General features: G+C 38.1%; 55 protein-coding genes and 10 tRNA genes (1 of these 65 running past the window's edge). 59 read left to right on the top strand and 6 right to left on the bottom strand.

Going from position 1 to position 57671, the window contains the following annotated elements; genetic code table 11:
- From IQ10_RS15510 to IQ10_RS15455, 12 genes are all read left to right on the top strand, one after another.
- Nucleotides 1–1084 carry the 3' portion of an ABC1 kinase family protein gene (locus tag IQ10_RS15510; RefSeq protein ID WP_144451402.1) on the top strand. 602 nt of this gene lie to the left of the window's left edge, so 1084 of the gene's 1686 nt are visible here — the last part of the coding sequence; the start codon falls outside the window, past its left edge; the stop codon is at nucleotides 1082–1084.
- Between the two features lie 133 nt (nucleotides 1085–1217).
- Nucleotides 1218–2186 (top strand): MBL fold metallo-hydrolase, encoded by a 969-nt coding sequence (locus IQ10_RS15505; RefSeq protein ID WP_144451401.1) that lies wholly within the window; start codon nucleotides 1218–1220, stop codon nucleotides 2184–2186.
- Nucleotides 2187–2371: 185 nt separating this feature from the next.
- The gene (locus IQ10_RS15500) at nucleotides 2372–3742 is read left to right on the top strand and encodes a hypothetical protein (RefSeq protein WP_144451400.1); all 1371 of its coding nucleotides are present in this window, start codon (nucleotides 2372–2374) and stop codon (nucleotides 3740–3742) included.
- Between the two features lie 611 nt (nucleotides 3743–4353).
- Nucleotides 4354–4626 carry a sporulation protein gene (locus IQ10_RS15495; RefSeq protein ID WP_144451399.1) on the top strand — a complete coding sequence of 91 codons (273 nt, stop codon included), beginning with the start codon at nucleotides 4354–4356 and terminating at the stop codon, nucleotides 4624–4626.
- Between the two features lie 176 nt (nucleotides 4627–4802).
- Entirely contained in the window at nucleotides 4803–5624 is an 822-nt protein-coding gene (locus tag IQ10_RS15490; RefSeq protein ID WP_144451398.1) for a TerC family protein, read from the top strand.
- Between the two features lie 441 nt (nucleotides 5625–6065).
- Nucleotides 6066–6848: a TerC family protein gene (locus IQ10_RS15485; protein WP_144451397.1), complete on the top strand. Its 783-nt coding sequence runs from the start codon at nucleotides 6066–6068 to the stop codon at nucleotides 6846–6848.
- Nucleotides 6849–7031: 183 nt separating this feature from the next.
- Complete coding sequence (locus IQ10_RS15480) at nucleotides 7032–8366, top strand: hemolysin family protein (protein ID WP_144451396.1); 1335 nt, start codon at nucleotides 7032–7034, stop codon at nucleotides 8364–8366.
- A 405-nt stretch (nucleotides 8367–8771) separates the two neighbouring features.
- Nucleotides 8772–9959: a substrate-binding domain-containing protein gene (locus tag IQ10_RS15475; protein ID WP_144451395.1), complete on the top strand. Its 1188-nt coding sequence runs from the start codon at nucleotides 8772–8774 to the stop codon at nucleotides 9957–9959.
- Nucleotides 9960–10050: 91 nt separating this feature from the next.
- A complete protein-coding gene (locus IQ10_RS15470) occupies nucleotides 10051–11085 on the top strand; it encodes a zinc-dependent alcohol dehydrogenase family protein (RefSeq protein ID WP_242009859.1) in 1035 nt (344 codons plus the stop codon).
- Nucleotides 11086–11112: 27 nt separating this feature from the next.
- Entirely contained in the window at nucleotides 11113–11955 is an 843-nt protein-coding gene (locus IQ10_RS15465; RefSeq protein WP_144451394.1) for a sugar phosphate isomerase/epimerase family protein, read from the top strand.
- Nucleotides 11956–12086: 131 nt separating this feature from the next.
- A complete protein-coding gene (locus IQ10_RS15460) occupies nucleotides 12087–12986 on the top strand; it encodes an aldo/keto reductase (protein WP_144451393.1) in 900 nt (299 codons plus the stop codon).
- Nucleotides 12987–13149: 163 nt separating this feature from the next.
- Nucleotides 13150–13287, top strand: coding sequence for a helix-turn-helix domain-containing protein (locus IQ10_RS15455; RefSeq protein ID WP_144451392.1), 138 nt, complete (start codon nucleotides 13150–13152; stop codon nucleotides 13285–13287).
- 154 nt (nucleotides 13288–13441) lie between these two features.
- Here the strand turns inward: IQ10_RS15455 and IQ10_RS15450 are convergent, their stop codons facing one another.
- Nucleotides 13442–13768 (bottom strand): winged helix-turn-helix transcriptional regulator, encoded by a 327-nt coding sequence (locus IQ10_RS15450; protein WP_144451391.1) that lies wholly within the window; start codon nucleotides 13766–13768, stop codon nucleotides 13442–13444.
- Between the two features lie 148 nt (nucleotides 13769–13916).
- On the opposite strand from IQ10_RS15450, the gene IQ10_RS15445 reads away from it, so the two are divergent.
- The 7 genes from IQ10_RS15445 to IQ10_RS15415 all read left to right on the top strand — a co-directional run bounded on the left by IQ10_RS15445 (nucleotide 13917) and on the right by IQ10_RS15415 (nucleotide 21421).
- Nucleotides 13917–14318: a DoxX family protein gene (locus IQ10_RS15445; protein WP_144451390.1), complete on the top strand. Its 402-nt coding sequence runs from the start codon at nucleotides 13917–13919 to the stop codon at nucleotides 14316–14318.
- A 37-nt stretch (nucleotides 14319–14355) separates the two neighbouring features.
- Entirely contained in the window at nucleotides 14356–15210 is an 855-nt protein-coding gene (locus IQ10_RS15440; protein WP_144451389.1) for a VOC family protein, read from the top strand.
- Between the two features lie 82 nt (nucleotides 15211–15292).
- Nucleotides 15293–15901 (top strand): nitroreductase family protein, encoded by a 609-nt coding sequence (locus IQ10_RS15435; RefSeq protein WP_242009863.1) that lies wholly within the window; start codon nucleotides 15293–15295, stop codon nucleotides 15899–15901.
- A 164-nt stretch (nucleotides 15902–16065) separates the two neighbouring features.
- Nucleotides 16066–17559, top strand: a complete 1494-nt coding sequence (locus IQ10_RS15430) for a spore germination protein (protein WP_144451387.1) — start codon at nucleotides 16066–16068, stop codon at nucleotides 17557–17559.
- A 4-nt stretch (nucleotides 17560–17563) separates the two neighbouring features.
- Nucleotides 17564–18679 carry a GerAB/ArcD/ProY family transporter gene (locus tag IQ10_RS15425; protein ID WP_144451386.1) on the top strand — a complete coding sequence of 372 codons (1116 nt, stop codon included), beginning with the start codon at nucleotides 17564–17566 and terminating at the stop codon, nucleotides 18677–18679.
- Nucleotide 18680: 1 nt separating this feature from the next.
- Nucleotides 18681–19766: a Ger(x)C family spore germination protein gene (locus IQ10_RS15420; RefSeq protein ID WP_144451385.1), complete on the top strand. Its 1086-nt coding sequence runs from the start codon at nucleotides 18681–18683 to the stop codon at nucleotides 19764–19766.
- 356 nt (nucleotides 19767–20122) lie between these two features.
- Complete coding sequence (locus IQ10_RS15415; RefSeq protein WP_144451384.1) at nucleotides 20123–21421, top strand: globin-coupled sensor protein; 1299 nt, start codon at nucleotides 20123–20125, stop codon at nucleotides 21419–21421.
- A 52-nt stretch (nucleotides 21422–21473) separates the two neighbouring features.
- On the opposite strand, the gene IQ10_RS15410 is transcribed toward IQ10_RS15415, so the two are convergent.
- Nucleotides 21474–22403, bottom strand: coding sequence for a manganese-dependent inorganic pyrophosphatase (locus IQ10_RS15410; protein ID WP_144451383.1), 930 nt, complete (start codon nucleotides 22401–22403; stop codon nucleotides 21474–21476).
- A gap of 257 nt (nucleotides 22404–22660) precedes the next feature.
- Between IQ10_RS15410 and IQ10_RS15405 the strand changes: the two genes are divergently transcribed.
- The 7 genes from IQ10_RS15405 to nirD all read left to right on the top strand — a co-directional run bounded on the left by IQ10_RS15405 (nucleotide 22661) and on the right by nirD (nucleotide 33381).
- Complete coding sequence (locus IQ10_RS15405) at nucleotides 22661–22849, top strand: LysM peptidoglycan-binding domain-containing protein (RefSeq protein WP_158640061.1); 189 nt, start codon at nucleotides 22661–22663, stop codon at nucleotides 22847–22849.
- Nucleotides 22850–22869: 20 nt separating this feature from the next.
- Nucleotides 22870–23166, top strand: a complete 297-nt coding sequence (locus IQ10_RS15400; protein ID WP_144451381.1) for a LysM peptidoglycan-binding domain-containing protein — start codon at nucleotides 22870–22872, stop codon at nucleotides 23164–23166.
- A 296-nt stretch (nucleotides 23167–23462) separates the two neighbouring features.
- Complete coding sequence (locus tag IQ10_RS15395) at nucleotides 23463–25568, top strand: sensor domain-containing protein (RefSeq protein WP_144451380.1); 2106 nt, start codon at nucleotides 23463–23465, stop codon at nucleotides 25566–25568.
- Between the two features lie 202 nt (nucleotides 25569–25770).
- Nucleotides 25771–28119, top strand: a complete 2349-nt coding sequence (gene nirB, locus IQ10_RS15390; RefSeq protein ID WP_144451379.1) for a nitrite reductase large subunit NirB — start codon at nucleotides 25771–25773, stop codon at nucleotides 28117–28119.
- Nucleotides 28120–28194: 75 nt separating this feature from the next.
- On the top strand, nucleotides 28195–30345 hold the full coding sequence (nasC, locus tag IQ10_RS15385) for an assimilatory nitrate reductase catalytic subunit NasC (RefSeq protein WP_144451378.1): 2151 nt from the start codon (nucleotides 28195–28197) through the stop codon (nucleotides 30343–30345).
- Between the two features lie 256 nt (nucleotides 30346–30601).
- Entirely contained in the window at nucleotides 30602–33031 is a 2430-nt protein-coding gene (nirB, locus tag IQ10_RS15380; protein ID WP_144451377.1) for a nitrite reductase large subunit NirB, read from the top strand.
- A gap of 23 nt (nucleotides 33032–33054) precedes the next feature.
- Complete coding sequence (gene nirD / locus IQ10_RS15375; protein ID WP_144451376.1) at nucleotides 33055–33381, top strand: nitrite reductase small subunit NirD; 327 nt, start codon at nucleotides 33055–33057, stop codon at nucleotides 33379–33381.
- A gap of 188 nt (nucleotides 33382–33569) precedes the next feature.
- On the opposite strand, the gene IQ10_RS15370 is transcribed toward nirD, so the two are convergent.
- Nucleotides 33570–33878: a winged helix-turn-helix transcriptional regulator gene (locus IQ10_RS15370; RefSeq protein WP_144451375.1), complete on the bottom strand. Its 309-nt coding sequence runs from the start codon at nucleotides 33876–33878 to the stop codon at nucleotides 33570–33572.
- A 153-nt stretch (nucleotides 33879–34031) separates the two neighbouring features.
- Between IQ10_RS15370 and wrbA the strand changes: the two genes are divergently transcribed.
- The 3 genes from wrbA to IQ10_RS15355 all read left to right on the top strand — a co-directional run bounded on the left by wrbA (nucleotide 34032) and on the right by IQ10_RS15355 (nucleotide 35681).
- Complete coding sequence (wrbA, locus tag IQ10_RS15365; protein WP_144451374.1) at nucleotides 34032–34652, top strand: NAD(P)H:quinone oxidoreductase; 621 nt, start codon at nucleotides 34032–34034, stop codon at nucleotides 34650–34652.
- A 235-nt stretch (nucleotides 34653–34887) separates the two neighbouring features.
- Complete coding sequence (locus tag IQ10_RS15360) at nucleotides 34888–35304, top strand: universal stress protein (RefSeq protein ID WP_144451373.1); 417 nt, start codon at nucleotides 34888–34890, stop codon at nucleotides 35302–35304.
- 230 nt (nucleotides 35305–35534) lie between these two features.
- Entirely contained in the window at nucleotides 35535–35681 is a 147-nt protein-coding gene (locus IQ10_RS15355; protein ID WP_144451372.1) for a BH0509 family protein, read from the top strand.
- A 335-nt stretch (nucleotides 35682–36016) separates the two neighbouring features.
- Here IQ10_RS15355 and mgtE read toward each other — a convergent pair whose 3' ends face one another.
- The gene (gene mgtE, locus IQ10_RS15350; protein ID WP_144451371.1) at nucleotides 36017–37381 is read right to left on the bottom strand and encodes a magnesium transporter; all 1365 of its coding nucleotides are present in this window, start codon (nucleotides 37379–37381) and stop codon (nucleotides 36017–36019) included.
- Between the two features lie 379 nt (nucleotides 37382–37760).
- On the opposite strand from mgtE, the gene IQ10_RS15345 reads away from it, so the two are divergent.
- The 5 genes from IQ10_RS15345 to IQ10_RS15325 all read left to right on the top strand — a co-directional run bounded on the left by IQ10_RS15345 (nucleotide 37761) and on the right by IQ10_RS15325 (nucleotide 43531).
- Entirely contained in the window at nucleotides 37761–38819 is a 1059-nt protein-coding gene (locus tag IQ10_RS15345; RefSeq protein ID WP_144451370.1) for an ABC transporter ATP-binding protein, read from the top strand.
- Nucleotides 38820–39007: 188 nt separating this feature from the next.
- Nucleotides 39008–40129 (top strand): extracellular solute-binding protein, encoded by a 1122-nt coding sequence (locus IQ10_RS15340; RefSeq protein WP_144451369.1) that lies wholly within the window; start codon nucleotides 39008–39010, stop codon nucleotides 40127–40129.
- Nucleotides 40130–40170: 41 nt separating this feature from the next.
- Nucleotides 40171–41850 carry an ABC transporter permease gene (locus IQ10_RS15335; RefSeq protein ID WP_144451368.1) on the top strand — a complete coding sequence of 560 codons (1680 nt, stop codon included), beginning with the start codon at nucleotides 40171–40173 and terminating at the stop codon, nucleotides 41848–41850.
- Between the two features lie 168 nt (nucleotides 41851–42018).
- The gene (locus tag IQ10_RS15330) at nucleotides 42019–42336 is read left to right on the top strand and encodes a DUF2325 domain-containing protein (protein WP_144451367.1); all 318 of its coding nucleotides are present in this window, start codon (nucleotides 42019–42021) and stop codon (nucleotides 42334–42336) included.
- A gap of 289 nt (nucleotides 42337–42625) precedes the next feature.
- Nucleotides 42626–43531 carry a metal ABC transporter substrate-binding protein gene (locus IQ10_RS15325; RefSeq protein ID WP_144451366.1) on the top strand — a complete coding sequence of 302 codons (906 nt, stop codon included), beginning with the start codon at nucleotides 42626–42628 and terminating at the stop codon, nucleotides 43529–43531.
- A gap of 71 nt (nucleotides 43532–43602) precedes the next feature.
- On the opposite strand, the gene IQ10_RS15320 is transcribed toward IQ10_RS15325, so the two are convergent.
- A complete protein-coding gene (locus IQ10_RS15320) occupies nucleotides 43603–44355 on the bottom strand; it encodes a rhomboid family intramembrane serine protease (protein ID WP_144451365.1) in 753 nt (250 codons plus the stop codon).
- Nucleotides 44356–44465: 110 nt separating this feature from the next.
- Here IQ10_RS15320 and acpS point away from each other — a divergent pair, with 110 nt between their 5' ends.
- From acpS to IQ10_RS15250, 14 genes are all read left to right on the top strand, one after another.
- Nucleotides 44466–44828 (top strand): holo-ACP synthase, encoded by a 363-nt coding sequence (gene acpS / locus IQ10_RS15315; protein WP_144451364.1) that lies wholly within the window; start codon nucleotides 44466–44468, stop codon nucleotides 44826–44828.
- Nucleotides 44829–45062: 234 nt separating this feature from the next.
- Entirely contained in the window at nucleotides 45063–46073 is a 1011-nt protein-coding gene (locus IQ10_RS15310) for a LolA family protein (protein WP_144451363.1), read from the top strand.
- Nucleotides 46074–46316: 243 nt separating this feature from the next.
- Nucleotides 46317–47462, top strand: coding sequence for an alanine racemase (gene alr / locus IQ10_RS15305; protein ID WP_144451362.1), 1146 nt, complete (start codon nucleotides 46317–46319; stop codon nucleotides 47460–47462).
- Between the two features lie 158 nt (nucleotides 47463–47620).
- Entirely contained in the window at nucleotides 47621–47905 is a 285-nt protein-coding gene (locus tag IQ10_RS15300; RefSeq protein ID WP_144451361.1) for a CopG family ribbon-helix-helix protein, read from the top strand.
- A 3-nt stretch (nucleotides 47906–47908) separates the two neighbouring features.
- Nucleotides 47909–48259, top strand: a complete 351-nt coding sequence (locus tag IQ10_RS15295) for a type II toxin-antitoxin system PemK/MazF family toxin (RefSeq protein ID WP_034631315.1) — start codon at nucleotides 47909–47911, stop codon at nucleotides 48257–48259.
- A gap of 178 nt (nucleotides 48260–48437) precedes the next feature.
- A complete protein-coding gene (gene rsbRA, locus IQ10_RS15290; protein WP_144451360.1) occupies nucleotides 48438–49256 on the top strand; it encodes an RsbT co-antagonist protein RsbRA in 819 nt (272 codons plus the stop codon).
- Nucleotides 49257–49275: 19 nt separating this feature from the next.
- Nucleotides 49276–49632 (top strand): STAS domain-containing protein, encoded by a 357-nt coding sequence (locus tag IQ10_RS15285; protein ID WP_144451359.1) that lies wholly within the window; start codon nucleotides 49276–49278, stop codon nucleotides 49630–49632.
- 2 nt (nucleotides 49633–49634) lie between these two features.
- On the top strand, nucleotides 49635–50048 hold the full coding sequence (locus tag IQ10_RS15280) for an anti-sigma regulatory factor (protein WP_144451358.1): 414 nt from the start codon (nucleotides 49635–49637) through the stop codon (nucleotides 50046–50048).
- A 12-nt stretch (nucleotides 50049–50060) separates the two neighbouring features.
- Complete coding sequence (locus IQ10_RS15275) at nucleotides 50061–51074, top strand: PP2C family protein-serine/threonine phosphatase (RefSeq protein ID WP_144451357.1); 1014 nt, start codon at nucleotides 50061–50063, stop codon at nucleotides 51072–51074.
- A 58-nt stretch (nucleotides 51075–51132) separates the two neighbouring features.
- On the top strand, nucleotides 51133–51462 hold the full coding sequence (locus IQ10_RS15270) for an STAS domain-containing protein (protein ID WP_144451356.1): 330 nt from the start codon (nucleotides 51133–51135) through the stop codon (nucleotides 51460–51462).
- Nucleotides 51459–51944, top strand: coding sequence for an anti-sigma B factor RsbW (gene rsbW, locus IQ10_RS15265; protein WP_144451355.1), 486 nt, complete (start codon nucleotides 51459–51461; stop codon nucleotides 51942–51944). Before IQ10_RS15270 ends, rsbW begins: the two co-directional genes overlap by 4 nt.
- Nucleotides 51907–52692, top strand: coding sequence for an RNA polymerase sigma factor SigB (sigB, locus tag IQ10_RS15260; RefSeq protein WP_144451354.1), 786 nt, complete (start codon nucleotides 51907–51909; stop codon nucleotides 52690–52692). Before rsbW ends, sigB begins: the two co-directional genes overlap by 38 nt.
- Nucleotides 52692–53291 carry a SpoIIE family protein phosphatase gene (locus IQ10_RS15255; RefSeq protein WP_144451353.1) on the top strand — a complete coding sequence of 200 codons (600 nt, stop codon included), beginning with the start codon at nucleotides 52692–52694 and terminating at the stop codon, nucleotides 53289–53291. The genes sigB and IQ10_RS15255 overlap by 1 nt, the downstream gene beginning before the upstream one ends.
- A 107-nt stretch (nucleotides 53292–53398) precedes the next feature.
- Complete coding sequence (locus IQ10_RS15250) at nucleotides 53399–55579, top strand: Tex family protein (RefSeq protein ID WP_144451352.1); 2181 nt, start codon at nucleotides 53399–53401, stop codon at nucleotides 55577–55579.
- A 136-nt stretch (nucleotides 55580–55715) separates the two neighbouring features.
- On the opposite strand, the gene cmpA is transcribed toward IQ10_RS15250, so the two are convergent.
- Nucleotides 55716–55850 carry a cortex morphogenetic protein CmpA gene (cmpA, locus tag IQ10_RS15245; protein WP_144451351.1) on the bottom strand — a complete coding sequence of 45 codons (135 nt, stop codon included), beginning with the start codon at nucleotides 55848–55850 and terminating at the stop codon, nucleotides 55716–55718.
- A 108-nt stretch (nucleotides 55851–55958) separates the two neighbouring features.
- Between cmpA and IQ10_RS15240 the strand changes: the two genes are divergently transcribed.
- From IQ10_RS15240 to IQ10_RS15190, 11 genes are all read left to right on the top strand, one after another.
- Entirely contained in the window at nucleotides 55959–56414 is a 456-nt protein-coding gene (locus IQ10_RS15240) for a SprT family protein (RefSeq protein ID WP_144451443.1), read from the top strand.
- Between the two features lie 117 nt (nucleotides 56415–56531).
- Nucleotides 56532–56606: transfer RNA gene (locus tag IQ10_RS15235), tRNA-Asn, on the top strand.
- A gap of 1 nt (nucleotide 56607) precedes the next feature.
- A tRNA-Ser gene (locus IQ10_RS15230) sits at nucleotides 56608–56698 on the top strand.
- Between the two features lie 14 nt (nucleotides 56699–56712).
- Nucleotides 56713–56784, top strand: a tRNA-Glu gene (locus IQ10_RS15225).
- Between the two features lie 11 nt (nucleotides 56785–56795).
- Nucleotides 56796–56871 (top strand) — tRNA-Val (locus tag IQ10_RS15220).
- Nucleotides 56872–56874: 3 nt separating this feature from the next.
- Nucleotides 56875–56951: transfer RNA gene (locus IQ10_RS15215), tRNA-Asp, on the top strand.
- A gap of 9 nt (nucleotides 56952–56960) precedes the next feature.
- Nucleotides 56961–57042, top strand: a tRNA-Leu gene (locus IQ10_RS15210).
- A 42-nt stretch (nucleotides 57043–57084) separates the two neighbouring features.
- Nucleotides 57085–57171 (top strand) — tRNA-Leu (locus IQ10_RS15205).
- 58 nt (nucleotides 57172–57229) lie between these two features.
- Nucleotides 57230–57306 (top strand) — tRNA-Pro (locus IQ10_RS15200).
- 12 nt (nucleotides 57307–57318) lie between these two features.
- A tRNA-Gly gene (locus IQ10_RS15195) sits at nucleotides 57319–57392 on the top strand.
- A gap of 41 nt (nucleotides 57393–57433) precedes the next feature.
- Nucleotides 57434–57510, top strand: a tRNA-Ile gene (locus IQ10_RS15190).
- Nucleotides 57511–57671: the final 161 nt, after the last annotated feature.

Here is a 57671-nt window from a genome sequence, read left to right as displayed (position 1 = left end):
TCGCGAAGAATTGGATTATGCGAATGAAGGACGAAACGCAGAGAAAATCGCGAAACAGTTTAAGAATGATCCCAACATTCGTGTCCCAAAAGTATATTGGGATTATTCAACAGCGAAAGTTCTCACAATGGAATACATTGAAGGTACAAAGTTAAATGAAATAAACAAGCTTGAGCAAAATGGACATAACCGTCATATTCTTGCTGAGAGGATTGCAAACGCGACTTTTCAGCAAGTCTTAATTGACGGCTTCTTCCACGGCGATCCTCATCCTGGGAATATCTACGTCATGCCAAAAGACGTGATTGTTTTGATGGATTTTGGGATGGTGGGTCGTCTAACATCTGAAATGAAGGATCATTTTGCGACATTTGTCATTGCGATGATGCGTCAAAATACAGATGGAGTGATCAAGGCCATTACGAGTATGGGGATGGTACCCGATGATATCGATATGTCGCTATTTAGAGCGGATGTCGACTACTTAAGGGAAAAGTATTATGATGTTCCCTTTAGTCAGATCAGTCTTGGACAAGCGGTTAATGATCTATTTGCTGTTGCGTTTCGTCATAGCATTCGAATACCAGCAGACCTTACCTTGCTTGGGAAAGCGATGCTCACGATGGAAGGAGTTGTCGCAAGGTTAGATCCAGACCTAAGTATTGTCAAAGTCGCTGAACCATTTGGAGTTCAATTATTAAAAGAGCGGTATCATCCGAAGAATGTTACAGAAAAGGTATGGAATCACTTTACTGAATACGGGGACATTCTAACTGATTTGCCTAAAAATATAAAAGAATTTACATCAACCTTGAAAAAAGGAAAGATGAGAATGGAAATCTCTATCCCAGAAATTGATCTATTAGTGAAAAGATTAAATCGTATGAGTAATCAGCTGTCATTTAGCATTGTTTTACTTTCTTTTAGTATTATAATGGTTGGACTAATTGTCGGTTCTGCACTAGTTATGCAGCCATCTGCGTCATTACTGTGGCGAATACCAGCTATTGAAATTGGTTTTGGAATTGCGACTATTATGTTTCTTTGGCTTTTATTTTCAATCTTTAGGTCTGGAAGGTTTTAAAGAGACGCAGCCTTATGACTCTATTTTTTGAGCAATCCACAATGAGAGAAAGAGTAAAATATTTGAAATCTATTTCTTTTCCCTTCATAATTGCTTGTTATAGAGTGTTAAAATGATAATGAGGGATGCATACATGAAGAAACATAGATATCAAAACTATGATAATGTCGACAATCATAAATCATTTTCAGATATGATGCGTTGGTACAAGGAAAGAAGGTCAAAAGAAAAGGATTTATCGATTCAAATCCCTTATGCTCAACATAAGCAAGTACGTCTGCTTCAAGAGAATCGGACTCAGTTCTCTCTAACATGGATCGGTCATTCGACTTTTTTGATTCAAATGAATGGTCTAAACATCTTAACAGACCCAGTGTGGGCTAATCGAATGGGGTTTCAAAAACGCTTAACCAATCCAGGGCTGGCTATTGAACAGCTGCCAGACATAGATGTTGTGGTTATTTCTCATGGTCACTATGATCACTTGGATTTTGGCTCAATCAAGAAATTAAAAGGGAGTCCAACCTATTTTGTTCCGAAGGGCTTAAAATCAGCTTTTTCTAGAAGAGGATATAAACAAGTAGAAGAGGCAAATTGGTGGGAGCATTTTATGCTGCAAGATCAAACAGTGAAATTATCCTTTGTACCAGCGCAGCATTGGACAAAGCGATCATTAACAGATACCAATACGTCTAATTGGGGTGGCTGGATTGTCGAAGACTTAAACACAGATCAGTCTGTATATTTCGTTGGAGATACTGGTTATTTTAGAGGTTTTCAAGATATTGCGGAGCGTTTTCATCTTGATATTGTGTTAATGCCAATTGGGGCATATGAGCCAGAGTGGTTTATGGCTACGTCCCATATTAATCCTGAGGACGCGGTAAAAGCATATTTAGAGCTTGAAGGAAAAACGTTTATCCCAATGCATTACGGAGCTTATCGTTTAGCAGATGATACAGGACCAGAGGCGTTAGATCGGCTTTATAAAGAGTGGAAGCGACTCAATCTAAGTAAAGATTCACTAAACGTTTTAGCAATAGGTGAATCATATTGGGGAAATAGGGCTGATGGATTAGTAATTGATAAAATTTACAATTAGATAAGTTGAATCTCGGTATTCATAACTAGTGTTTTTTATCATGTAACCTCTTGAGACGTCTTAAGAGGTTTTTCGTGTTAGTGAAAAACAGGTAGCGATATGCTGTGTGTACATTTGAGCTTATCAGTTGTCAGATTTGCAGCATAGGAGTAAAGTGGATAAATGCCAGAGTAGAGGAGGGACTTATGACTCGGTTTATTCACCAGAACTTATATATTTTTTATACTGCTGTTCTTGGTCTTTTTACGGCCAATGTCTTTATCGAAAATGCAGCACTAGAATACGTTGTTGGGATATTAGCGATTCCAATGTTGTTGTTTTCTGTTCTAGGCGCAACTAATTTATTTCGAATTCTAGGCGCTGTTTTTATTTTAATAGGGACGGTTATGTATATTTATGCAGACTTGCCATATTATCAAATTCCCTTATATTTAACGTCGACGATGCCATTATTAACGTTTTTGACTGTCTTACCTTGGATGAATAGTATTGTCCGTGCTGCTCGCTTCGACCGACGGATCAATGAATTAATGAAAGCAAATGTGACGGATTTAAGCAAGTTATATGTGAGGAGTTCGTTCACAACGTATACTCTTGCTTCTTTTATTAATCTGTCTGCACTTTCTTTGTCGCAGGAAGTTCTTTTAGAAAATATGTCTAAAATGAAAAAGAAGGTTAAGGATTCATTTATTAGTCGAACCACGTTAAGAGCATTTGCAGTTGCGCTTGCTTGGAGTCCAATGGAAATCATTGTAGCGATAACAGTTGATGCTACAGGCGTTAGTTATCTCTCGTATTTACCTTGGTTATTGTTATGCTCTGTTCTTGTAATCTCAATTGATTGGATCTGGGGTAAAAGAACATTTAACTCGATTTCTTATACGCCTAGTATTGAACGGACAAATCATAAATTAGACATTCGAAAAATCGCATTTAAAATTGTTCATTTACTTATCGCGCTGACGATTTTCATGATCATTGTTGTAACGATTGGCAATCATTTTCAATTAAACTTTATCTTAGCTGTCACATTAGTTATTTTACCATTTTCATTTGTATGGGCATTATTGATAAGAAGGTGGCGCAGTTTTCTTTCGATTGGTTGGAAAACATGGAAAATGCGAACAAATGGTTTACAGAACTTTGTTTTGTTATTTTTATCGCTTGCTTTCTTTTCAAACAGCTTGAATGAAACACCGTTTCTTCAAGTCATTCAAGAGCCATTTTTAGCAACTTCTGAGTACCCTTTAGTAACTTTAATCCTGATTCAAATGATGTACTTAGTGATGAGCATGATTGGAGTCCATCCAATTGCAACGATTGCCGTGTTGATGGAAGTATTGCAGCCAATGTATGCCTTTATTAATCCACTTAGCATCGGTATGGTATTAATTACAGGTGCATTAGCTACGGCAACCGTAGGAACATATGGTGTCACTGTAACAATGACCTCGATGAACACGAAACAAAATCCGTATCACATTACATTAAGAAATATGCCATTTGCTCTTTTATATGGTGGAATAGGGACATTGATCGGATATTTGCTACTGTAGGCTTTCTTTTAGGAGAAAGCTTTTTCTAAAAAACTTATTTATTTAGTGAAAAAATTTTATTGACTTTTAATAACCACAATCATATTATTATCTTAATAGTTGAAGAGTTAAGACTGCCGTTCAATTTGAACTTATAATACTCCAAAGGGGAGTAGCTAACAGTTACGTCGTCATTTCCGTGATTTAACCATCACCGGCTTAACTGGCAACATTTATGTTGTTTGCGAGACCTTTGCCATTATGGTAAAGGTGATATAGATTTTTCGAGAAAACCTTTACCGATATCGGTAAAGGTTTTTTATTTTTTAACAGGAGGAGAACAACGATCTAGACACTATTAGGGATTATACACTTGTCACTATTTTGATACAGAGATTTTTTATAAGAGGAGAAAAAGAACTAGTTGGACATAGACATACAAAGAAAAATTCTCATGTGTGTTACATTGATCGTTACACTGAAGCTGTATATTGTCACAATTATTACGCTTGAGATTAACTATCCACCAAGAAGCATTTCAATACAAAGCGAATCACAGCAAGTAACAATGGCGTCATATACTTTTAACAACATTTACGTTTAATCATTTTTTATAGGAGGAAGACTTTTTAGTGTTTAATAAATATTTGAATTTATTTAAATTAGGATCTGCCAATATTGATCTCGTTTTGGATGCGGCTGAGTATCTACCTGGAGAAAGGGTTTCTGGATATTTTAAACTTCAAGGTGGTTTCCGAAAACAGAAAGTAAAAAGACTTGAATGTGATCTCATTGCTCAAAATAAACACGAGAAGTCAAATCAAATGATTGAAACGGTAAAAACAATCCTTATGTCAAGAACCCTTAATGCTAAGGAAAGTACGGAAATTCCTTTCAATTATTAATTACCAAAGGAATTACAGCCTACTGGTGATACTGTTTCTTACCGGTTTCATACAAGGCTGATTTTTAGTGATGATGTCAAGGGTATCGATCATGATGAAGTTAAGATCCTTAGTAAATAATAGGAATTAAAACGTGTTAGTGAAAAAATAAATTATTTCAAAGGGAGATATTAAAAATGGAACTATCAATTTTACTTGAATATGGGTGGGTGCTCTTAATCCTCATTGCTCTAGAAGGTATATTAGCTGCTGATAATGCCCTAGTTATTGCCACAATGGTTAAACACTTACCAGAACATCAAAGAAAGAAAGCCTTGTTCTACGGACTTGCTGGAGCGTTTGTCTTTAGATTCGCTTCCTTGTTCTTGATTTCTTTCTTAGTTGATATCTGGCAGGTTCAAGCAATAGGTGCTCTTTACCTTTTTGGAATTGCAGTTTATCACTTACTCAAAAAGCATGTGCTCAAAAATTATTTAAAGAAAAAAGAGAAAGAAAAAGAAGCAAAAGGTTCTGGCTTCTGGATGACTGTTGTCAAGGTTGAGTTAGCTGATATTGCCTTTGCTGTTGACGCTATTCTAGCGGCTGTTGCTTTAGCTGTTATGCTTCCTACAACTAACTTACCAACAATAGGTGGATTAGATGGTGGTCACTTTGCAGTCATCCTTGCTGGTGGTCTTATCGGACTCGTCATCATGAGATTTGCGGCAAGTTACTTCGTTACACTGCTAGACCGTAGACCTGGTCTTGAAACTGCAGCTTATCTAGTCGTTGCCTGGGTTGGTGTAAAGCTTGCGGTATATGCGATGGCTCATCCAGATCTGGCTATTATTTCGCAAGACTTTGCAAAAGGAACAACATGGAAAATTATCTTCTGGTCTGTCCTTCTTATCATCGGTGTTAGCGGATGGTTCTTATCTAAAGACAAGACGAAAGATATTAGTCCTGACGTAAAAGAAGGTAAGAAAGTATTAGAAGAAACGAAACTAGTGAAGGATTAACTTAAATATCGGGAGGATCTAAAAGCAGGCAGCATGACGATTATCGTCATGCTGCCTTTTTATTGAAATGAATCAATAATCTAAGCGATGGATCATTACGTGTATGGAAAGATATTGGTCATGATAATAAATAATAATTGACAAATTGACAGGGTTTAACTTATATTATACTCATATAATCGAATAGTTCTCCTAAAGGGGAGTAGCTTTTACAATAAAGTCGTCATTACGGAGTTATACAGCTCCCGGCTTTGTTGGCAACATGACGTTGTTAGCAAGACCTTTACTAGTTCGGTAAAGGTCTTTTTTTATGTGTATGAAAACCTTTACCATTTGGTGAAGGTTTTTTTTGTGTTTAGAATGCGAATTTTCCTTAAGCTTTTTGAAATAGAAGCTCCATCTGGAGAACAAAAAACATTTAAAAAGGAGAGTGAGGATAACATGGAATTATCCATCTTGTTAGAATACGGTTGGGTTTTACTGCTCTTAATTGCGCTGGAAGGGCTTTTAGCAGCTGATAATGCCTTAGTATTAGCTATTATGGTTAAACATTTACCAGAAGAACAAAGAAAGAAAGCATTATTTTATGGGCTGGCAGGTGCGTTTGTTTTCCGTTTCGCATCACTTTTTGCAATCTCATTCCTTGTCGATGTTTGGCAGGTTCAAGCAATTGGTGCTCTCTACCTTCTATTCATCGCAACAAATCATATTTTCAGAAAAGTTCTCGTGAATAAAGAGAAGGAAAAAGCAGCAGGAAAACCTGAAAAGAAGAAATCAGGCTTTTGGGGAACTGTTATAAAAGTTGAATTGGCGGATATTGCATTCGCGGTTGACTCCATTCTAGCAGCGGTAGCTTTAGCAATGGTTCTTCCAGATACGAACTTACCTCAAATTGGTGGACTAGACGGTGGTAAATTTCTTGTCATATTTGCTGGAGGATTTATCGGATTACTGATTATGCGTTTTGCAGCAAATTACTTTGTAAAATTACTTCATGCAAAGCCAGGATTGGAAATTGCTGCATTTATGATTGTTGGGTGGGTTGGAGTGAAGCTAGCTGTTTATACGATGTCACACCCAGAACTTGCTATTTTACCTGAAGGATTTGCCAAGTCATCTGAATGGAAAATTACCTTCTACGTTGTACTCATACTGATTGCTTTAGGCGGTTGGTTTTTATCGAAAGAAAAGCCATCTGAGGAACGAACAAATCAGAGTGCATAATACAAATCGTATAAATCGTTAAACCTTAAGCCGTCCTAAAGTAGGGCGGCTATAGAATAAGTACATTAAAAAAGAGAATAAAAATACATTTTTTTATAGAAAATAGAAAAGAGTCTCCATAAATAACACATTTAGATAGGATTATTATGTTTTAGCTTTTAATACATCTGGAGGTTGGTCTTATTGACAACGGAAATATTGGTACTAATCGTACTAATTACCTTAAATGCTTTTTTTGCTGCATCTGAAATTGCATTAATTTCATTAAATGATAACAAAATTAGGTTAAAGGCTAACAGCGGGGATAAAAAGGCAAAAATGCTACAAAATCTTCTCTCAGAACCAAGTCGTTTTCTAGCGACGATTCAAATTGGTATTACTCTTGCTGGATTTTTGGCAAGTGCATTTGCCGCTGGAAGTTTTGCGGGGCAGTTAGCAGAAACTCTATACAATTTGGGTGTACCGATTTCAGAGAGGTTGCTTGAAACGATTTCAGTCGTTGTTATTACATTGATTCTTTCTTATTTCACCCTCGTATTAGGGGAGCTTGTTCCAAAACGACTAGCTTTACAAAAAGCAGAGGCCATTGCGATGTTTGCGGTCGTTCCTCTTACGTTGTTATCGAAAATATCTTCTCCTTTTGTCAAATTACTGACGTTATCAACAAATGTCATTGTTCGTTTGTTTGGCGTAGATCCAAATGCAGAAGATGAGAATGTAACAGAAGAAGAAATTAGAATGATGGTCGATGTTGGTAAGGAAAAAGGCACGATTCAAGAAGCTGAAAAAGTGATGATTAATAATATTTTTGAATTCGATAATAAAACCGTTTCTGGTATTATGACGCATCGAACAAATATTGTTGCGATTCCAATTGAATCGACATTACAGGAAATTGTGCGTGTTGCAAATGTTGAAAGGTATACGCGCTTCCCTGTTTATGAAGAAAGCATTGATAATATTGTCGGTGTCTTGCACGTAAAGGATTTAATTCAATTTATTGAGAATTGTAATGATAATGACTTTAATTTAAAAGGGATGATTCGTGAACCTTACTTTGTTCTTGAATCGAAAAGAATTGATGACCTTTTCAAAGACATGCAAAAAAATAATATTCACATGGCAATTGCAATAGATGAATATGGAGGAACCGACGGGATTGTCACAATTGAAGATTTGATTGAAGAAATTGTCGGAAATATCTTTGATGAATATGATGAACCTGAAAATGATGGAGCAGAAATCATCGAACTTGCTCAAAACAATTATCTAATGTCTGGAACCGTCAATTTATATGAAGTTGAAGAAACTTTGAATGTTGAATTGCCAAATGAAGAATATGATACGTTGAGTGGTTTTGTGATTGGGCAGCTTGGTTACATTCCTAGTCGAGACCAGCATCCAACTGTTGAATACAAGAACTTCATCTTTAGTGTCGACGAAATGGATGATAAGCGTATTATTCAAATAAAGGTGTCCGTAAAAGAAGATGTAGATAAGACAGAGATTGTTAAATAGAGCAATTTGAAAATAGAAGTATCTTCCATTAGCGCTGTATGTGTAACAAACGCTTTGTTAGGGAGATGCTTTTTTATATATGATAATTGTTTTGACAAAGTCTATTAAACTTACTATTGAATGTTTAAATGTAATCGTTTACAATGATAATAAGAATTTTCCAAATAATATTCTTAAACGAAATAGTTCATTTTTAAGTAAGCAACTATTTTTTTAAATAATTTATTACGCTAAAATGTAATCCATTACATTTTAGCGTAATAAATAAACTGAAAACCTACGTTTTCTATGAGTATTTATGTAACCGATTACAAATGGGGGTGGTATAGTTCTTACACGTGCTAATGATTTATTACTGTGGAATTGTATCAGGAGCAATGAAAAAACTAGAAAAAGAGGGATATTATGAAAAAGAAAACATCACTATTTTTAACGCTTGCCTTAAGCAGTAGTCTTTTACTTGTTGCGTGTGGTAATCAAGAGGCTTCCAATGCCGATGCAACAGAAGGGGCAGGTACAGAAAGCACGACTGAAGAGACAAGAGAGGTTGCGACGGCGGGACCTATTACGATCAATCCTAATATTCCTGATAAGGAGATTTTAGATAAAGGTCCACATGGTGAGGACGCAGCTTCAGCGAAAGAATTAGAGTTGACTGAAGCAGAGGTTGAAGAGATTAAGGCGGGAGAGTATACTGCTGCGATCGTTATGCACTATGCTGGTACTGACTATATGACTGCACAAGTTCAAGCCTTAGAAGCTACATTTGAAAGAATGGGTATTGAAGTTATTGCTGTTACAGATGCACAATTCTCGGCAGAAAAGCAAGTGACTGACCTTGAGTCAGTATTAGCTAGAAATCCTGATGTTATTGTTACAGTTCCTGTTGACCCTGTTTCTACTGCAAGCGCATATAAAAGGGCTGCAGATGCTGGCGTAAAGCTAGTATTCATGGATGGTGTGGCAAACGACTTAGTACCTGGTGAAGATTATGTGAGTATTGTCTCAGGAGATAACGCAGGTAATGGTGTTGTCGCAGCAGAATTAATGGGTGAACAACTTGGCGGCGAAGGGAAAATTGGTGTGATCTATCATGATGCTGATTTCTTTGTAACTGCACAACGTACAGCAGCATTTGAAGAAACAATTGCTGAAAAATACCCGAATATGGAAATTGTCGCACGTGGTGGTATTACTGGACCAAATGATGGTGAAGAAGTAGCGGCTGCAATGTTGACTAGAAATCCTGATTTAGATGGTATCTTTGTTGTTTGGGATGTACCAGCAGAAGGGGCAATTTCAGCTGCTAAGAATGCAGGAAAAAGTGATCTTGTTATTACAACGACAGACTTAGGTACAAGAGTTGGTCTCGAGATGGCAACGGGTGGACCAATTAAAGGTATTGGAGCACAATTACCCTATGATCAAGGAATTGCCGAAGCTATTTTAGCTGGATATGCATTACTTGATAAGGAAGCACCTCCATATGTTACAACTCCTGCACTGGAAGTAACACAAGATAATCTATTAGATTCTTGGAAACTTGTTTATGGCGTTGATGCTCCAGATGTTCTTCAAGATGCGTTTGAATAATCGCCTCACATTTTAGAAGCTTAGAAATTGAACTCGAGGCTACTTCAACTTTAGTAGCCTCTTTGAATCATAAACAGTTACGGAGGTTTTAATGATGAAAATGCAAGGCGTAGTATTCCCTGGAGATAAAAAAGTTGAAATACGCGAATTTGATATTCCAACACCTAGCCAAGGTGAAGTCCTTATTAAAATGAAAGCATCGGCGATTTGCCGTAGTGATATGAGCCTGTATTATGGAACATCTGTGTTTGGAGGAGAATCAAAGGTTGGTTTTGTTCCTGGGCATGAACCAGCAGGCGAAATTACACAAGTTGGGGAAGGTGTAACAGCTTTAAAGCCAGGTGACCGAGTTGCGGTTTACTTAGCATTAGGTTGTGGTGAATGTCCACATTGTAAGAGTGGATATAAAATGTTTTGTAAAGAATTTAAATGTATCGGGTTTGACGCTCATGGTGGTGACGCAGATTATATGGTTGCACCAGCTGAAAACTGCATGAAGCTACCAGATGATATGAGCTATGTTACTGCAGCTGTTTCAACTGATGCGGTAGGAACTCTTTTCCATGCGCAAAAAAGATTGAATATTTCTGGAAGAGACACACTTGTGATCTTTGGTATGGGACCAATGGGCGGAGCTGGTGTGATGATTGCAAAAGGTTTAGGGGCAACCGTTATTGCTGTTGATATGCTTGATGAGCGTTTAGAATTAGCAAAAGAATTCGGCGCAGATTACACAATTAATGGCCAAAATGTTGATGTGTTAGAAGAGATTGCAAGAATTACAAAGGGTAAAGGTGCTGATGCTGCGATTGATTGTTCTGGTAGTCCATTCGCTGAAAATAATGCCCTTGATTGCGTGAGACCTCATGGACAGGTAGCGTTTATTGGCGAGAGCAAAGAAACAACAATTAAACCTAGTGAACAACTCATTCGTAAACAAATCTCTGTTATTGGGTCATGGTATTTCCCAATTCAAGAGTTTGAGGAAATTGCTGACTTTATCGTGAAGAAAAACCTACCTGTTGAAAAGCTTGTCACACATACATTCAAATTAGAAGAAGCAGACACAGCCTTCCGTTTATTTGACGAAAGAAAGACTGAAAAAGCAGTATTCGTTTGGGAATAATAGTAGACGAAAAGGAGATGTATAGATATGAAAGGGATTGCTTTTAATACGTGGCCTTATAGTAGTTTTCCGGTTTGGGTTCCGTCTTATCCACTAGAGGATGTGATTAATCGACTTTCTTCTTTTGGATATGATGCGATTGAAATTGGTTGTGCGAGTCCGCATGCTTGGCCTGATTATTTATCACCAGAACGTAGAAAAGAGATTCTAACATTATTAAAGCAAAAGAACTTAAAAGTAGCGGCAATGCTGCCAGCACCTGGTGGTGGACCAGGTAATAACCCTACTTCCCCACTTGCTGAAGAAAGAGAGTTTACGATCAACCATTATAAAGAAGTGGTACGCTTAGCTCATGAATGGGAATGTCCTACAGTGATGTGGATCGCAGGATGGGTTGTTCATGGAACTTCTCAACAAGATGCCTGGAATTATAGTCTAGAAGGCTTAGGTAATGTAGCGAAATACGCGAAAGAGCTTGGTGTGACAATGGTTGTTGAGCCTACTCCAGCTGACAGTAATCTAATTGAAACAGCTGATGATGCGTTGCTATTAAGTGAGCAAACAGGCGCATCAAATGTGAAAGTGATGTTTGATACATTCCATGCTCTGTACCGTAATGAAGTGCCAAGTGACTATGTGTATCGCATGGCTGATAAATTACATCACGTTCATATTTCGGATAATGACCGCCTACCTCCAGGTCAAGGTAGAGGCGATTTTGATGCGGTATTAAAAGCATTGAAAGAAGTGAATTATGAGGGTTATTTATCAATGGAAGTTGGGTTCCATACGAGACAGGCTGAGCCTGATTGGTACGCAAAAACATCTATTGATTATTTAAGGGCTAAAGTAAACGAAATTTGGAGATAGCTTGTAGAGATTCTATTTGAGGTAAGTCACTTGAATAGAATCTTTTTTTATGTTTAGAGGTATGATAAACAGGTAGAGGATACTACTGAATTAATCAATCAGACTACATACATAGAAGGGATAGATGACAGGTGAGTTCACTTAATCCAACAAAAATAACAGAGATAAAGAATAACCTTGAAAAACGAGTTGTGACATTGTCAGATGGCACGAAGATTCCGTGCTTAGGACAAGGAACATGGTATATGGGTGAAACACCTAAAGCAAAAGATGAAGAGATCAAAGCCTTACAGCTTGGAATAGACCTTGGTATGACTTTAATTGATACAGCTGAAATGTACGGAAATGGTGATTCTGAGCGTTTAGTAGGAGAAGCGATTAAAGGGCGTAGAGATGAGGTCTTTTTAGTCTCGAAGGTGTACCCACATCATGCAGGACTCGATAAACTTTCTATGGCTTGTGAAAATAGTCTAAAGCGACTTGGTACGGACCATTTAGACTTATACCTCTTACACTGGCGAGGGAGAGTTCCTCTGGAGGAAACGATTGAAGGAATGGAGAAGCTGAAAAAGGAGGGGAAGATTTTAAGATGGGGAGTCTCCAATTTTGATACCGCTGATATGAAAGAATTGTGGAGTGCTCCTAACGGACAAAATTGTGCAACGAATCAAGTCCTATATCACCTCGGTTCAAGAGGGATTGATTATGACTTGTTACCGTGGCAGCGTGAACACAATATGCCAATTATGGCGTATAGTCCTCTTGCTCAAGGTGGTTCACTTCGAAAACAATTAATTAATGATCCCGTCATTATTGAGATGGCTGAAAAGTACGATGTAAAATCTCTCCAAATCGCTCTCGCTTGGACGATCCGTACGAAACATGTTATTGCGATTCCAAAAGCCGTTCAAGAACAGCATGTCGTCCAAAATGCGGAAGCAGCTTCAATTGAATTAACAGAAGAAGATTTAAGCATACTTGATCAAGTCTTTCCAGCACCCAAAAAGAAAGTTCCGTTGGATATTATTTAACTTAATTTCAAACATAACAAGCGAAACGTACTAATGTTTTGCTTGTTATGTTTGTCTACATTGAAGCTTCAGCTACTTACTTCGTGCAACGACGACTTTGTTGTCCGGCCTGTAATGAGATAAAGGATAGCAAATAGAGCAAAGAGCATCGCGCTAATCACGATTGCTACGAGGGAATGAAAAGCAATTAATCGAGCGCGCGTTACAAACGACAGATAATTTAAGTGAAGTTGCTCGAAAGCTAGGGATTTCGAGGAGTACTTTGTATCGTAAAATAAAAGCATATGCGATTTCGCAATAAGAAAAGAGAAAGCGCCTTGACCAGCTGGGACAAGTGCTGGAGACCTGTCAATGTTTGGCAACCATTTACAGGCTGAAGCAACCTCGAGCGGCTAGGCGCTGTAGCTAGACATCTAGAAAAAGCCGATTATCTTTTAAGATAGTCGGCTTTCGTCTTACTCTGATGTATGTTCTATTTCTAGCCAAGTTTGAGACCAATATTCAATTTCTTTCATAAGAGGCTCTAAAGCTACTCCTTTTTCAGTTAAAGAATATTCAATGCGGACAGGAGTTTCTGGGTAAACCGTACGATTTACAATTCCTTCACTCTCCAAATCCTTTAGTCTTTCTGAAAGAAGTCTTCCACTTACTCCAATTGCAGATTCAATCGTACAGAAACGTTGGGGACCAGAAAGAAGTTGGTAAATGATCAGACCAGTCCATCGTTGACTTAACATGGTTATTGCTTTTTCGAATCTAGGACAAATAAGAGATTTGTTCATTTTACATCACTCCTATATTAATATTATAACACACTCAAAAAACAATTACATTATTTAAAGATATTTAATTACTTGACAAAATATAATTACAAAAATATAATTGCTTACATAAAGTAATTAACTATTTGTTTGCAGGGGTGAATAAGGCATGTTTAATAAGTATGAAGTCGGAGCACTTATTTTAAGAATCTTTTTAGGCTTAACGTTTTTCATTCATGGTTTAGTGAAATTTCAAGGAGGAATTGGAAATACAGCAGGCTTTTTCGAAAACATAGGTCTACCAGGATTTTCAGCATATGTAGTCGCCATTATTGAATTAGTCGGTGGACTTGCGTTAATAGTAGGGCTTGGAACAAGAGTGGTTTCCATTTTATTTGCGATCATTATGGTTGTAGCCATCTTTACAGTGAAGCTTCCTGCTGGGTTTTTAGGAACTCCTGAAATGGCTGGATATGAATTAGATCTAGCACTGCTCGTTATCTCTATTTATCTTGCGATTGCAAAAAGTTCACTTTTCTCTGTAGATAATGTTCTCTATCGTTCAAAATAAGAGTAAGCACGACAATTAACTTGGGAGGTCATGAAAAATGAAGCAGTTTCACGAGGCACCAAATACGTTTGTCAGTCAAGTTGATTTGAAGGTTGAAAATCTAGAACGTTCGCTCACGTTTTACAAAAACATTATAGGGTTTCAAGTACTTGAACAATCAGAAAACAAAGCTGTACTTACAGCTGATGGTAAAACTCCGCTGTTGTCTATTGAACAGCCTGAAGGTGTGATTCCAAAACAGCCACGTACAACTGGTTTATATCATTTTGCGCTTCTTTTACCAACTCGTGCGGATTTAGCTAGAGTATTGCAGCATTTTGTCAACATTAGCTATCCTCTGCAAGGAGCTTCGGATCATTTGGTTAGTGAGGCTCTTTATTTAGCTGATCCTGATGGCAATGGTATTGAAATTTATAGTGATCGACCAGCTGATGAGTGGAATTGGCATAACAATGAAGTGGAAATGACCACGCAAGGATTAGAGGTCCAGAATCTTTTAGCAGAAGGCGAAGGCGTGTCTTGGAATGGTCTTCCTGCGGGGACTTTAATGGGACATATCCATTTGCACGTATCTGAATTTGCTAAAACCGAAGAATTTTATCTTAAAGGCCTTGGGTTTGAGATTGTTTGCAGGTATGGTGGGCAAGCGTTATTTATTTCTACTGGTGGCTATCATCATCATATTGGCTTAAATACGTGGAATGGAGTAGGCGCTCCTGCACCTTCGGAAAATAGTGTCGGACTAAAATGGTTCTCTCTTGTGTATCCTAATGAACAATCAAGAAGAGAAGCTATCGAGCGTTTGCAGACAATGGGGGCTTCTGTAAAAGAAGAAGACGGAGTTGTGCTAACAAAAGATCCGTCGGGAACGCATATTCGATTATTAGTTTAAAAAATAAAAAATGATATGGGGTTTAATCATGGGAATTTTACAAAAGATATTTGGTGAATCAACGAAACAGGAGATGAACCAAATGGAAAATAACGCAAAAGATTTTTATTCAGCCGTAGAAGCAAGACGCACTATTTATGGAATAAGCAGTGAAGCAGTTGTTTCAAATGAACGAATCAATGAAGTGATCAATCACGCTGTAAAGCACACTCCTTCTGCCTTTAATTCTCAAAGTGCAAGAGTCGTCGTTTTACTTGGAGAGCAGCATACAAAATTTTGGAACATCACGACTGAGACGTTAAGGAAAATGGTTCCTGTAGATCAGTTTGGAGCGACGGAAGAGAAAATGAATGCTTTTGGTAGTGGATATGGAACAGTGTTATTCTTTGAAGACAATAGTGTTATTGAAACGCTTCAAGAGCAATTTGCCACTTATAAGGATAATTTTCCGATTTGGTCACAGCATTCTTCTGGCATGCTTCAATATGTCATTTGGACATCGTTAGAGATAGAAGGGTTTGGAGCTTCTTTGCAACACTATAACCCACTTATTGATGATGAAGTGAAAAAGGAATGGGATCTTCCAAGCAGTTGGAAGCTAGTTGCTCAAATGCCATTTGGTAAACCAACGGCACCAGCTGGAGATAAAGAGTTCAAACCACTTGAAGAACGTGTGAAAGTATTCAAATAATGAAATACAAAGCATGCAGCTTAGGCTGCGTGCTTTTTTATTGTGATAAAGAAAACAATTGGGTATGGAAACTGAACCTGTTGATCATTTGCATAAAGTGGAACAGTCCTGCTCATAATAACGGCAAGTAATCGTTACATAAGAAGGTAGTAGGGGGTGCGGGAATGTTTATGTTTAGAAGGAAGAGCCATATCGAAAACAAGCACAAAAAGAACCCACCTCAAAACACCACGGAAAAAGCCTTAACGTTAGAATCGCTACAAGAAATGTTAGCGAACATGGATGATGCCGAAATCATCGAGCGAGAAACGAACAAAGAACAAAAGGTCCCACTTGTCTATATAAGAACCTTAATCGATCAGGAACGACTGAATGAATCAATTATTGAGCCACTCGTTCACAGATCCTATGAAAAAACGGTGCGTGAATGCATTACGATTTCAAAAGTAGTGGAAGTCAACACGCTAGAAGAAGCGCAGAAGCAGCTGTTTGCTGGAGCTATTCTCTTTAATGATTGTCTTCAACAAAAATGGTGGGCGGTTCTTCTTGAAAATCCACTGAGTCGTGCAATTGAGTCATCTGAAACAGAAACGATTTTGTACGGGGCAAAGGATAGCTTTAGTGAACAATTGGATAGCAATATTACGCTGATTCGTAGACGCCTTCCCTTGCCTGAGCTGAAAACAGAGAAGTTCGCAGTTGGTTCGCTAAGTAAAACAACCGTTGTGTTAATGTATATCGAAGGCATAACGAATCCAGAATTTGTGCAAGAGGCAAGGGAGCGTATTAGTCGCATTAATTATGATCTGTTTCTTGATTCATCTCAACTTGAAATATTCATGGAAGATCATAAGTATAGTATTTTCCCACAATTTCAGCAAACAGACCGTCCTGATGTTTGTGCCTATGCATTAGGGATTGGTAAGCTTACGATTTTGGTAGAAAATACACCGTTTGCATTAAATGCACCGATTACATTTTTTCATTTGTTTCAATCCCCTGAAGATTATATTAATCGTTGGCTTGTCGCAAGTTTTTTACGTTCTCTTAGATACTTAAGTTTTATTATTTCTATGACGCTCATTCCTATTTATGTGGCATTGACAACTCATCATTATCAAATGATTCCGATGCAGATTCTTTTTGTTTTACTAGAATCGAGAAGTAAATTGCCCTTTACTCCTTTTTGGGAAGCGTTGGTCATTTTAATCGTTATGGAAATCATTAAAGAAGCAAGTCTACGGATGCCGACAAAATCAAGTCAAACATTAGGGGTGATTGGCGGGATAGTCATTGGTCAAGCAGCGGTGGATGCTGCGTTTGCTAGTAAAGTATTAATTGTCTTAATGGGGATATCTGCAATTGCTTCATTTTTAGTCCCCAATTATTTAATGACAAAAGCCACCACACTAATTCAATTCACTATCGTGTTGTTAGCCTCGGTTATGGGTTTTATTGGCATTTTTATCGGATTGGTTGGAATGTTAGCTCACCTGAATGGAATGACCTCTCTAAAGCAGCCTTATTTTGCACCAATTTCACCACTTTATTTTAAAGATTGGATTGACTTATTTATTCGTGGTCCTCTCACTTGGATGAAGGTTCGTCCTGAACATTTACATCCATTAAAGAAATGGAGATATAACCAAAGGAGATGAGAATGTGAAAGACTTTGCATTATTTAGCAAGACATCAACCTTTGGTGGAATATATGCCCTGTTTCTAGTGAATCGCTTACAACTCCTTTACTTTATTATCCTCATGCCTAATTATTTAATTGATCCCTATATGATCTGGGGGATCATTGGTGTAGGAATTCTATCGCAGCTTAATCTGATGGTATTGGCAAAATGGCTATCATCAAAATTTTTTGCGAAAGGGTATCAAGGTTATGTTCAGCTACTGGGTGAAAAGACGGTTCGTATTTGTGCAGTAATCGGTTTGTTGTTCATATTCTTAAAGTTAACTGTTATTATACTTGGCTATGTGGAAATCGTGAACGAATTTATCTTCCCTTCAACGAGTTCATATTGGTTCATTTTTGTTCTCTTATTAAGCGGTGGTTATATTGCTACTAGAGGAATGGAAAATACGATACGCTTTGGTGTCATTACTTTCTTCAGTTCCATCTGGATGCTTTTTTTGTTTGCTCCGTTCTTTAAACCGCCGATTGCAATGCTTTATGACCTATATCCTTTAATTCCAACCGAAAGCCCATTTAATCCTTGGAAAAGGCTTCTATTTATATGGTCCGCTTTGGGAGGAGCAGAATATTTAATTTGTTTGGCTCCTTGGCTAAATGTGAAAAATAAAATGTTAAAACACATAACGATAGCGAATGGAATTTCTGTTGTAGAGTATGTCATTTTGTTTATTGCTTCATTGTTTTTCTTTGGATCGCATTATTTAAATAAATCAGACTTTCCGCTCGTCCATATGCTTAGGTATTTACAGTCCCCTATTTTTGAGCGCGTAGATATTATTTTTATCTCTGTTTATTTGCTTCTGTTCTCATTTGTTTCTGCTCTTTTTTTATTATTTTTCTATGGCGCTGCTCGAATCATGATGGGAAATCAAAAGAAACAGACGACTCGAATGGGATTTTCTATTTGTTTGCTGATTATTTTAATTAGTTTATTTATTGTAAATGCGTGGATTTGGAAGGATCAAACAAAGCAAATCTTTTGGTTAGACTTGCAAATTTGGTTTGGAGCTTTATCTTACTTCTTTGTTCCGTTGCTTCTTTATATAGCGATGAAACGCAAAGGGCGTGTATAGATTGCGATATAGTCAACAAATCGTGAAGACAGTCTTTATTAGTATAGTCATTTTAACAGCAGGTTGCTCTCCTTTTGTTGAAAATAATATGATCGAAGAAATTGCTCCGGTTATCTTTTGGTCAATTGATAAAGGGAAAAAGAGTGATCTAGAAATCAGTACATTAGTGCCGCCCTTGATTAATGAAAAAAAGCGCTTGCTTACTTTACCAGTAGACCTTTTAAAAGAAGGTGAAAAAAATTTTAACTTAGTTTATTACAGAGAATTAAAAGTTGGACAGCTTCGCATGCTGTTAATTAGTGAAGAGGTTGCAAAAGAAGGGATAATGCCAATCATCAATACGGTATTAACAGATCCTGATATTTCACAACGGCTTTATCTTGCGGTCGTCAGAGGGGGATTTGACGAATACATGAACAGCCAAATTGAAAAGCAAGAAAACCTCGATTATTTTCTCTACCGAATGTTTAAACATTACGAAAAAGATAAGCAAGGTGAAATGACCGTTGTCAATCTTCATGAATTCAAGAACAATTTATACACACCATTAGAGGATCCCATTTTGCCATTATTCAAAGTTGATAAAGAAAATTTCACTTATGAAGGGACAGCTCTTTTTAATGATGATAAATTAATTGCAACTGTTCAAAATGTAGAAGAAAGTATTATGCAAATTATAGGTAATGATCATTTTCTAAAACTATTACCAATAACAGAATTATCTCTTAGTTTAGGTCATATACGTGCAAATGTTGATATGAACCTAGAGCAAAATAATTCGTTACTCTCAATTGATATAGATTTAACAGCGAGAATCGAGGAGTATAAGGGCGATAAAAACATACATGAGGTAAATGAATTAACGGTAGTGGGTAACGAGATTGAATCTTACTTGGAAACACATACAACCGAGTTATTGAATCACCTGCAGGAATTGAAAATTGATCCTTTGAAAATTGGAAGTCATACAAAAAAACCTTTTGAAAAAACAATGAGCGAAGAAGAGTGGATAAATATGTTTGAGCAGATGGAGATTGAGGTTGACTATCAGCTTGATCTACAGCCTTTAACAAATGTCAGTCATTAAATAAACGTTTAATTAATTTATTTTATCTTTTAACTGAGTGGAACTATTACGATTCTATGCTTAGAAATGCTTTGAACATAGCTGTCCAATAAATGATAAATGATGAAAATGGAGGCGGAGCAATAATGCTCCGTCTTTTTGTTGTTTTATAATGATCAAGTTGATGTTACGTAGCAAGATACAACATGAAATGTTCAGAAATAATCTGTAATATGGTTAGAATAGGTCATATTTTTGTTTCTTAAATATGATATTCTTTAGTTATAAAGACACCAGCATTTGGTTGGGCTGATTATATTTTCATGGTTGAGTGAAGGGCTATCTTAGGGATTAAGGATGATTTGAGGAGGAAATTCATGAAGCTTCAATTTCTATCAAATAAAAAAGCTAAACAATCTTCAAATGAAAACCGTATAAGTGAAGAAGAAGTGACGATTAGGGTATCAAAAGAAGTCCAAGTACAGCTTGATCTGATTCATTTTAATAAAAAGGATTTGGTTCTTGTTAAAGGGCTGCAACCACTTATCGAGGAGAATATAGAATCGATTGTCGATCAATTTTATAAAAACTTAGAGTTCAATAGTGGGTTAAAAGCAATTATTAATGACCATAGCTCGGTTGAACGACTGAAGGTAACATTGAAAAGGCATATTCAAGAAATGTTTAATGGCGTTATTGATGAACTGTTTATTAAGCAACGAGTGACGATTGCCATCACCCATGTAAGAATTGGGTTGCAGCCGAAATGGTATATGTGCGCGTTTCAAGACTTATTAGAATCGATTATTGATATTATAGATGAATATTATGAAGATCGCGACGAAAGTCTTGCTGCTATAAAAGCTGTATCAAAAATATTAAACTTTGAACAGCAGTTAGTATTGGAAGCGTATGAAAACGAAACAGATCGAATCATTCGCGAAGACCGAGCTAAACAAGATCGACTTGTTGCCAAAGTGAGTGAAACTGCTGAAGAATTAGCGGCTATATCAGAAGAGACAAGCGCTGCTACAGATGAGCTAAAGTCTAGATCCGAAGAAGTTCTTACATATAGTCAAGAGACCTCAAATCATTCCCAAGAAGTAGAAATGATTTCAAAAGAAGGTGCAGTGAAATTACAAGAACAGTCTGAGCAAGTAAACAAAATCGATGATAACATGGGTAAAATTTCAGAAGAAATGAATATCCTTAAAACAACAGCTGAACAAATTAATGAAATTGTTAGCTTAGTTCAATCAATTGCTGCGCAGACAAACTTACTTGCCTTAAATGCAGCAATTGAATCTGCTAGGGCAGGGGAGGCAGGAAAAGGCTTTGCTGTGGTCGCTGAAGAAGTACGTAAGCTATCTGATCAAACGAAGAACTCCGTTAGTAAGGTATCTGAGCTCATTGTCCGTACGAATGATCAAATCGATGTGATGTCAAACTATATTACCGATGTAGATCATTTAGTCAAAGAAAGCACAAATGGATTACAAGAGACAAGTGACTTTTTTAAGAAAATTGTTCAATCGACTGAACAAAGCAACGTTCAAAATTCAAATGTAGAAAAAGAGCTTAAAAATATGGCGCTTGTTATAGAAGAGATCAATAACGCAACATCACAGCTTGCGATGTCAGCTGATCAGTTAAATAATATTACAAATGAATCATAAACAAAGTAAAAAGGATAGCAGCAGCTATCCTTTTTCATGCGGATTGACAAACTTACTTTTTCAAAGCGTCCGTAATTTGTGGAACGATTTGTTTCTTTCTTGAGACAACGCCTTCTAATAGAGCTACGTTGTTATCTAATTGTACATTGAACGCTTCATTAACAGCTTGTGTAGCAGAACCGAGTGCTAATGCTTTAGAATCGTTATTTAAGATGTCTGTCACGACAAGAAGGAAAAGATCTAAATTCTTTTCTTTAATAACACCGTCAATCGTTGCTTCTATTTCACTTTTCTTTGCGAATACTTCTTCTACATCAACAGCGTTGACTTGTGCGATTTCTACTTTGTAATCACCCATTTGGAACTCTTTTGCATCAAGAGAAATTAATTCATCTACTGTTTTGTCGCTAAGGTCAGCACCAGCTTTTAACATGTCTAATCCGTATGCTTCACTATCTACTCCAGCAATGTCAGCTAGCTTTTGTGCTGTTTTGATATCTTCCTCTGTGCATGTTGGAGATTTAAATAATAGAGAATCAGAGATAATAGCAGAAAGCATAAGTCCAGCTATTTCTTTTGGAATCTCAATTTCATTTTCTTTATATAGCTTGTACAAAATGGTTGCTGTACAACCAACAGGCTCAGCGCGGTAATACAATGGATCGCTTGTTTCAAAATTTGCAATTCGGTGGTGATCAATGACTTCTAGGACACGAACTTCATTAATATCATCAGCGCTTTGTTGGCTTTCATTGTGATCGACAAGAATGACTTCTTTTGCAACGCTAGCAACGGCTTCTACTAAACGAGGTTCTTTCGCTTTAAAATAATCTAATGCAAATTTTGTTTCTCCGTTAATTTCACCTAAACGTATTGGTTCTACGTTCATGTTTAATTTTGTTTTTAAATCAGCGTAGGCAATAGCAGAACAAATTGAATCTGTGTCTGGGTTTTTGTGACCGAAAATAAGTACTTTCTCCATAATGACACTCCTTTAGTTTATCGAGATTTTGATAGACATTCCTTTTATAACTTAACATAATTCGAGGTTGAAACGGAATATTGAAAATCAGATATTTCCCTTTTTTATTCAAATATTTTGCAAAAAACTGAATGAACCACTCTTTTTACTTGGAATTTGTAATGGAAATAGGGTGAAGCGTACTAATTTTCCATGCACATGTTGGGTCGCTAATGTATAGCATACAATGATAGATCTACATTAGAGGAGGAAATAAAGTGCTCGCTGAACAGGGGATCTACTTTATTTATACCGTTAAGCCTAATGATACGTTGTATGGTATTGCTACAAAGTTAGAAAGTACGATTGAGGAAATTGAACAGCTAAACGGGCTTTATCCTCCTTTCACAGATCCAGGTCTGATTTTTTTGGGGCAAGAACTAATTGTTCCCAAGCGTGATGGCTAAGCGACACAGGTGTTTTATTTTTGAATCCAGGTGACACGTTAAATTTGATCGCGAGCAAGTTTTCTGTCGATGTAAGGAGAATGATCAATCTGAATCCTCAATTAACCAATCCAGATGAGATTATGGTTAATCAAATGATTGTCATGCCACTTAGGGTTCATATTGTTGAAGAAGGAGAATTTCTTTGGAGGATTGCTAAACAATATGCAGTGCCGATTCAAGCGATTATTCAAGCGAATCAAAGACGACAGAGCTTCTCAAATGATGTTATTTTTACTGGTTTTGGGATTTTGATTCCTGAAGTAGGTGTGGAATAAAAGAGGCCAAGAAGTGATAAAGGAAAGGACCTTTATCACTTCTTATTACATATAAGGTTTAAAAAAGATCCATTCAAGCTCCATAATAGCCCATTTGACGCTGTAAATCGACACTTTATAAAGATGCATTGTGACAGTGAAATAATTTTTATAAGATAAAGAAACTAGGGTATTTTTCGTTAATAGCATAAAAATAAAGTAATATCCCCGTTTTATGGTAAAAAACTGAATGTTCTGTTCATTGCACAGCGGTGAAAAGAGTAGTAGATGAAGAGTGCTGAAAAGGGGTCATTGAATTGAGTAAAATCAACCAGCTTCTCGAGTTGATTAAAAATCATGAATCTGATGAATACAGTGTGTTAAAAGAGCTGTGTACTGACGAATATTTCTTGGACTATTTTTTTAAATATTATCCTGACGGTGTGTTTTATATTGATTTACATGGAAATGTACGTTATTACAATGAATCGGCTAAAAGAATTCTTGGCCTAGATGATAACAAGGTAATCGATCAGCTGAATCGCTTCCTTCATGATACTTTTGATTTAAATGATGAAAAGTGGTTTGCTGATGTTATGGAGCAGCCTGTGAAAATGGGTGTTAATAAGAAAGATAATCAATTGACAGGACCAATTTTAGTGGAAATTTTATATATGCCAATTTCACTTGGAAACGAATTAGTCGGGGTTCTTGGCCTTATTCATGATATAACGGAATTTAAATTGACAAAAGATCTGCTAAAAAAGAATCAGCAACAGCTTTTAACGATTTATGAGAATGTTGATAGTGTGTTATGGTCTGTAGATACGAAAAATCAAACAACAGTATATATTTCTACGTCTATTATCGATTTAATAGGGGTCTCTGCTGAGGTATACAAGGAGCGGCATTTGAATTGGCAAGACTTTATCCATCCTGATGATGTGGAACATTATCGAAAACAGAAACCGATGCTGCTTAATGGTCAAAAAGTAAAACATGAGTATAGGGTTATTCATATAAATGGTGACGTTCGTTGGGTTCAGGATTATACGATTCCGATTTTAAATGAGGATGGCGAGCTCTTTCGTTTAGATGGTGTTATTGTAGATATTACCGAACAAAAAGTACTTGAAGAGAAAAAAATGAGACTCATCTACTACGACCATTTAACAGAATTACCTAACAAAAGATATTTAATTGAAAAGATAAATGGGATGGTTGAAGCTGAGCTTCCTTTTTCTCTTATTTACTTCGATCTTGATCGTTTTAAGTACTTGAATGACACGCTAGGACATACGATTGGAGATCGCTTATTGCAGGCTTTTTCAGTTAGAGTCGCCTCCGTTATACAGGAGCAGAATCTGTTAGCGCGAATAGGTGGAGATGTGTTTGCAATTGTAGTCAGAAATAATGATAGCGATATTGTTCCATATGTCGAACGAGTTTTACGGGTTTTAAAAAGCCCTTTTCACATTGAAAAATTTGAACTTTTTATTTCGACAAGTATTGGTATTACTTGTTATCCTACTGATGGGAAAAATAGCCATAAACTATTAAGTAATGCTCAGATGGCCTTAAGTATGGCAAAGGATTTAGGGAATAATTCTTATCAAATCTATACTCCAACTATGAAAGGTGAGCATGAAAATGAATTTAAGCTAGAATCTGATTTGAGACGAGCATTAATTCAAAATGAGTTATTTGTTGAATTTCAACCACGAGTAGATGTGATCACAAATGAAATTGTGAGCGCCGAGGCTTTAGTAAGGTGGGAACACCCAGAAGGTGGGCGGATACCTCCGGGTTTGTTTATTCCTTTAGCGGAGCAAAGTGGGTTGGTTTCGGATATCGGCGAGTGGGTATTAAATCATGTCTGCGAGCAGTTAAAGACATGGATAAAGGACGGTTCACATCTAGTTGTTCCGATCTCCGTAAACTTATCGGCTCAAACATTTATGAGAAGAAATTGGGAGCGGACTTTATGTTCATTATTAGATCAAAATCAGATTCCGCCACATTTAATTGAATTCGAAATTACTGAGAGTACGATTATTAAAAATGAGGAAATCATGTCGGAAGCCCTCGCATACTTACATGAAAAAGGGATTAAAGTCGCGTTAGATGATTTTGGGACTGGCTTCTCCTCTCTTTCATATTTAAAGAAATTTGAGATTGATACATTAAAAATCGATAAATCTTTTATTCAAGGAATCCAAAACAAAAAAGATATAGCGATTATTCGTTGTATTATACAATTGGCTAAAGAATTAAACATTCGAGTTGTTGGTGAAGGGATTGAAACAGAGGAACATTTAACGATGTTAAAAGAACTCGAGTGTGATGAAATACAAGGCTTTTACCTCAGTAAGCCAGTCAAACATGAGCAGTTTCGTGAATTATTACGGAAACGAGTGCTTTGAATATAAGAAGAAACACTCCAGTCTAAAAAAGAAGGGAGTGTTTTTTGTTATTTGCATAATAATCAAAGTCGTTAGTTATTTTGTATGTGAAAAGATATAACAGAGTTCATTTTTTTCAAAAGAGAGTATGCCATAATCAAAAGAAATAGATAATATACTGAATATTTGCAAATAAGACATTTTACATTGCTGGAGGTTTACGATGGGAAATCAAAAGCTAGTTGTGATAGGAAATGGTATGGCTGGGGTCCGCTCTGTCGAAGAAATTTTAAACATTCAATCTAGCCAATTTGACATCGTGGTGTTTGGAAGTGAACCACATGCTAACTATAATCGAATCTTGCTTTCATCAGTTTTGCAAGGGAATACATCCATTGAGGCAACTGAAATTAATAGTCGTGAGTGGTATGCCGAGAAAAGGATAACATTGTATTCAAATGAAGCAGTTATCAAAATAGAACGTGATCAAAAATTAATTAGAACAAATCAGAATCGTGTTGTTGGATATGACAAGCTTATTATTGCGACGGGTTCAACACCATTTGTGATACCGGTACCAGGCAGCGAAAAAGAAGGAATTCTATCGTTTCGAACGATTGAAGACTGTGAGAAGTTGATTGAAGCTTCGAAGTCTTATAAGAAAGCTGTTGTAATTGGCGGAGGCCTACTTGGATTAGAAGCAGCAAGAGGGCTCTTACATTTAGGTATGAATGTTGATGTCGTCCATCTTGGTGACTGTTTAATGGAAAGACAGCTAGATAGGACAGCATCAACATTACTGCAGCATGAATTAGAAAAACAAGGGATGCATTTTTTATTAAATAAAGCGACTGAAGAAATAATTGGAGGAAAGCGGGTAGAAGCGGTTCGATTTAAAGATGGTTCCGAAGTAGAGGCTGATCTGGTTATTATGGCTGTAGGAGTGAGGCCAAATATTCAGTTGGCGATTGATAGTGGACTAGAAACAAATCGTGCCATCATCGTCAATGATCATTTGCAGACAAGTGATCCAGATATTTACGCTGTTGGGGAATGTGTTGAGCATCGTGGGATGGTATACGGGTTAGTCAAACCACTTTATGAGCAAGGTAGAGAATTAGCGAAGCATATATGCGAGAAACCTAGCAGGGGTTATCAAGGTTCTGTTCTTTCAACGCAACTAAAAATTTCAGGTATTGATGTCTTTTCTGTTGGTGAATTCCATGATGATGACAATGTAAAAAGTGTGAAAATCTTTGACGAAGTAGAAGGCATCTATAAGAAGGTCGTCTTTAGAGACGGGATTGCTATTGGTGCAGTTCTGTTTGGTGATACGCGTGATGGGTCTAAGTTAATTGATTTCATTAAGAAAGGAGCAGAAGCGGAAGTTGTTAAAGCTACTGTTTTAAATCAGTCAATAAGTAGTAATGAAAATAGAATCGCATTAATGGAACAATCTGAGGTGATTTGTCAGTGTAATAATGTGTCAAAAGGAGCCATTCTTGAAGCTGTTCAAACAGGTAGATTAACGACGGTTGATCAAATTAAACAATCGACCAGAGCATCTGGGTCTTGCGGTGGCTGTAAATCATTAGTTTGTGAGTTGCTGACTTATACGCAAAGTGATGACTTTGATGAATTTATTGAGGCTAAATCATTATGTGACTGTACGACATTAACAGAAAACGAAGTCGTAGAAGAGATACAACAAAGACAACTAAAAACGATCGATGACGTCAGAATACAACTTGATTGGAGTAGCTTCGAAGGCTGTTCAACCTGTACGGCTGCTGTTCAATATTATTTAGGGATGATCTATTCAGGAGATCGCGATGAGCAAGTGATGAAAGGAAAATATCTTGGTGTGTCCTTACAGGATGATGGAATGTATACTGTTACTCCACAAATGTATGGCGGAATGGCAACAGTTGCTGATTTGCGAAGAATCACGTATTTAATGGAAACGCATGACATCTCCTCTGTCGTTTTATCCTCTACTCAACGAATGCAGCTAATGGGGATAAAGAAAGCCAACTTAAAAGCAGTCATGAGAGAACTAGGTATGAAAAAAAAGACTCCATTTAAGTATACCGTTCAAAGTGCTAGAACATATTTAAGTGAATCTATATCTGTGCGTGATAAGAAAGAATCTCTTCAGTTGTCAGTGGTACTTGATAAAAAATTAGAATGCATACACACTCCTCAACATATCGCAATAAGTGTATCTGCAAGTCAACATAACTTTGAGGCTAAGCTTCACGATATTGCCTTGATCAAGATCAATAGAGGATGGGAATTGTATCTAGGTGGTCAGTTTAGTCGTGTGCCTGAGGAAGGGTCACTTTTATGTATAGCAGACACGAATGAAGAAGCGATTTCAATTACGACAGCGTTGGTGCAGTATTACCGTGAGACGGCCAATTATTTAGAAACAACAAAGGATTGGATGAATCGGGTAAGTATGGTTCATGTACGAGAAGTGTTATTCGATCTCGATCTTCGCGAGGATTTACTTGGGAGATTTCAAGTAGATGTATCAAAGAAGGACCTTAAAGAATGGTCACTGAATTGAATTTGTTTTACTAGAAACTGAATTATTAACGATCATTGAAAGTCACAAAAAGAGCACCCAAAAGGATGTGAAATGATGACGGACCTTTTACTAAAATACTTTCGTACGAAGCAACAGCAAGTCCAGTCAGAGAGGACTTATGATACGCAGTGTCCATTTTGTAGTATGCAGTGTAAAATGCAAGTCATTGAACAATCTGTTGTCACGCGTAAACGCTATAAAACTATTGCAAAGGACAACCCCACATCAGAGGGGCGTCTTTGTGTAAAAGGATTAAATGCCCATCAACATGCAACTCATCGCGACCGAATTAAATATCCATTATTAAAGGTAAATGGTGGTTTTGAGCAAATTACGTGGGAGCGGGCTTTAGCTATTATTAAGGAAAAGTTTGAAGAGATCCAAAAAGAACATGGCAAAAACGCTGTATCTGTATACGGCGGGGGATCTTTAACAAATGAAGAGTCCTATTTACTAGGTAAGTTTGCTAGAGTGACGCTCAAGACGAAATACATTGATTATAATGGACGTTTTTGTATGTCAGCAGCTGCATCTGCGGCTAATCAAGCGTTTGGGATTGACCGAGGCTTAACAAATCGATTATCCGAAATCGAGGAAACAGATTGTATGATTTTATCAGGAACAAATATTGCAGAATGTCAGCCAACCATTATGCCTTATTTTGAACGAGCGAAGGAAAATGGGACCTATGTGATTGTAATTGATCCGCGGAAGACGGAGACAACCAAATTAGCTGATCTCCATTTGCAACTTAAGCCAGGAACAGATGCAGCTTTAGTGAATGGGCTATTGAAAGTTTTGCTTGATGAAGGGTACACTGACGCCTCTTTTATAGAAGAACGAACAAAGGGCTTTAAGGAAATAGAACAGCACCTTTCTATGATGAAATTAGAAGAGATATCTGAGCATACAGGTGTTGCAATTGCTGATATTCAAAAGGCAGCTCGAGTCTTTGGTGCAAAGAAGACGGGAATGATTTTTACAGCTCGAGGAGTCGAACAACAGACAGATGGATATATGGCGGTGCGGAATCTTTTAAATATGCTGATGGTGACAGGGAAGATTGGCAAACCTAGCTGTGGTTACGGAGCAATCACTGGTCAAGCAAATGGGCAAGGTGGCCGTGAGCACGGACAAAAAGCCGATCAATTACCAGGATATCGCTCTATAGAAAATGAAGAGCATCGTGCTTATATCGCAAATATATGGGGGATTGAAAAGGAAGATTTGCCGCGAAAAGGTGTCTCGGCTTATGAGATGTTTGAAAAAGTCCATGAGGGCGATATTAAAGCAATGTTTATCATGGGCTCAAATCCAATCGTTTCGAATCCAAATGCTACCTACGTCAAAGAGGCATTAAAAAAATTAGAGTTTCTCGTTAGTGTCGATATGTTTATCTCGGAAACAGGTCAATTAGCTGATTTGATTTTACCGACAACGTCTTATTTAGAAGACGAGGGAACGATGACAAACTTAGAAGGGCGTGTCACGCTAAGGGAAGCTTCGAAAGAGAAACCTGGTCAAACAAAGCATGATTGGGAGATCCTTTGTGAGATTTCTAGGGTGATGGGAAAGGAGAAATATTTTTCGTTTACATCAGCAGAAGACATATTTAATGAGCTGAGAGTAGCGAGTCGTGGCGGTGTAGCTGATTATTACGGGATTACCTATGAGCGTATTAGAAAAAATGATGGGATGTTCTGGCCATGTCCAACGCTTGAGCATGAGGGGACAGAAACGCTATTTGAAGAGTCATTTCAACATACAGATAAAAAAGGAATCATGATTGTCGTAGCAAACGAGTCAAATGTACCAAAAGAAAAAGCTAGTAATGAATTTCCGCTATATTTAACGACAGGTCGGATTATGTCTCATTACTTAACAGGAGTACAAACGAGGAAAAGTGCAGCTTTGGCTGCAAGGAATGTTGAATCACATCTTCAAATTCATCCAGAGACAGCATTTAAATATGGTATTCGAGACAATATGCTAGTCGAGATCGAATCGAAAAGAGGAAAAATCGAGGTTAGGAGCCTGTTATCGAATGAGATTAGACAAGATACGGTTTTTGTCCCATTCCACTGGGCAGACTCTCAAAATGTTAATAACCTAGTATCAAAGGAATTAGACCCAACGTGCAGAATGCCTGGATTTAAAGTAACAACTGTAAAAGTTAAATCGGTTCACGAACAAGTCAATCAATAATCAAGGAACAGGAAGTTTGCTCAAGTGGACTTCCTGTTTTTTGAATATAGAAGAAATCTAGGTTCGAAAGGTAGTTTAATGCTTGTTTTGCTCACATTGGTTAAATTACATGTAAGAATATATAACACGTTTCCACATGAAAAGTTATTCTTCCATTACACTGATAATTAAGAAAGAACGGTTCAGATAAATCCGAAAAATGAAAAGAAGCTAATCTAGAGGAATTTTTCTTTAGTATGAATAGGAGAGGATCGTAATGAAAGAGAAACTGGTACTAATAGGGAACGGAATGGCAGGCATTCGTACACTAGAGGAAATCTTGAAAAAGGATCCAGATCGCTACAGTATGACGGTGTTTGGTGAAGAGCCACATCCGAACTATAATCGTATCTTATTATCTTCGGTATTACAGGGAGATGCGGACGTTAATGATATTGTGTTAAATGATTATGATTGGTATGCCAAACATCAAGTCTCGCTCCATACAGGAGATCCAGTTGTTAAAGTAGATACAAAAAAACAAATTGTTACAAGCGCGAGCGGCACGCAATGTTACTACGATAAATTGATTTTCGCAACTGGTTCAAATCCGTTTATGTTGCCATTGCCAGGAGCGGATAAAGAAGGGGTTATCGCTTTTCGTAATATAAAAGACTGTGAAACGATGATTGAAACATCAAAGAACTACAAAAAAGCAGTTGTCATTGGTGGAGGCTTGCTAGGTTTAGAGGCAGCACGAGGTTTACTTAATTTGAATATGGAAGTTAATGTCATTCACATTGCTGATTTTTTAATGGAAAGACAGTTGGATGAACCAGCAGGCAAGATGCTACGTGAAGAGCTTGAAGCGCAAGGGATGAAGTTCCACCTTAAGAAAAACACAGAGAAAATTATTGGGAAAAATCGTGTTGAAGGTATTCGTTTTACAGATGGCACGAGTATAGATACAGACCTTGTTGTCATGGCAGTAGGGATTAGACCGAATATTGAACTCGCCAAGCAGAGTGGTCTTAAGACAGACAGAGCCATTGTGGTAAATGATTACATGGAGACAAACGTGCCTAATGTTTATGCCGTTGGTGAATGTGCCGAGCATAGAGGAATTGCATATGGACTTGTTGCTCCGTTGTACGAGCAAGGGAAAGTATTAGCAGAACATATTTGTACAAGAGAAAATACAATAACTCCTGGATACCAAGGCTCCATCGTTTATACACAATTAAAGGTATCTGGTGTCGATGTGTTCTCTGCAGGGAAATTTCAAGATAATGAGCAAACAAAGGCGATTCGTGTGCATGATGAGTTTGAAGGAATTTATAAAAAAGTCGTTGTTCAAGATAACAAAGTAATTGGAGCTGTTCTTTTCGGTGATACAGCCGATTCGCCTCGTCTTTTGCAAATGATGAGAGAGGGTCAAGATATTTCTAATATGAGTAAAGTAGCTATCTTGCCGTCAGAAAATAGTTCGGATTCCAAAGTAAGTCCAGTAGCGACGATGGCAGATAGTGAAACGATCTGTGGGTGTAATGGGGTGTCAAAAGGTGATATTTGTACAGCGATCACAGAACGAGGATTAACAACGGTTGAAGAAGTAAAACAATGCACAAATGCCTCGCGTTCATGTGGGGGTTGCAAACCGCTAGTAGCCGATCTCCTTGCGTTTACAACTGGTGAAGCTGTGACAAATACGAAGGAGCCGATGTGTGGCTGTACTGACTTAACACATGAAGAGGTCGTTGCTGAAATTCGTGAGTTGGGCTTATCTTATCCAAGAGAAGTGATGAATGTACTTGGATGGAATTCTGATGAAGGATGTTCAAAATGTCGTCCAGCCATTAACTACTACTTAGGAATGGTTGATCCAATTAAGAATAAAGACGATCATACGTCGCGTTTCATCAACGAACGGGTTCACGCCAATATTAATCATAACGGCACATTTACCGTCGTTCCAAGAATGTACGGTGGTGTTACCAACTCGGAGCAATTACGTAAAATTGCTGATGTTGCTGATAAATACAATATTCCTCTTTTGAAGGTAACTGGAGGACAGCGAATCGATTTATTTGGTGTCGAGAAAGAAGATTTACCAAAAGTGTGGGGCGATTTAGGAATGAGATCAGGTTCTGCTTATGCCAAAGCGCTTCGTACGGTTAAAACGTGTGTAGGGGAGCAGTTCTGTCGTTTTGGTACGCAAGATTCAATTGGCCTTGGCATTGAGCTTGAGAAAAAATTTGAGTACATTAATACACCGCATAAAGTGAAAATGGCTGTATCGGCTTGTCCACGAAATTGCGCTGAGTCTGGTATTAAAGACTTCGGTATTGTCGGTGTAGAAGGTGCTTGGGAGCTTTATGTAGCTGGGAATGGTGGTGTCGATCTTCGTCGTGGTGATCTGTTCTGTAAAGTAAAAACAAAAGAAGAAATCATCGATACGATTAGTGCGTTTATGCAATATTACCGTGAAAATGCGAGATACCTAGAGCGTACATCTCACTTTGTTGAACGTGTTGGTTTGGATCATATGAAGAAAGTCATTCTTGAAGATAAAGAAAATTTCAAGGCGTTAATTGAAAGAATGGATATTGCTCTTTCTAATCGTAAAGACCCTTGGAAGGAAATTGTTGATAGCGAGGAAAAACAAAAAGAACTATTTGAGAAGAAGCAAGTTGAAGTAATGAAGTAATGAAGTAATGAAGGAGGAGACATATGAGTTCAGTACGTAGTGCCAAAAAAGTCCATGTAGCAGATGTGTCAGATTTATCGATTGGAATAGGGAAAAGAGTACAAGTCGCTGCAGAAGAGATTGCTTTATTTTTGCAATCAGATCAAAGTGTACATGCCATTCAAAATAAATGTCCACATAAAGGAGGGCCGCTCTCAGAAGGAATTGTGAGTGGAGAACATGTCTTTTGTCCCCTTCATGATCGTAAGGTAAATGTTCGAGATGGACTTGTGCAAGCGCCAGATGAAGGGTGTGTAAAAAGGTATGATGTTGAAATAATCGATGAGGGTATCTACGTATATATCGATTAGAAATCATTATAATGGTTGACTCAAACTGAAGATGCTGACTACACAATGTAAGATTAGATGATATCGTCAGCATCAGTTGAGTCAGCTTTTTTGTTTTATTTAATTATCTTGGTATAAAAACAACCTTCAGAGTTTTATAATTTCAAAAAAAGACACGTTGGTTTTAAAACCTACGTGTACCTGAATCACTACATCCATTTTTCGCCCCAAGACTGGATAGACTCGATAACAGGCTGAAGAGCAAGTCCTTTATCAGTCAATGAATATTCAATTCGAACTGGCTTTTCAGGATAGACGTTTCGAACAACAACATCAATCTGTTCAAGCTCTTTCATTCGTTCGGTTAGTATGCGATCACTCATTTCTGGTATTTGTGCTTTTATTTCTTTAAAGCGCTTTGGTCCGTCTAAGAGGACACGAATGATGAGCCCAGTCCACTTTTTGCCAAGCAAATCAATGGCATGCTCATATTTAGGACACATTGTACTGTAATCCATATATCTCACCTCGATTATGTTTAGTTTACCACAAGGTTGTGGTATAGATAAGTGTTGGTTATGAAAATAACAAGACTTGGCACAAAAAAGTAACTTTATAATAAGAAGAAAAGAAAAGTTACTAAAAAAGCAATTAAAAAGGAGTTGTTCATTTTGGCTAAAGTATTAATCCCATACTACAGTGCATACGGACACATTTATGAGATGGCGAAGGCAGTTGCAGAAGGTGCAAAACAAGTTGATGGAACAGAAGTGAAGATTGTGAAAGTCCCTGAATTTAATGCCGTAAAAGAAGCAATGTCAGGACAAGATGCATATGTTCAGGCACAAGGAAATCAAGAAGATATACCTGAAGCTACACATGATGATTTACGTTGGGCTGATGCGATCATCTGGGGAATTCCTACACGTTATGGTTCAATGCCAGCTCAAATGAAACAATACCTTGATTCAGCTGGCGGACTATGGGCAAATGGTGAGCTTGAAGGGAAAGCAACAGCAATCTTTACAAGCTCAGGCTCTGTTCACGGTGGTCAAGAAACAACAATTATCACTTCATTAATTCCGTTGCTACATTTTGGGTTGATTTTTGTTGGTCTTCCTTATGGTGAAAATCCAGAACAATTAACAACAGATGGAATCGGAGGAAGTCCTTATGGGGCCTCAACCATTGCTGGCCCAGATGGATCAGCTTCTCCTGATGCACGTGACATTACGATGGCTGGGCGTTTAGGTGCACGTGTTGCGAAGATTGCTAGCAAATTAACTAATTAGAAAAGTCAAAAAACCAATTGTAAATATACCATTGATTGAGGGAGTCTATGTAAAGGCTCCTTTTTCTGTGTGGAAGTTGGTTAGTACCTAGTTGGAAAGAACCAGAATAGTGCATTTCCATCCAAGATTGAGAGTCTAGGCTCATAGGAGTTTTATGATAAAAGGATTTGTAGAAAGTGTATGATGCTTAAAGTGGTAGAATAAGAATAGAGTATGAGATATAGGAGGGGATGGAATGTTTGAAAGAATTATCGTAGCAGCTGATGGATCTGGACAATCGTTAAAAGCAGCAGAAAAGGCAATTGAATTAGCGAGGGTAACAGGAGCGCATATATATGTTGTCTACGCAGTAGATGGAACGACATCAAAAGCAGATGTGCTTAGAACATGGAATTCACTCGGTATTACTGAAAAGAGAAATGAAAAGCTTACATACATCGAAGAGCAGGCAAAAATAAATAAAATAAGTTATGAAGTGAAGATTGTTCGAGGTGACCCTGCTACATCTATCGTACGATTTGCGAAGGAGTCTCGATCTGATTTAATTGTAATCGGAAGTCGAGGATTAAACCAATTACAACAAATGGTCCTTGGAAGTGTTAGCCATAAGGTTGCGAAAAGAGCTACTTGTCCTGTTTTAATCATAAAATAACGAGTTGATACTTTATTTCGTTAGAAATTCATTAATAAACCTATTGTTATATTACAGTTGATATTGGCGATGGAGTGTAGCGTGGTTAGATTAGGGGCGGGATTATGATTATGAGTAGAAATAGAGTGATTTTAAATGAATTTTCAATAAAGTATTGACCTTTTTAGATTGTCTGTTATATAATAATAAAAAATATAAATAGTTGTATTAAAACAGAAAGGGTGATTGTAATGAGTAGAAGAGAGCGGGAGAACATGATTCATTATTTGACAATGGTTCAGGGGATGACGGAGAGACACTTAATGATGATGACAGATGAGGATATTGAGCATTTGTATACAAGGACGTATAGTATGTATGAGAGATTAGAGGCTTAATTGTAAAAACATGACCCTTACAGTTTGAATGTGACTGTAAGGGTCTTTAGCTAGTTAAACAGATAAATCATTTGTAAATAGAGCTGTTCAAAATAGTGTCAAGCTTATTTTTGTGCTAGTGTAGTATACTAATGACAATGCTATGCAAAAAGGTGGTTCCAACATGAAGCTTTCTAATAAAAAGCTATTTATTATTATTGCCTCTATTACTGCTCTCTACGGAATTTTATATTGGGTAATAGGGAATTATATTACGACAAGGTAAGAAAAGTCGCAGCTTGAATCGACAAGCTGCGGCTTTTTGACTATTTCCGGGGAAATTTGTCGTCTTGTATTTAGAGTCCTGATAATTGGGTTAAAAACATTGTGGCGACGCCAAAATAAATCATTAAAGAAAAAATGTCATTAATGGTAGTGATAAGTGGTCCAGAAGCAACTGCTGGGTCAACTCCGATACGATACAAAAGAAGAGGGATGATGGTTCCAGCAAGTGTGCCGACAATGAGTGTAAGAAATAAAGAAAATCCGACGACAAGTCCTAATACGAGGCTCTCTCTCCAAAAGTAAGCGATAAGCATGATGAGTATCCCACATGTTATTCCAATAATAAGCCCCACTCGCAGCTCTCTAAAGATGAGCTTAATGACAGTTTTTCGGTCGATATCATTTGTAATAATACCACGCACAACAACAGCTAAAGATTGAGTTCCTGTATTCCCTGTCATTCCTGCAATCATCGGCATAAAGAAGATAAGAGCGACTACTTGATCTAATGTGTCCTCAAAGCCACTAATAATGCTTCCAGAGACAAGGCCGATAAAAAGAAGAAGAATTAACCAAGGAAGTCTACGAAAGGATGCTGTTATTGCTTTTGTGTTAAAATCAATATCTTTACCAGAGGCTGATAATTTCTCGATATCTTCAGTAGCTTCCTTGATCATAACATCAATCGCATCATCGACTGTAATGATACCTAGAAGGACATTCTCATCATTAACGACAGGTACAGCGATGAAATCATATCTTTCGATTGTTTGAGCTACTTCTTCTTGGTCGGCATCAACGTGGACAGCTACTACGCGATTAAACATCAGATCCTCAATTTTTTCATGAAGGTCAGCAATTAATAAATCGCGATATGAAACAACGCCGACTAATTTTTTCTCATCATTAATAACATATAGATAATAAATGTTCTCTGAGAAACCTGCGTAGGTTTTTAGTTTATCAACAGCTTGCCTAACAGTTTGATCGGCATTTATCCAAACAAACTGATTTGTCATTAATCCCCCAGCTGTCTCAGCAGGATAGCTCATTAAAGATTGAATATTTTGAGAGTCTTCTTTCTTCATCACATCAAGAAACTCTTGTATTTTATCTACGGATAGTTCATTTAGTAAATCGGCTAAATCATCATTATCCATAAGGTTCATAACTTTAGAAGAACGTTCAATGCCTAATTGTTGAAGGATCTCAATTTGCAGGTCGTATTCTAATTCTTGAATCAGATCAGCGATTTGGTCTGGTGTGATAAAAGTTAAAAATTTGTGATGATGCTTTTCAGGTAATCCACGATAAAGCTGGGCAAAGTCGTAAGGGTGTAGCTCATCAAGGAGCTGCTGTAAGGCCGTGCGCTTTGCTTCTTTTATATATTTAATAACTAATACCAATAGCTGGTCTTCTGTCATATTTGCAACCATCCGTATCACCTCACTTCTTATCATCCTTTATCACTTTACAAAAAAAAACGTAGTAAGTAAATGGTGTTTTTATTTACTTTTTCGATCAGAATAACTATTTCAATTTACCCTCTTAACTAAAAGAAAAACGTTGAAATTAAGCCATCTTAAACATGTAAACAAAGGCTTTCGTATCTAGATGTTCTTTTTATTGAAAATCAGTATAATTATATTATGAAAATAAAGCTTAATTGAAACAACTTTCATTATCTGATAATTCCATTTTTTTATTTGAGAATCTTACTCATTATCATTGACGCTTATAAAAATGATATGCTATTCTTTACTTATATTGAGTTTCATTCTCAAATGTCGGTTTTAGTTCGAAGGGGAGGTACATATGAGCTTTATTCAACTAAGACAACTAACGAAACAATATAAGCAAGCTGAACAGCCTGCTGTTGATCATATTGAACTAGAAATTGAGAAGGGTGAGATTATTACTCTTCTTGGTCCAAGTGGTTGTGGAAAAACCACAACACTGCGTATGATTGCTGGATTTGAGCAACCTACTTCTGGGGTTATTAATATAGGTGGTAGCGAAGTATTTGGGGAGAAGACATACGTTCCACCAGAGAAACGTGAAATTGGTATGGTTTTTCAAGACTATGCCTTGTTTCCTCATTTAACAATTGAAAAAAATGTTGTATTTGGTTTGAATAAATGGAGTACTCGAGAAAAGAAAGCGCGTGCTAAAGAAGTACTTGAGTTAGTTGGATTAGCTGAATACGGTAAACGCTATCCGAATGAGTTGTCGGGTGGTCAGCAACAGCGTGTTGCTCTAGCTCGTGCATTAGCACCACGTCCTCACGTAGTGTTAATGGATGAACCTTTTAGTAATCTTGATGCAGGATTGCGAGAGCGGATGCGTTATGATGTAACATCGATTTTACGTAAAGCGAATACGACGGCGATTATTGTAACTCATGATCAAAAAGATGCGTTTGCTGTGTCAGATCGCGTTGTCGTTATGAATCAAGGGGTTATTCAGCAAATTGCAACCCCGCGTGATATGTATCGTTGTCCTAAGAATTGTTTTGTTGCTCAATTTGTTGGTAAAACCAATTTATTGACTGGGACTTTATGTTCGGATTTAAAACATGTTGATACGTATATTGGTCGTGTTTCTTTACCTACTCAATCCGAAAAAATAATAGAAGATGTTCGGGTGTCAATCAGACCAGAAGGTTGCCGGTTGGCGGAAAACGGACGTTACTCAGGTAAAGTTGAACGCGTTACGTATAGCGGTGAGTATCAAGAAGTAGAAGTTCGACTGGGAGAACGGGATTTGTCGTCTGAACCGATGGTTGTCTATGCTCCTGTTGAACAGGAAATTGAAATTGGCGCAGTTATTTCATTTGATATTAAGCCAGAGCTAGTCGCTCTTGTTGAAGTCTAATAAATGGTTAGAAGCAGCTCCTTACTTGTAAGCGAGCTGCTTTATTTATTTTAAACGATAACTATTTTCAGATATTTCGTAAAATCAATTGACAATGATTATCAATACCGGTATACTTCGATTTGTAAGTGATAATGATAATGAAAATCATTACTCACTAAATCATACATATGCATAGGGGGATAAAAATGAATAAGGTATTAAAAGCATTATTATTTGGTTTGCTAGCTCTTGCATTATTTGTTATGGCGGCTTGTGGTTCAACAGAAGAACCAGCTGAGGAAACAATGGGTGAAGAGACAGCAACTGAAGAAACTGAAGAAACGGCAGGCGAAGGCACAGATGCAGAGGTCGCTCAAGAAGCGTCAGGAGAATTAGTTGTTTATTCTTCTCGTAATGAAAAGTTTGTCGATGCACTACTTGAAAAGTTTACTGCTGATACTGGTATTGAAGTACAAGCACTTCATGCTGGTGATAATGCAACACCACGTATTATTGAAGAAGCTAATAACGTGCAAGCAGATATTTTCATTTCAAACGATATTGGTGCATTAGAGCATTTACGTATTCAAGGACTATTAGAAGGCTCTAACCCAGAAGGAATTGAGTCAATCGATGGAACTTATCGTGCAGAGGATAATTCTTGGTTTGCTTTATCAGCACGTACGCGTGTTTTAATGTATAATAAAGATCTAATCACGGAAGAAGAAATGCCAAAGAACATTTGGGATTTAACAGATCCAAAGTGGCAAGGTGAATTTGCTATTACTCGTGGTGGTAATGGTGGTATGATTGGACATGTATCAGCATTGCGTAATGAGTGGGGCGATGAGAGAACAACTGAATGGATTGAAAAGGTTAAAGAAAACGCTGGTGGTATCATGGAAGGTCATGGAGACATTCGCCGTGCTGTAGGTGCGGGTGAGTTCGCGTTTGGTCTTGTTAACAACTACTACTACCATCAGCAACTACAAGAACCAACTGATAATAATGTAGGCGTTATTTATCCAGATCAAGGTGAAGGTGAGATGGGTGCTGTTGTAAATGCGGCGGGTGTTGGCTTAATTAAAGGAGCACCAAATGCAGAAAATGCAGCGATTTTCTTAGAATGGATTCTTCAACCAGAAAATCAACGTGAGTTCTCTTTTGCTTCATTAGAAGTACCGATTAACCCAGAAATTGAAGCAATTGAAGGAGCTGCAACGATCACTGATTACAAAACTTCTGATATGCAGCTTAGTCAACTTGGTGAAGTGTGGGAAGATACACGTGAGCTTATCGAAAGTGCGGGTCTTGATTTAGATCTTTAATAGAAAAGTTTAATAATTAGGCGAGTAGGGGATGGAGCGTTATGATAGGTAAGCAGCAAAATAAACAGCCAGATACGAATCATCAACAGGTTGGAGAGGTTCCCTCTCCAACCTCTCGCCATTATAAAGCGAAGATGTGGATGCGATTGTGGGATGGAAACCCACCTGGACGCGTCCTTTTCTTGTTGGCAGCGATTACAGCGTTTTTTATGGCAATCCCGATCATTTATGTAGTCTGGCGCTCACTATTTGCAGGTACAGACCGATGGATGCGGTTGCTTGATAGTCGTATTCCACAATTAATTTGGAACACGATGTCATTAACGGTGATGGTCACACTATTTGCTGTTTTTATCGGTGTGTCTCTTGCATGGATTGTCAATCGAACAGATCTACCAGGGCGTAAAATGTGGCAATGGTTGCTTGCCTTACCTTTGGTCATTCCGCCGTACGTAGGGGCTGTCACATATATTATTGTTTTTGGTCCGAGTGGATGGGTTAAAAGATGGTGGGCGGAGCAGGAGTGGTTAGTGACTACCTTCGGAGAGTATTCATTAAACGTTTATACCTTTTGCGGGATTTTCTTTGTTCTCACTATGTTCACCTTCCCATATGTATTTTTAATTGCAAGTGCTTCTTTAAGAAAGATGAATCGGAATTTTGAAGAAGTAGCACGTTCACAAGGGATGAAGACATCGCAAATCTTTTGGAAGGTTAACTTGCCTTTTCTAAGGCCTGCTATTGGTGCTGGGGCAATTCTAATTGCTCTATATGTATTATCTGATTTTGGTGCCATCGCGATGATGCGATTTACAACGTTTACTGCTGCTATTTATTATCAAATGGGTAGCTATGATACGGTATCAGCTACTGTTTTAAGTGTTGTGCTTATTGGTCTAACGCTTATCATTTTGTGGCTTGAATCGAAAACAAAAAAGAAACAAAAGTACTATCAAACAACAAATACGTATAAAAAACCTGACACTCTTCCATTAGGGAAGTGGAAGTGGGTTTCGTTTGCTTATGTGATGCTGATTTTTCTCTTTTCTGTCTTGTTACCGATTATTGTCCTTGTGTATTGGTCTATAATCGGTATTGAAATGGGAGCGCTAGATTCGCGTTTCTGGGGGTTTGCATGGAATAGCTTAAAAGTGTCGGGGATGGCTGCCCTCGTTTGTATGATGTTTGCTTTGCCAGTCGTCTACTTACGTTCGAGATATCCTTCAGTCATTTCTCAGTCGATTGAAAAATTAAGTTATGCGGGGTACGCTTTACCTGGTGTGATTGTCGCTTTAGGGATTATTTTCGTATTTAATCAGTATATTCCGGCTTTATATAATACGTATTTCCTAGTAGTGATTGCCTTTGTTATCCGCTTTTTACCTCAAGCGATGCAATCGACAGATGCTTCATTAAGCCTCATTTCGCCTCGAATTGACGAAGCGGCAAGAAGTCTTGGACAGCCTCCTTGGAAGGTCATGATCCGTGTCATTATTCCGTCGACTCTACCAGGGATATTTGCAGGTGGGGCTCTTGTCTTTGTGAGCTCCATTAAAGAGTTACCAGCGACGTTGCTTCTTAGACCGCCTGGCTTTGACACATTAGCTGTTCGGATATGGGTCGAGACCAGTGAAGCGGTCTATCATATGGCAGCACCCGCAGCATTGTTGATTGTACTAGTATCTATTATCCCATTACGCTATTTACTAAAAAAATATTAATACCCAAAACACTAACTCAACAACAGATTATCTACATCTTTATTGCATAAAATGAGGAGAGGATAGTTGTTAAGAGTTAGTCTTTTTTTTATAAAGCATTGACAATGAGAATCGATTTCAATTAAAATAATGATAATGAGAATTAATATCAATAAAGGAGATGTTATAATGACCTCAATGTTAATTGTAGGAGCGGATCGGTTAGGCTCTATTCCGAAGAAGTTAGAAGAGATGGGATTCGATGATATTACCCATGTGAACGGGCGGAAGGTACAAATGGTGAAGAAAGAAATCCCTTCACATATTGATTTAATTCTTGTGCTTACTGACTTTATTAATCACAATTTAACTTCTGTGTTGAAAAAGAAAGCAATGGAACAAGAAATCCCGATTTGTTATGCAAAACGGTCTTGGTGTTCGATTTATCAGGCAATTGGCAAATGTAATTATAATTGTGAAAATCAAGACAACTGTCAATTCAAATAAGCAAAGAACTTAATAGAGGGGTTACATATATGATCCATTACTGATTAAGAAGGTGGCGTGATTTTAAGTCATCTTCTTTTTGTGCTTCTATTACAATGGTTTTTTCTAGACAAAAGATAAGGTATGTGACACAATAAGTTGCATAAGGTAAAATTAATTAGATTAAACTAAAAAGGTTGTTTGATAGCAATTCGGTTTGTTTGTCTCTTGTCTTTGTGCAACTTTTTTAGCACTAAAAGTTGCCCTTGGGCATATGTTTGGTATTGGGGAAAGTAAAGGAGGAAATAAGATGAGTAAAAAATTTAGTTTGTTTGTAATGGTAATTGTGACAGCTGTAATGCTTGCTGCTTGCGGAAATCAAACAGGCGGTAGTGAAGAAGAGACAGAAAAACTACAAGTCGTGACAAGTTTTTCTATTTTGGGTGATATTGCAAAAAATGTTACTGGTGATCGAGCGGATGTTGAGTACATTGTGCCGATTGGAGAAGAACCGCATGGATATGAGCCAGTTCCAAGTGATTTTCAGAAGGTAAGTGATTCTGATGTCTTTTTTGTCAATGGTTTAGGGTTAGAAGGATGGCTAGAGCGTTTGGCTGAGAATGTTGGTGATATTAATATTGTCGCTGCTTCAGATGGAATTGTTGCTCTCCCGATCGAGGGGCGAGAAGAAGAAGATCCACATGCTTGGTTAGATGTTCAAAACGTTATTTCTTATGTAGAAAAGATTCGTGATACATTAAGTGAGCTAGATCCTGAGGGTGCTGATGTATACGCAGAAAATGCAGCGGCTTATATTCGAGAGTTAGGAGAGCTGCATACTTGGATTGAAACGGAAGCTAATGCAGTACCAAAACAAGATAAAACAATTGTGATCAGTGAAAATGCGTTTAAGTATTTTGGTGAAGCTTACGGATTTGAGACGATTGGTATTTGGGAGTTGAACTCTCATGAAGAAGGCACTCCTGGTCAAATTAGCAGAGTGGTTGATCTGGTTCAAGAAAATGAATTACCAGCTGTTTTTGTAGAAACGACTGTCAACAAGCGCTTTATGGAGGCTGTTTCCCGTGACTCAGGAGTTGGAATTGCTGGAGAGGTTTATACAGATGCGGTTGGTATAGAGGGAAGTGGAGCAGAGACGTATGTGAAGATAATGGAGCATAACGTCAATACGTTCGTTGGTGGTTTATCGAAGTGAGTTTCAAAAACTGGATGAAAAAAGACCTAATTCTTTTAGGTCTTTTTTACATGTGTAGAAAACGAGTTAGGCTAAAACAATTGTGAGAGGATACCTGCGACAACTAAAATGATAAAACAGATCCATAGTAATTTTTTCATCAATTTACTGTTTCTCTGTTTCTTGTTCCAACGGTTTGGATCAAAGGCCACTTTGCCATCGTCATGAACAGCTCGTTGTCTGTAATACGAGTAAGGCTTGACACCATTTAGAATGATCGGGCCAAGAGCAGCACCAGCAATCAAACCGAATAGATGAGCGAAAATATTAATGTTCGAGCCGACGAATGTCATAACAAGACCGATGGCGATAATGGTCATAACAAGCTGTGCGTTGGCATGATCAATTAAGTCTTTTCGGTAAATAACAAGATATACATACAGTCCTAATAAACCAAAAATAGCTCCTGATGCTCCGAGGTGTGGAGGATATGTTAGACCGCCAATATAGAAGGTGGCAACATTGGCAAGGATACCTGTAAGAAAGTAGACTAGAAGAAATTTAATTCGCCCAAGCATTTGTTCTAGTGCAGGTCCGAAAATAACGAGTGAAAAAGAATTAAAAAGAACGTGGCTGATGCTATAATGCATGAAAATCGGCGTAACAATGCGCCAATACTCTCCGTTTGCCACAGCGAGGTTGTTTCCGATTCCTAAGGCAAGAACCCAGCCTCCGAAAGGTAAAAAGTTCATCCAAACAAATAAGATGAGATGAATGGCGATAAGAATAGTGATAATAGGATATTGTCGTCTGAAAGAATAGAAGCTTTCATTTCGGATAAACATGATACACACTCCTTTTATATTTGCTATTATAACAGAGAAATCACTATTATCCTTGTTAGAAAACCTTATGATGTTATTGAAAAACAATGAGTATACGAAAGGGGTCAGTCATGGTTATTGGAACGGGGATTGATATTGTTGAGCTTGAGCGGATTCAATCGGCTATGGAGAGACAGCCACGATTTGTTGACCGTATTTTAACAAAAGGTGAAAAGCGAGATTTTCTTCTTTTGTCTAATAAAAGGAAAGTTGAATTTTTGGCGGGGCGTTTTGCAGCGAAGGAAGCATTCGTGAAGGCGGTGGGGACAGGTATTTCCTCTGTATATAGCTGGAAAGATATTGAAATTAGAAAGGAGTCAAGTGGTAAACCATTTTTAGTCGTGAAAGCCTACGATGAAAGGATACACCTTTCTATTTCCCATAGCGCAACGTATGCAATTGCACATGTCATTATTGAGAGCTTGCCAAGCTAGTCTGCATATTGCCCAAGGTTGTCTCATATAGTTGTAGTGCGAATAGGAGAGGTCAGTCATTCGAGGAGAGTCAGGTCTAGATTACGACATGAAGTCAACGTTTTCGTTTAAGGGGTTGAGCATTTTCAGTCGTGCTCAGTGTACCAGTGAAACGTGACTCACATCGATGTTAAGCCGTCTCTTGAATGTCTTCACTCTCTTCTTTGGCGTCAAATGAGACAAAGGGGTGAAAGCATGAGGAAAGCAATTTGGTTCGCGGCACTCGGATTATTGTTATCAGTGATACTCGTCGGCTGCGGAGAGAAAACACAAGAAGATATTATGACTGATCTAGAAAAGAAGCTGACTGAAATGACTGGTTATAAGGCAGCGTCTACCATGACGCTTGAAACAGGTAATGAGCCACAGACGTATGAAGTTGATGTTTGGCACCAAACAAAAAGCTATTATCGCGTAGCTTTGAAAAATCAAAATAAGGATCAAAGTCAAATTATCCTTAGAAATGATGATGGTGTCTTCGTGTTAACACCCGCTTTAAACAAAAGTTTCCGTTTCCAAAGTGATTGGCCGACCAATAGCAGTCAAGTCTATTTGTATGAGTCTCTTGTTCAAGATATTTTGATGGATCCAGAGCGTACATTCCAAGCGACGGAGGATCATTATGTGTTTCAAACAAACACGAACTATCAAAATAAGAATTTAAGTACACAAGAAATTACATTAAATAAGAAAGACTTAACGCCTGCTCAAGTGAAAATCATGAATACCGATCTGGAAGTTCTTGTTCAGCTTGATTTCACTAGTTTTGAGTGGAATTCAAGCTTCAATGATGGTGATTTTGATATGGAGCGCAATATGACAGGTGCACAAATGGCAGAAGAACCAGCGATGGCAGAACCTATGGAGGCGTTAACTGTCTATTATCCAATGTACACACCAGATGGTACTGAGTTTGATTCTTCCCAAACGATTGAAGCTGAAACAGGACAGCGCGTCGTACTACAATATATGGGAGAACAGCCGTTTACACTTATTCAAGAGCAGAGTCAAGTAGTACCGGCGGCGACACCAATGAGTGTGAGTCAGGGTGAACCAGTTGATCTTGGATTTACAATAGGTGTTATGACCGACGAATCGTTAATGTGGTCATATAATGGTGTTGATTTCTTGTTAGCATCGGCAACTTTAGACACCGAAGAGATGATGGCCATTGCTCGTTCTGTCTATGGTACACATGAGAAATAAGGTAGAAGAGGGCTATTTCAAAAGATAAAAACCTCCTACAAAATACGTACGGCCTCTGTATGTTACTAGCCACTATAAGGAGACCGTTCATAATGAACGTCGAGATAGCGGCAAGGATCATAGGTGCGAGGGTGGATCAAAGGTCATATTAACCTTTTGATTCACCCTCTTTCTATCTAGACATTCAATCGTATGATAAAATATAGACATCTAAGAGAGAGTTGGCTCGAAGGGATGAAAAGAATGACGCGAAGATTTTACCGTGATACATGGGCAGAAATTGATTTACATGCAATTGCTACAAATGTACGAGAAGTTAGTAAGTTATATGATAATAAGAATGTACGTATTATGGCGGTTGTGAAAGCGAATGGCTACGGTCATGGTGCTATTGAGGTTGCAAGAACTGCTTTAAGTGCAGGCGCAACTCATCTTGCTGTGGCCTTGCTAGACGAAGCGATTGAACTACGCGAGGCAGAGATTACAGAGCCTATTCTAGTGCTAGGTCGTATAAGACCTGAAGATGTGGCGATTGCCGTTGAATTTAATGTTATGGTAACTGTTTTTCAGCTAGAGTGGTTAATAGAAGCGAAGAAGCATTTACATGCAGATGAATGCATCCATCTGCATGTTAAGTTAGACACGGGGATGGGAAGAATTGGTGTTCGCTCTAAAGAGGAGGCGGCTTCTCTCTTTCGATTTATACAGGCTGATGAATCGTTTGCTTTGAATGGAATCTATACTCATTTCGCAACAGCTGACGAGCAAGATCTTTCCTATCTCAACGAACAGCATACACGTTTTGTTGAGATGTTAGGTTGGCTTAAAGAGTGGGGAATAAAGAAGCCTCTTATTCATAGTGGTAATAGTGCTGCAGGCATGCGTTTTCCAGAGAAAGCTTTTGATTTATTTCGGTTGGGGATTTCGATGTATGGTCTTACGCCATCTCCTGAAATTACAGATGATTTACCTGTGTCGTTAAAGCAGGCGTTTTCACTGAAAAGTCGTCTTGTTCAAGTAAAGGAGATGCCAGCTGGAGAAGCAATTAGTTACGGCGCGACATACCGTACGAAACAGCGTGAGTGGATTGGGACGATCCCGATTGGATACGCCGACGGTTGGCTCAGATACCATAGTACAAATGGTGGTGCAGTACTTGTAAACGGGCAGCGCGCGCCTTTTGTTGGTCGAATATGTATGGATCAATGTATGATTAGACTTCCAGGTCCAGTTGAAGTGGGAACGGTTGTAACGTTGATTGGAGCAGATGGTGATGATGAAATCACAATGGATGAAGTTGCGGCTCGGCTTGGTACGATAAATTATGAAATTCCGTGCGTGATCAGTTCGCGCGTACCAAGAATATATTCTAATGATAAGTTGCTATAAGCAATGCGGAATTTGTGTTTTACATGCTGTGTGCAACCGAAATGGCCTTTGCATTTCGGTTGCACTAGTGCTATCATTAATAACGGATATAAAAAAGGTAGCATTCATGTAAGCGGTATACAAAAAAATAGATGTTTAATGGTGGATGCTGGGGGTGGATGTTTGTGTCAGAACAAAATACAAAGCGAATTGTAGTAAATTTGCCACAACATTTGTTGAACGAGGTGGACGGTGTGATCAAGCGAGAGAACGTCAATCGTAGTGAGTTTATTTCACAAGCAACAAAGATGTACCTTCGAGAACGTAAAAGAAGTCAAATTCGTGAAACAATGCAACAAGGTTACATGGAAATGGCGAAAATTAATCTGAATATTGCATCAGAATCTTTTCTTGCCGAGGAGGAAGCTGAGAGTACCCTCGATCGCTTAGTGAGTGGGGTGTAGCCTTTGATTGTAAAAAGAGGCGACGTATACTTTGCAGACCTTTCACCTGTTGTAGGTTCAGAACAAGGTGGAGTTCGGCCGGTACTTGTCATACAAAATGACATCGGCAATCGGTTCAGTCCGACTGTGATTGTTGCTGCCATTACTGCGCAAATTCAAAAGGCGAAATTACCGACTCATGTTGAAATCAACGCGAAACGTTATGGATTTGACCGCGACTCAGTTATTTTACTTGAACAAGTGCGTACAATTGACAAGCAAAGGTTAACAGACAAAATCACACATCTCGATGACGATATGATGAACCGTGTGAATGATGCGCTCTTTATTAGCTTAGGACTTATTGATTTTTAATTAGAATTTCATTAAGAGAAACTCCGTGTTTTATAGCGGAGTTTTTTATTTTTTGGAAACAAATATTGAAAAAAGTTATGCTTATCACACAATTTTGTAAAAGATTTTAAACAAATATCTTTGCAACTATAAATTACTCATGAAATAATAAGATGAAGACTAAACTGGAGGATAAAGCATGCAACCTTATATTGTTTCGTTTATTTACAATCAACGGCAAACCCTTATCGAGCGTTGGGAGAAGGAGCTAGTAACAGTTAGGCACGAGAATTATTTAATATCTGTTTCAGATTCGGTCTATGAGAATACAAATCGTGAATTTATGCATTTTATTATTGAAATGATAGATGCTGATCAAGATCATGCTAAGGAACGACTGAGTGTATTTGCTGATCGCTATATCCAAAGCGGTTGGCCATTATCCTATTTTATAAAGGGGTTACAGGCATTTAGACGGGTTATTCTTGTCGTTCTTTCTGAAAGAGAGAAAGATGTCGATCAATTATTAGTTGTCTTTAATGATTTAGAATCTTGGATAGATGGAATTATCAATCAACTTGTGCACGATTATACAGGTTCTTGGGAAGATATTTTTGAGATGCAGAAGCTTTCTTTGTTAGAATTATCAGCACCGCTTATTCCAGTTTTTCAAGGTGTAACGGTTATGCCGTTAATTGGTACTATTGATACGGCTCGAGCGAAGTTAATCATGGAGAATTTGTTGGAGGGTGTTATTCAACACCGTTCTCAAGTGGTCTTAATTGATATTACGGGAGTGCCAGTTGTAGATACAATGGTAGCTCATCATATCATCCAAGCATCAGAAGCGGTTAGATTGGTTGGTGCTCAGTGTATTCTTGTGGGAATTCGTCCAGAAATCGCACAAACCATTGTAAACCTTGGAATTGATTTAAGTAAGTTTCCAACAAAAAGCTCACTTAAAAAGGGAATTGAATCGGCGCTTGAAATGACAAATAAAAAAATGATTGATTTGTAAGAATGGGGGGGTTGTACGTATGAGAATTCCAATATTAAAGTTACGTCAGTATTTATTAATCAGCGTGCAAGTTGAATTAGACGATCAGACTGCTTTACAGTTTCAAGAAGACTTACTTCATAAGATCCATACTGAGGGGTCGTCTGGTGTGGTAATCGATTTAACATCTGTAGATATGATCGATTCTTTCATTGCGAAGGTTCTTGGAGATGTCGTTGATATGTCAAACTTAATGGGAGCAAAAGTCGTGCTTACAGGTATTCAACCTGCTGTGGCGATTACTCTTATTGATATGGGAATTAAATTAGATGCTGTGCCAACAGCCTTAGACTTAGAGCAAGGTTTAGAGAAGTTGCAACAGGAATTGGAGGGGTGAAAATGGAAACCCAATCCTGTGTAGAGGTGAAAAATGAGTGGGGAATTGTCGCTGCCAGACAGGCGGGACGGACTTTATCAAAAGATATCGGCTTTGGAAGCGTGGATCAAGCAAGAATTACAACAGCTATTTCTGAACTTGCTCGAAATATTTATCTGTATGCAAAGCCTGGAGAGATTTGTCTGGAGATTGTTGAAAAACCGACAAAGACAGGATTGAAAAAAGGTATACAAATTATAGCCCGTGATCATGGGCCTGGTATCCCTGATATTAGGCAGGTTATGGTTGATGGGTTTACGACATCAGGTGGAATGGGTGCGGGATTGCCAGGAGTAAAGCGATTGATGGATGACTTCACTATAGACTCTGAAAAAGGTGAAGGGACAATAATCACCGCAACAAAATGGCTCCGATAAAGGAGGGCTTTTGTGAAAGAGACTGTTCAAAATTTAGAAGAATCGTACAAGGATATTTTAAAAACCTTTCTTAACCGTAAAAGTGAGCAAGGTTTATACAAAGCACAACAATTTAGCAAAATTCTACTCGAACATCAGATTTCACCTGAAGAGCTTGTTAGTGTGCATCGAGCTGTATTAGAGGAACTATATCCCTCCGTGCAAGAAGAAGTGCTTGATTCGTTTGATTTATTGCTCGAAGTGATGATGGGCTATGGTCTTGCCTATCGTGAGCACCAAAGTTTAAGGGATCGACAACTTGAGTTAGAATCAGAAATCGATGTTGCCGCAAATATGCAACAAACACTTCTACCAGAAGTGGTTCCTAATGTGGAATCCTTAGATATTGGTGTTATAAGTGTGCCTGCAAATAAAATGAGTGGAGACTATTATAACTATATTCAAGATGATCGTGGATGTATTGGATTAGCCATTGCAGATATTATCGGAAAGGGTGTGCCTGCTGCTCTTTGTATGTCCATGATCAAATATGCGATGGATAGTCTACCTGAACAACGTTTGCAGCCAGGACAACTTTTAGAAAGTTTAAACCGTGTTGTTGAACATAATGTTGATGACAGTATGTTTATTACCATGATGTATGGCTCATATGATCCGCATACTCACGAATTTCGGTACTCTGGTGCTGGTCATGAGCCGGGCTTTTTTTACAATGCGAAAGCAGATCAATTTCATGAACTGTACGCAAAAGGGCTTGTCTTGGGTGTGTCGAGAAAAACAAAATTTAGAGAGTATCATATGCAGGTAAATGCAGGTGATTTTATAATCTTTCTTTCTGACGGTGTGACAGAGTGTCGGATTGGTGATGATTTCATTGAGCGTGAAGAAATTATTCAATTAATTAGGAAGTACATGCATTTATCTGCACAAAGACTGGTAGAAAGTGTATATCATGAGCTTGCAAAGTTGCAGGGATTCCAGTTGAAAGATGATTTTACATTAATGATACTTAGAAGAAACGTTTAGGTTATAAGATATCGTGGTATTGTAAAATGTATGAAGTTTGTAAAGAGGGGGATTTGTTTTGAATCTATTTATTCGTCAAGAACAAAAAGAAAATATAAATGTCGTCTATTTATCTGGTGAAATTGATGCTTATACAGCACCGAAGTTACGTGAAACATTGATTCCATTAGCGGAACAACCTGGGAAGAACATTACAGTTGATTTAACTGATGTTCAATATATTGATAGTACGGGTTTAGGGATTTTTATTGGAGTCCTAAAAGCCACGCACGCTCATGAAGGTACTCTGGCATTGACAGGGATGTCCGAACGGATTCAACGCCTCTTTTCTATTACTGGTCTAGATGAAGTCATTTCTATTAAGCGAGCTGAGGAGGAATCGAAATGAAGCAGCATGAAGCCGATCACATTCAGATGACTGTTCCTGCTAAGCCTGAATATGTAGGTGTGGTGCGTTTGACTGTTTCTGGAGTGGCGAATCGTCTAGGCTTCACTTATGACGATATTGAGGATATGAAGATTGCCGTTGCAGAAGCATGTACGAACGTTGTCAATCACGCATATCAAGGTAAAGGAATGATGAACGTTTCATTTTACCTCTATGATAATCGAATAGAAATCATTATTGCGGATCGTGGACAAAGCTTTGATGTAAAAGGATTACGTGAGCGTCTAGGGCCATTGGATGCGAGTATGCCAGTTGGTGATTTAAAAGAGGGGGGGCTCGGTTTATTTCTCATTAATACACTGATGGATAAAGTGGAGATTAATGATGAATCTGGTATTGTCCTTATGATGACGAAATACCTCCAAGGAGATGAGGTGGAGCTTAATGTCGACGGAGTCTCTTCAGCGCAACCAGAACAATGATCAAGTCTACGAATGGATCACTCTTTATCAGAAAACAAAGGATACCGATGCCCAGTTAAATCTTGTTAATCATTATGAGGCATTAGTTAGATCTCTTTCGCGCAAATTTTCAAAAGGTAGAGACTATGATGAGGATATGTTCCAAGTAGGTATGGTAGGGTTGCTTGCTGCGTTGGAAAGATATGATCAAGAGTTCGGACGTAGCTTTGAATCTTTTGCTGTTCCGACAATTGTAGGTGAAATCAAACGTTTTATTCGTGATAAGACGTGGAGTGTCCATGTACCTCGTCGTATTAAGGAGCTTGGTCCAAAAATCAAAAAAGCTGTAGAAGTGCTTACGACCGAGTATCAAAGGTCTCCTCTTGTGCATGAAATCGCTGACTATTTAGAAGTTTCCGAGGAAGACGTCTTAGAAACTATGGAAATGAGTAAAAGTTATCAAGCTTTATCTGTTGATCGTTCATTAGAGGCTGATCAAGAAGGTGGAGAAGTCACATTACTTGATTTAGTTGGTAATGAAGAGTCAGGTTATGAGATGACAGATCGTAAAATTCTTCTTGAAAAAGCATTTCAAGTATTGAATGAGCGTGAAAAGCAAATCCTGTATTTCACCTATTTTGATAATCTTAGTCAAAAAGAGACAGGAGATAAATTAGGAATATCTCAAATGCATGTATCGCGTCTACAACGCAGAGCCTTAGAGAAGTTAAAAGAATCCATTCGAATGGAATCATCGGAGATATTATAATGATTACTTATTACGAAGATGGGAAGGTTGACGTTGCTATTTTAGAACAAGCTAAGCCAGGGAAAACTTGCTGTGGTGATGCTCATACTGTTATTCATACAGAGCACTACACGGTATGTGCAGTTGTTGATGGATTGGGAAGTGGTGAAGGAGCGTATCAATCTGCAAATGCTGCTATTGAGATCATTGAAGCTCTTCATGACAAATCGGTTGAGCAAATAGTGGAAGCGTGTAATCAGGCATTACTCCATAAGCGCGGAGCTGTTATGACAATTATAAAAGTTGATTATGCTAAATTTGAAGTCAGCTATAGTAATTTTGGTAATATTGGTTTTGTCATGCATATGCCTGATGGAACGACGATTCAGCCAATTCCATCCCGCGGCTATTTATCTGGGAAGAAACAAAGAATTACAAGTCAACGCTTTCCCTATCAGAGTGGCAGTGCATTTTTGCTTTACTCAGATGGTATTAAGAAACCTCCATCAAAGAAAATGCTTCTGAAAATGGATTCGCCTCGTACGGCTACGGAAGAATTATTTCCGAAGGACGGTTACGCGCTAGATGATGTTACTTTGCTCGTGGGTAAAATATCTTAGACTCTTTCAAAAATGGAAGGGTTTTTTCTTTATTGAGAGAAAGAATTGAAAGCCGACTTATGACTTATGCTATCATTAATCTATTCCATTTTTGATGAGGTGTTGAAATGAACAATCAATTAATAAGCGAAACAATTAGCCATATATCAACAGAGCTTAAGTTGAAAGCATCGTACATACAACAATTGATCAAGTTAGTCGATGAGGGAAATACAGTTCCTTTCATTGCGCGTTATCGTAAAGAAATGACTGGTGGTCTTGATGAAGTTCAAATTCGTACGATTGTTGAGAGATGGGAGTATGCGAATCAATTATCTAATCGTCAGGAAGAAGTTATTCGTTTAATTGACGAGCAAGGAAAGCTAACAGATGAACTTCGCAAAAAAATTTCTCATGCAAAGAAACTTCAAGAGGTCGAGGATTTATACCGTCCGTATAAACAAAAAAGAAGAACACGGGCAACGGTGGCAAAAGAGAAAGGGTTAGAGCCTTTTGCGAAATGGTTGTTCTCGCTTCCTAAAGATGGATCAGTGGAAGAAGAGGCTGAAAAATATTTGTCTGAAGAACATGAGCTTTCAACTAAAGGAGAGGTTATTCTAGGGGCGAAAGATATTATTGCTGAATGGATCTCTGATGATGCTGATTTAAGAAAAGTGATTCGTATGTTGGGCTTTAAAGAAGGAAAGATGAAGACTGTTTTAAAAGATGGCGAGCTTGATGAAAAAGGGATATTTGAAATGTACTATGAGTATGAGGAAGCGATTTCTAAAATTGTACCACATCGTATCCTTGCGATGAACCGAGGCGAGAAGGAAGGAATTCTTCGCGTTTCGCTTGTTTTTCCAAGTGAGCGTATTATTGAAGAGGTAAAGAGAAAGGTGATACGTTATCCTAACGCAAAAACAGCCACGGTTGTAGCTGAATCGATTGAAGATGGTTATAAACGATTGATTGAACCTTCTATTGAGCGTGATATTCGTAATGAATTAACAGAAAAAGCAGAAGAGCAGGCCATTCACATTTTTTCTGAAAACTTAAGGCATTTGCTGTTACAGCCGCCAATGAAAGATAAGATTGTATTAGGTGTGGATCCAGCATATCGAACAGGTTGCAAGCTGGCTGTTGTTGATGCGACGGGGAAAGTCCACGATATTGCTGTTATTTATCCGACTCCTCCTCGGAATGAAACAGAGAAATCGGCTGAGGTTGTGAAAGGGTTAATTGAGAAACATGGAGTTGAAATGATTGCGATTGGTAATGGGACGGCATCTCGTGAAACAGAGCAATTCATAGCTGATGTAATGAAGCAACTCAATTCATCTGTCTATTATCTTATCGTAAATGAAGCAGGTGCGAGTGTTTATTCTGCTTCAGAGCTTGGAAGAGAAGAATTTCCACATTTAAAAGTAGAAGAAAGAAGTGCTGCTTCGATTGCGCGCCGCCTGCAGGATCCACTAGCTGAACTAGTAAAAATTGATCCGAAATCGGTTGGAGTCGGACAATATCAGCATGATGTCTCGCAAAAACGATTAAATGAATCACTAACATTTGTTGTTGAAACGGTCGTCAACCAGGTCGGGGTGAATGTTAATACGGCTTCTGTCTCGCTTTTACAATATGTTGCTGGATTATCAAAAGCAGTAGCGACAAATATAGTTAAGCGACGAGATGAAGAGGGACGTTTTACAAATCGAACGCAGCTAAAAAAGGTACCTCGTCTCGGTGCGAAAACATATGAACAGGCAATTGGCTTCTTACGAGTTCAAGATGGTGTTCAGCCGCTTGATGCGACTGCGATTCATCCAGAGAGCTATAAAGATACAGAGAAGCTACTTAAAAAAATTGGTGCAACGGTAAATGATTTGGGTACTGAGAAGTTACGAGAACAATTGCAATCAATAAAAATGGAAGACATAGCTTCTGAATTAGAAGTTGGTATTCCGACATTAAAAGATATTATTGATTCACTTATTCGTCCATCGCGAGATCCTCGTGATGAAGTAGCAAAGCCATTATTGAAGCAGGATGTCTTGCAACTTGAAGATCTACAAGTAGCGATGGAATTGCAAGGAACTGTCCGTAATGTTGTTGATTTTGGTGCTTTTGTTGATATCGGTGTGAAACAAGATGGACTTGTTCATATCTCGAAGCTGACAAATCGATTCATTAAGCACCCACTAGAAGTGGTAGCTGTTGGAGAAATCGTAACCGTTTGGGTTGAACAAGTTGATGTACAAAAAGGTCGGATTGCTCTCACAATGAAACGTCCAGAAAAACAATATTCCTAACGTTTATTAAATAAAATAAAAGTCTGACCCCAATTTACATCTAATGCAAATCTTAATTGCTAAGGAAGAATGGAGATTTGGGGTCTAATTCCTTTATATGAGAATTTCCCTTTGGTGGTCAGTGTGACTAGGAGAATCACTTATGGTTAAGTGTTTTTATGTTTGAATTTTTTTGTTTGTAATGAAACCAACACTGGTTAAGAATTAAGATCTGGTAACGGTCTTTTTGAAGATAGGCACGTTTTAATTTTTGTTTTAGCCAAGTAGGCATATAGAATTCAACTCCTTAATGGCTCTCGTTATTTTAGCTATTATATGAGAGAGGGATTGTCAAAGTTGAAGGAATGGTGAAGATTTAATGGAAAAGAATGATAAAGAGATGAATAATAAGCAATTACAAAAGCTAGTTGAAAGAATCTCATTGGAGTACTTTGGACGCTCTTTTCATCACCAAGCGAAATTTAACAAGCGTCTTCGTACTACTGGTGGTCGTTATTTATTAAACAATCACAATATCGAAATCAATCCAAAGCAATATCAATTTTTCGGTGAAGATGTGTTAGTTGGTATTATAAAACATGAGCTGTGTCACTATCATTTGCATATTCAAGGAATGGGGTATCAACATCGAGATTTAGATTTTAAGGTTTTAATGAAGAAGGTAGGTGCTCCTCGTTTTTGCGATGTTGTACCTGGTGTGTCACTGAATAAAGAACGTGTCATTCATAGATATGAGTGTTCAATTTGTCAAGTTCAATACAATAGGAAGCGAAGAATTGATGTAGCCAAATATGTTTGTGGAAAGTGTCACGGCAAATTAAAAAAAATACTATAAAAGTATTGCTTACGTATCGAATCGTGTGCTATATTATAGAAGTCGCTGAACAAGAGCGATAAAAAATGTTGACTTGCTTTATTGATTTGTTTATAATCTATAAAGTCGACAAGATATTCCACAGTAGCTCAGTGGTAGAGCTATCGGCTGTTAACCGATCGGTCGTAGGTTCGAGTCCTACCTGTGGAGCCACGGAGAAGTACCCAAGTGGCTGAAGGGGCGCCCCTGCTAAGGGTGTAGGTCGTTTACGCGGCGCGAGGGTTCAAATCCCTCCTTCTCCGCCATTGTTTTAAAAAGTGGCCCGTTGGTCAAGCGGTTAAGACACCGCCCTTTCACGGCGGTAACACGGGTTCGAATCCCGTACGGGTCATTAGTTTTTTTGGAGGATTAGCTCAGCTGGGAGAGCACCTGCCTTACAAGCAGGGGGTCGGCGGTTCGAACCCGTCATCCTCCACCATTCGGTCCGGTAGTTCAGTTGGTTAGAATGCCTGCCTGTCACGCAGGAGGTCGCGGGTTCGAGTCCCGTCCGGACCGCCATTCATCTTTGCGGGTGTGGCGGAATTGGCAGACGCGCTAGACTTAGGATCTAGTGTCTTATGACGTGGGGGTTCAAGTCCCTTCACCCGCACTTTTATTTTAGTGAAGTGCAATAGAAGATATAGTCACAGATGCGGTTGTGGCGGAATGGCAGACGCGCTAGGTTGAGGGCCTAGTGGGGGTTGACCCCGTGGAGGTTCGAGTCCTCTCAACCGCACCAAACATTTTTTAAACGGAATGTTTATGTAGGTTGATGTTTTGTGTGTGTTGTATGCTAACGGGAAGTGGCTCAGCTTGGTAGAGCACCTGGTTTGGGACCAGGGGGTCGCAGGTTCAAATCCTGTCTTCCCGACCATTGTTTTTATATGCGGGTGTAGTTTAGTGGTAAAACCTCAGCCTTCCAAGCTGATGTCGTGAGTTCGATTCTCATCACCCGCTCCAATATTCAAATAGATAAGGCGCTTTTTTTATGCCTTTTTTAGGGGCCTGTAGCTCAGCTGGTTAGAGCGCACGCCTGATAAGCGTGAGGTCGGTGGTTCGAGTCCACTCAGGCCCACCAAAAAAAGTGTTGACAAGTTGATTGTAACTTGATAAGATGTTTAAGTCGCCAACAAGCGATACCGAGTTCTTTGAAAACTGAACAAAAGCCAAGCGAAATAGAGATACATGATATCTCGTCAATTATTAAGAAGTATCGTTAGCGATACATTTTGAGCTAAT

It is taken from the genome of Halalkalibacter nanhaiisediminis (genome assembly GCF_007830185.1).
Classification (GTDB): domain Bacteria; phylum Bacillota; class Bacilli; order Bacillales; family Bacillaceae_D; genus Halalkalibacter; species Halalkalibacter nanhaiisediminis.
Note: the sequence above shows the minus strand (reverse complement) of the source record. Positions and strands in the feature narration are given on the sequence as shown.

Bases quoted from the DNA above. Each gene is read 5' to 3' on its own strand.
- IQ10_RS15500 (WP_144451400.1), top strand. From the start codon at position 2,372: ATGACTCGGTTTATTCACCAGAACTTATATATTTTTTATACTGCTGTT.
- IQ10_RS15445 (WP_144451390.1), top strand. From the start codon at position 13,917: ATGTTTAATAAGTATGAAGTCGGAGCACTTATTTTAAGAATCTTTTTA.
- IQ10_RS15415 (WP_144451384.1), top strand. From the start codon at position 20,123: ATGAAGCTTCAATTTCTATCAAATAAAAAAGCTAAACAATCTTCAAAT.
- rsbRA (WP_144451360.1), top strand. From the start codon at position 48,438: ATGCAACCTTATATTGTTTCGTTTATTTACAATCAACGGCAAACCCTT.
- IQ10_RS15255 (WP_144451353.1), top strand. From the start codon at position 52,692: ATGATTACTTATTACGAAGATGGGAAGGTTGACGTTGCTATTTTAGAA.
- IQ10_RS15475 (WP_144451395.1), top strand. From the start codon at position 8,772: ATGAAAAAGAAAACATCACTATTTTTAACGCTTGCCTTAAGCAGTAGT.
- sigB (WP_144451354.1), top strand. From the start codon at position 51,907: ATGTCGACGGAGTCTCTTCAGCGCAACCAGAACAATGATCAAGTCTAC.
- nirB (WP_144451377.1), top strand. From the start codon at position 30,602: ATGAAAGAGAAACTGGTACTAATAGGGAACGGAATGGCAGGCATTCGT.
- IQ10_RS15335 (WP_144451368.1), top strand. From the start codon at position 40,171: ATGATAGGTAAGCAGCAAAATAAACAGCCAGATACGAATCATCAACAG.
- IQ10_RS15300 (WP_144451361.1), top strand. From the start codon at position 47,621: ATGTTTGTGTCAGAACAAAATACAAAGCGAATTGTAGTAAATTTGCCA.
- IQ10_RS15310 (WP_144451363.1), top strand. From the start codon at position 45,063: ATGAGGAAAGCAATTTGGTTCGCGGCACTCGGATTATTGTTATCAGTG.
- IQ10_RS15470 (WP_242009859.1), top strand. From the start codon at position 10,051: ATGATGAAAATGCAAGGCGTAGTATTCCCTGGAGATAAAAAAGTTGAA.
- IQ10_RS15410 (WP_144451383.1), bottom strand. From the start codon at position 22,403: ATGGAGAAAGTACTTATTTTCGGTCACAAAAACCCAGACACAGATTCA.
- cmpA (WP_144451351.1), bottom strand. From the start codon at position 55,850: ATGCCTACTTGGCTAAAACAAAAATTAAAACGTGCCTATCTTCAAAAA.
- IQ10_RS15240 (WP_144451443.1), top strand. From the start codon at position 55,959: ATGAATAATAAGCAATTACAAAAGCTAGTTGAAAGAATCTCATTGGAG.
- IQ10_RS15250 (WP_144451352.1), top strand. From the start codon at position 53,399: ATGAACAATCAATTAATAAGCGAAACAATTAGCCATATATCAACAGAG.
- IQ10_RS15355 (WP_144451372.1), top strand. From the start codon at position 35,535: ATGAGTAGAAGAGAGCGGGAGAACATGATTCATTATTTGACAATGGTT.
- IQ10_RS15370 (WP_144451375.1), bottom strand. From the start codon at position 33,878: ATGGATTACAGTACAATGTGTCCTAAATATGAGCATGCCATTGATTTG.
- IQ10_RS15435 (WP_242009863.1), top strand. From the start codon at position 15,293: ATGGAAAATAACGCAAAAGATTTTTATTCAGCCGTAGAAGCAAGACGC.
- rsbW (WP_144451355.1), top strand. From the start codon at position 51,459: ATGAAGCAGCATGAAGCCGATCACATTCAGATGACTGTTCCTGCTAAG.
- IQ10_RS15490 (WP_144451398.1), top strand. From the start codon at position 4,803: ATGGAACTATCAATTTTACTTGAATATGGGTGGGTGCTCTTAATCCTC.
- mgtE (WP_144451371.1), bottom strand. From the start codon at position 37,381: ATGGTTGCAAATATGACAGAAGACCAGCTATTGGTATTAGTTATTAAA.
- nirD (WP_144451376.1), top strand. From the start codon at position 33,055: ATGAGTTCAGTACGTAGTGCCAAAAAAGTCCATGTAGCAGATGTGTCA.
- IQ10_RS15450 (WP_144451391.1), bottom strand. From the start codon at position 13,768: ATGAACAAATCTCTTATTTGTCCTAGATTCGAAAAAGCAATAACCATG.
- IQ10_RS15330 (WP_144451367.1), top strand. From the start codon at position 42,019: ATGACCTCAATGTTAATTGTAGGAGCGGATCGGTTAGGCTCTATTCCG.
- alr (WP_144451362.1), top strand. From the start codon at position 46,317: ATGACGCGAAGATTTTACCGTGATACATGGGCAGAAATTGATTTACAT.
- acpS (WP_144451364.1), top strand. From the start codon at position 44,466: ATGGTTATTGGAACGGGGATTGATATTGTTGAGCTTGAGCGGATTCAA.
- IQ10_RS15325 (WP_144451366.1), top strand. From the start codon at position 42,626: ATGAGTAAAAAATTTAGTTTGTTTGTAATGGTAATTGTGACAGCTGTA.
- IQ10_RS15340 (WP_144451369.1), top strand. From the start codon at position 39,008: ATGAATAAGGTATTAAAAGCATTATTATTTGGTTTGCTAGCTCTTGCA.
- IQ10_RS15440 (WP_144451389.1), top strand. From the start codon at position 14,356: ATGAAGCAGTTTCACGAGGCACCAAATACGTTTGTCAGTCAAGTTGAT.
- IQ10_RS15465 (WP_144451394.1), top strand. From the start codon at position 11,113: ATGAAAGGGATTGCTTTTAATACGTGGCCTTATAGTAGTTTTCCGGTT.
- IQ10_RS15505 (WP_144451401.1), top strand. From the start codon at position 1,218: ATGAAGAAACATAGATATCAAAACTATGATAATGTCGACAATCATAAA.
- IQ10_RS15320 (WP_144451365.1), bottom strand. From the start codon at position 44,355: ATGTTTATCCGAAATGAAAGCTTCTATTCTTTCAGACGACAATATCCT.
- IQ10_RS15285 (WP_144451359.1), top strand. From the start codon at position 49,276: ATGAGAATTCCAATATTAAAGTTACGTCAGTATTTATTAATCAGCGTG.
- nasC (WP_144451378.1), top strand. From the start codon at position 28,195: ATGACGGACCTTTTACTAAAATACTTTCGTACGAAGCAACAGCAAGTC.
- IQ10_RS15485 (WP_144451397.1), top strand. From the start codon at position 6,066: ATGGAATTATCCATCTTGTTAGAATACGGTTGGGTTTTACTGCTCTTA.
- nirB (WP_144451379.1), top strand. From the start codon at position 25,771: ATGGGAAATCAAAAGCTAGTTGTGATAGGAAATGGTATGGCTGGGGTC.
- IQ10_RS15430 (WP_144451387.1), top strand. From the start codon at position 16,066: ATGTTTATGTTTAGAAGGAAGAGCCATATCGAAAACAAGCACAAAAAG.
- IQ10_RS15345 (WP_144451370.1), top strand. From the start codon at position 37,761: ATGAGCTTTATTCAACTAAGACAACTAACGAAACAATATAAGCAAGCT.
- IQ10_RS15280 (WP_144451358.1), top strand. From the start codon at position 49,635: ATGGAAACCCAATCCTGTGTAGAGGTGAAAAATGAGTGGGGAATTGTC.
- IQ10_RS15360 (WP_144451373.1), top strand. From the start codon at position 34,888: ATGTTTGAAAGAATTATCGTAGCAGCTGATGGATCTGGACAATCGTTA.